Origin of the sequence: Actibacterium ureilyticum, assembly GCF_002285435.1 — a bacterium.
GTDB lineage: Bacteria > Pseudomonadota > Alphaproteobacteria > Rhodobacterales > Rhodobacteraceae > Actibacterium_C > Actibacterium_C ureilyticum.
Genome location: NZ_NSBT01000007.1, coordinates 59,302 through 114,836, shown reverse-complemented (window position 1 = coordinate 114,836; position 55,535 = coordinate 59,302). Strand labels below are relative to the sequence as shown.

The following is a 55,535-nucleotide window of genomic DNA, read 5'->3' as shown; positions in this document are numbered from 1 at the left end:
GCTCGATCTGGACCGTGCTGGTTTCGCCGGGGTCGATGGTGGGCGGGCCGCTTTGCGGCGCGGCGATCACGGTGGATTGCGCGGTCGGAACCTGCGCCGCCAGATCCGCCACCAGGCCGCTGGCATTCCCGACCTCGGCCAGCGCCTCGACCGACGCGCTGGCGCCGCTGCCCACGTCGAACGCGTCGAAGTTGCCGTCATGGAACGCGGCGAAGAGCGGGGTCAGGGCAAAACCGCCCGTCTGTGCGGTGTTGGTGATCGAAATTTCCAGCGTCGCGGCCTGCGCCGTTCCGGCGGCGGCGGCAAGAACCGGCACGGCAAGCAAGGCCCGCCATTTCTGAAGCTTGTTCATCCTGGTCTCCTATGGGTGTGGATACGGCCGCGCGAAGAGGCGGCCGGACCGATTATCGCCACGCCGCGTGGGTGCGGGCGAATGAACTTCGGCTGACGAACCCGTGAATACGCGAATGTGATCATCCCCCGGCCCGGTTGCCGTTGCCGCGCCGCCGCGATAAGGTCGCGCCGGGTTCAGAGCGGGACAATCACCATGCGGATCGGGCTTCCCCTGATGGGGCTTTTCATCGGCGCCGGACTGGCGGCGGGGGGCTATTTCGTATCCGACACGATGCTGAAACCCCGCCTTGGGGTGAACACCGCAACGGTCAAGGGGCTGTCGGAACGGATCGTGCCGTCCGATCACGCCTTCATGACGCTGGTGTTCCGCGTGAACCTGGCCGAGGAACAGAGCATCGCCCAGGTGTTCGAAACCGCCGAACGTCACCGCGCGACGCTGGGGGCGACGCTGGAACAGGCCGGGATCGAACCGGCCGAGATCGCGCATCAGCCCCTGCGGGTCGAAACCGAAATCCAGCGCGACCGCGACGGGATCGAGGTTGGCCGCCAGGACTACGTGCTGGCCGCCAGCACCGTCGCCACCAAGACACCGCAAAAGCTGGACCCGGCGCTGGGTCCCATTCTGGCGCTGGCGACCCAAGGGATCCGCGTGCGGGTGGACGGGCCGATCTATGAATTCTCGGGGCTGAACGAAATCAAACCCGACATGCTGCGCGAGGCGACGGAAAACGCCCGTATCGCGGCCAATGAATTCGCCGCCGATGCCGGTGTGCAGGTGGGCGGCATCCAGCTGGCCACCCAGGGCGGGTTCCAGGTCCGCGCCCTGGCCGCGCGCCCCGGCATCGTGGACCCCGGCCAGCACGAGGTGCGGGTCGTGACGACCATCACCTTCTATCTTGAAAACTGAACCCGCAAAGGCCCCGTTCCCATGTCAGATGACCGCCTGATTGTCGCACTCGATGTCCCGAACGCCCTGGCCGGGCTGGAACTGGCCGGACAGATCGGCGATGCCGTCAGCTTCTATAAGATCGGGCTGGGCATGCTGACCGGCGGCGGGCTGGCGCTGGCCAATGAGCTGAAGCAGGACCACGGCAAGCGCATCTTTCTGGACATGAAGCTGTTCGATATCGGCGCAACGGTCGAAAACGCCGTGCGCGGCCTGGCACAGTTCGATCTGGATTTCCTGACCGTGCATGGCGACCCGCATGTGGTCCGCGCCGCGCAAGAGGGCAAGGGCGCGTCCGACATGAAGGTCCTGGCGGTTACCATCCTGACCTCGCTTGACCGGGCGGATCTGGACGCCAGCTGCATCAAGCCCGGCGATGTGCAGGACATCGTGCTGGAACGCGCCGCGACCGCGTTGTCGGCCGGGGCCGACGGGGTCATCGCCAGCCCGCACGAAGCCGCGCTGATCCGCGCCCTGCCCGAGGCCGCGGGCAAGCTGATCGTAACCCCCGGCGTGCGCCCCGCGGGCGCCGATCTGGGCGATCAGAAACGGGTGACGACGCCCGCACAGGCGATTGCCGCGGGCGCCGATCATATCGTTGTGGGCCGGCCCGTCTGGCGCGCAGAAAACCCGCGTGCCGCCGCACAGACGATCCTGGCCGAGCTGCCCTCGGCCCAGGCGCTGCATCCCAACCGGGCCTAGTATCCCACCGTGAACACCTGCCCCTTGTGGGCGCGGGTTTCGACCTCGTCGACAAAGGCGATGGCGAAATCCTCGGCGCTGATCGCGCTTTTGCCGTCCGCATCGGTCAACAGGGTCGTGCCGCCCACGCGGAATGTCCCGGTCCGCGCGCCCGGCGCGATCTCGGCCGACGGCGCGACATAGGTCCAGTCCAGCCCAGCGGTGTCCAGCGCGTCCTTGATGGCGCGGATACCCATCGCCTCGGGTTTGATTTCGGGCGGCAACAGATCCATCACCGGGCTGCCATCGGGCAGCGATAGCGTGCCCGCGCCGCCCACCATAACGATGGGCAGGCCGGTCACCTTGCCCGCCGCGACCAGCGCATCGCCCAGCGCCGCCGCATCCGCCGTTGCATCGCCGCTGAACCGGGGCGACGTCGCGCTCAGGATCACCTGGGCCCCGTCCGCCGCGGCGATCAGCGCATCGGCATCCGTGGCATCGACCGCCCGGGCCGTCACCCCCGGCAGCGTCGCGATGTTCTCAGGGTGCCGGGCGGCGGCGGTCACCGCATGCCCGCGCTTGGCGGCCTCGGCCAGGATGGGGGCGCCGATCATGCCACTGGCCCCGATCAGAAACAGGTTCATTGCGTGTCCTTTCATATCAAGTTACGATAAGTAACCTGATAGCCAGATGAAACCGCCTGCGGAATACGCATTTCCGCCGCCCATAGTCACCCGAAGGGAACCGCCATGCCCGCCCGCCGCGCCATCGACCACGCCTGCCCGATCCGCGATGTGCTGGACCGGATCGGCGACGCCTGGAGCCTTCTGGTGATGATCGAACTGGCCAAGGGCCCCTGCCGGTTCAACGCGCTGCGCCGGGTGATCGACGGGATCTCGCAGCGGATGCTGTCGGTGACCCTGCGCCACCTGGAACGGGACGGGCTGGTCAGCCGCGCGGTCCTGCCCACCGCGCCGCCACAGGTCGAATACACGCTGACCCCGCTGGGCCACAGCCTGATCGACCGGCTGGAGCCGCTGCGTCAATGGGCCGTCGCGCATCAGGGCGCGGTGCGTCGGGCGCGGGCGGAATTCGACACCCGCGTGATGGATCCCGCGACCTGACGAATGGCGCGTGGCGTGCTATACTGCGCGCATTCACACCGCTGGCCGACCTTATTTCCGGCCAAGACATATTTTCAGAACCGCCATTTTTGATGGAGAGACTTCATGGATCAGGCAACCAAACGTGCCCTTGGCACGCAGGAGGAGGCGACCAATGCCCTCGTCCTGGAATATTACCTCGTCCGGCAGGCCCTGGGGTATCTGGGCTTCTTTCTGCCGATTTCACTACTCGTCTATGGGCTGCTGCCGGATCGGATCTTTCAGCCGTCGATCAGCGAATTCTATTACACCCATATGGGCGATGTGCTGGTGGGGACGCTGTGCGCGATCGGGATCTTCCTGTTTTCCTACAAGGGTTATGCCAAGCGCGCCGACGAATGGCTGTCGGACAAATGGCTGGCCCGTATTGCCGGGCTGGGAGCGATTGGCGTGGCGCTGTTTCCGGTGAAGCTGGAAGAAGGCCAAGAGCCACGGCTGGAGCTTTTGCCCGACATCAATCTGGGGCTGGAATTTCACCGCAACTGGGTCCATGGCGGGTCTGCCGCCGTTTTCTTTGTATGTATGGCGATCTTCTGCATCTTCGTTTTTACGAAAGGCGACCGCAAGGATAGCGGCAAGCTGGTCTGGACGGGCGAAACGCTGATTTATGTCAGCTGCGGTGTCGTGATTATCGGCACCATCGTCGCCATGGCCCCGTATATCCTGATCGAAAGCTTCCGCGCGGCTGTCACGCCGTGGAAATACCTTTATGTCATGGAAAGCATCGGCGTCTTTGCCTTTGCCACGGCGTGGCTGCGCAAAGGGCGCGGGCTGAAGCTGTTGCAGGCGGCGGTGGACAAGGTCGCCCCCGCCGCCCAAGTGGATGCCTAGTCGTCGTTGATATCGCGATCCCAGACCTTTACCTGGCCCTGCCGGATGCCGAATATCTTGCGCAGGGCCAGCCACGACACCAGCGACAGGATGGCGAAGATCACCAGCAGGACCGACAGGCTGAAACTGAAACCGGCGGCCAGCAATCCGCCGACAACGCCTGCGCCGATGGCAAAGCCAAGGAACACATAGCCGGGCGCCAGGATTTCAAGGATGCCCAGAGCCACCCCGGCGGCCAGCCAGACCCACCAAAGCGACCACATCATCACGACCGCCCCTTCAGCAGCTTGAAGGCATCGCCAAACGCTTCCAATGCGGCGGCGGGCACAACGATGGTCTGTTTCCCCTCTCCCGCGCCAAGCGCATTCAGCGCCTCGACCTGTTTCAGCGCGACCTGATATTGCGCCGCCTCGATCCCGTGATCGGCAATGGCCTTGGCCACGACCTCGGTCGCATAGGCTTCGGCATCAGCGGTAATGCGGCGGGCCTTGGCGACCTGTTCGGCGGCGTAAAGTTCCGCGTCGGCGGCCAGCTCGACCGACCGCTTCTTGCCCTCGGCCTCGGTCACCTGCGCACGGCGGGCGCGTTCGGCGTTCAGCTGTTGCAGCATTGCCTCGCGCGTGGCCTGATCCAGGTTCACATCCAGGATCTCGGCGCGCGTCACCTCAATCCCCCAGTTGTCGACCGCGTCCTCGACCAGTTCCTTGATCATGGCGATCAGCTGGTTGCGGTTCGACTGCACCTCGTCCAGCTCCATCTTGCCGATCTCGGCGCGGACGATCCCGGCCACCGTGGTGGCAATCGCCGCATCCACGTCGCGGATCCGGTAGACGGTCTTTTCAGGTTCGATGATGCGGTAAAACACGCTGGTTTCGACCTGTACCAGCACGTTGTCGCTGGTGATCGCGTCCTGCGTGGCGTTGGGCAACTGGCGTTCAAGAATGGATATCTTGTGCGCCACCCGGTCCAGGAACGGAACGATGAAGTTGATGCCCGGCCCAAGCACCGAATGCAGCCGGCCGAACCGTTCCACGACATATTTCTCTGACTGTGGCACGATCCTGACGCCCAGAAAGACACACAGGATGACAAACACGGCCACCAGCAGAAGTACGAAATTCCCACCCACGAATTCTGCAACCAAAGTCGAAACGTCCATAAGCTCTCCTCTTTCAAATCACATATATGTGATATGGGTATTCGAAACCCGAATTTAAAGACCTTTTACATTCAATTCGGTGCCCCCTCCCGAATATAACCGGCCTTGTGACAGGCGTATTTAACCCGCATCATGGGTTCAGTTCCACACAGGTTTGCCCCCATGCCCGCCCTTTGCCGCGATTGTCTGACGGAATTCGAAAGCGGTGCGCGCTGCCCCGCCTGCCGCAGCCCACGCGTGCTGTCCCACCCCGAGCTTTTCGACCTGTCCATCGCGCATATGGATTGCGATGCGTTCTATGCCAGCGTGGAAAAGCGCCAGAACCCGGAGCTGGCCGACAAGCCGGTGATCATCGGCGGCGGGCGGCGCGGGGTGGTGTCGACCGCGTGCTATATTGCACGGATCAAGGGCGTGCGGTCGGCCATGCCAATGTTCCAGGCGCTGAAGCTCTGCCCCGAAGCGGTGGTGATCAAGCCGCGCGGCGCGCTTTATGCGCAAGTGTCGAAGCAGATCCGCGCCATGATGGACGAGCTGACGCCCGTGGTCGAACCGCTGTCGCTGGACGAGGCGTTTCTGGACATGACCGGCACCGCGCGGCTGCATGGCGCGCCGCCTGCGGTGATGCTGGCCCGGCTGGTCAAGCGGATGCAGGACGAGCTGGGCCTGACAGGCTCCATCGGGCTGAGCCACAACAAGTTCCTGGCCAAGGTGGCGTCGGATCTGGACAAACCGCGCGGGTTCTCGGTGATCGGCCAGGCCGAGACCGAGGCGTTTCTGGCGCCCAAGCCCGTCCGCTTGATCTGGGGCGTGGGCGCGGCCGGCCAGGCGGCGCTGGAAAAGGCGGGCATCCGTACCTTTGGCGATCTGCGCCGCTGGGACCGGACCGATCTGCACGCCCGGTTCGGGTCGATGGGCGACCGGCTTTGGCATCTGGCGCGCGGACAGGACCGGCGGCGGATCTCGGCCCATGCGCCGATCAAAAGCATCTCGCACGAGACCACGTTTTTCGAGGATACCGCCAATCCCGACCTGCTGGACGGGCATATCTGGCGGCTGTCGGAAAAGATCGCCGACCGGGCCAAGGCGCGCGCGCTGGCGGGCCGGGTGATCGTGCTGAAGCTGAAACGCGCCAATCACCGGCTGCTGACGCGGCGCCTGTCGCTGCGCGAGCCGACGCAGCTGGCCGACCGCATCTATCGCACCGCGCGCGAATTGCTGGACGGGGTCGGGGATGAAGGCCCCTATCGGCTGATCGGGGTGGGCTTGGCGGATCTGTCACCCGCCGATGGCGCCGACAGTTCGGGCGACCTGCTGGATCCACAGGCGCGCACCCGCGCCGCCGCCGAACGTGCCACCGATGCGATCCGCGCCCGGTTCGGCAAGGATGCCATCGCCAAGGGCCGCGCGCTGCGCTGAGCGGCTATTCGGCGGCCATCGGGATGCGGCGATGACCGATTCGGCAGATCTCGGCGATCACGCCACGCAAGGTCCGGCGGAAATTGTCGAAATTCCGGTTCGGTCGGATCAGCTGTTCGTTCATGTAAAGCGAACGGTCGATCTCGATCTGGATGGCGTGCTGCCCGCGCGAGGGGCGGCCGTAATGCTGGGTGATATAGGCCCCGGCGAAGGGCGCGTTATGGGCCACCCGGAACCCCGCGCGTTTGAAGGCGGCGGTGATCTGATCCACGATCTCGCAATGGGCGCTGGCGCCGAAGCGGTCGCCCAGGATCACCTCGGGGCGGCCGCCGGGCGTGCGGTCCAGCGCGCTGATCGCCTCGTGCGGCATGGAGTGGCAGTCGATCAGAATCGCCTCGCCAAAGGCCGACAGGCTGTCATCCAGAAGGGCTTGCAGCGTGTCGTGATAGGGAAACCAATAGGTCGACAGGCGCAGCTGCGCCTCGTGCCGGGTGATCTTGCCGCGATAAATCGCGCGCCCGTTGGCCACGACACGCGGGATCACCCCCAGCCCAGAACTGACGCGCGGGTTATGCGCCCCACGGGCCACACCGGTGATCACGGCGGGGTCCAGTTCCTCGTGGCTGCGGTTCAGATCGACATAGGCGCGCGGCACCTGCGCCGATATCAGCGGCGCGCCAAAGGCCTGTGCATCGGCGAAAAGCTGATCGACAAACGCATCCTCGGATGACCGCACCGTATGCTCGTCCAGAACCGTCTGATGCAAGAACGACCGGGGATAGGCACAGCCCGAATGCGGCGACGAAAACACCACGCTGGTCGTCCGCTCGGCGGGCAGTACAAGCTGATAGGGGTGTTTTGTCATCAATCCTCCTCGCCAGAGAATTTATAGCCGCAAAAATAACCATGCCAAAAGCCCTTGAACCATTTTCCGACTCCTTTTATAGACCTGCGAACCGACGCGGTCCTGCCCGCGTCCTATTTCTTTGGGCAGGCGGGATCGAACGGGTCACATGGGCGCGTAGCTCAGCGGTAGAGCACTTCGTTGACATCGAAGGGGTCACTGGTTCAATCCCAGTCGTGCCCACCATGTGATCCGGCGTCACTGGAACGTAACCAGGCGCCCGCGCGCCGCGAATTGAGGAGAAGACCATGAAGGTCCGTAACTCGCTCCGCTCGCTGAAGCAGCGTCACCGCGACTGCCGCGTCGTGCGCCGCAAGGGCCGTGTCTATGTGATCAACAAGACACAGCGCCGCTTCAAAGCCCGCCAGGGCTGAGCGATCCGACAAGATCGAATGAAAAACCGCCCTTCGGGGCGGTTTTTTCTTTGTCCGTCTTGCGCTGAATCAATGCAGTTTCACATTGGGCCGTCATGCTGATCGTTGACGATCAGGCAAAACGGAAACGCAGATGGACACGCAATCGGCCGAACAGAACGCCGCGCGGGCGACATTGCCCGCCGTGGTGACGCCCCAGAAAACCGCCCTGCCCCAGGGACCGCTGACCGCGGGCAGCTTCGACACCATGGACCGCACCGCGCGGGCGCTGATGGCCCGCGCGACCAGCGGCATCTCGCCCTATGCCGCGGCCGAGGCGATGGCCGACTGGATGTCGCACATGGCCCGCGCGCCCGGCAAGCAGGCAGCGCTGGCGCAGCGGGCCCGTGATTCGCTGATCCGGCTGTGGCTGGCCGGCCCGGACGGGGCCGCGTTCGAACCGCATCCGGGCGATCACCGATTCGATCACCCCGGCTGGAACACGCCGCCCTATTCGCTGTGGAAGCAGTCGTTCCTGGCGACGCAGGATTGGTGGGAAAGCGCCACACGGGCCACGCGCGGCACCCGTCCGCGCAGCGCCGACCGGGTTCATTTCATGGTGCACCAGATCCTGGACATGATGTCGCCGTCGAACATGCCGATGACCAACCCCGAGATCGTCGAGCGCACCGTCGAAACCGGCGGCCGCAACCTGGTCGAGGGGATGGGCCATTTCATGGACGACATGGTCGCCGAAATCACCCGCACCAAGCCCGAGCCCAAAGGCGAATTCGAAGTCGGCCGTAACCTGGCCGTGACCCCGGGCGAGGTTGTCTATCGCAATGACCTGTTCGAGCTGATCCAGTACAGCCCCACCACCGACAAGGTACAGGCCGAACCGATCCTGATCGTGCCCGCCTGGATCATGAAATACTATATCCTCGACCTCAGCCCGGAAAACTCGCTGATCCGCTATCTGGTCGGGCAGGGCTTCACCGTCTTTGCGATTTCCTGGTGCAACCCCAGCGCCGCGCAGCGCGACCTGTCGATGGACGATTACCGCCGGCGCGGCGTGCTGACGGCGCTGGACGCGATCAGCCGGATCATCCCCGGCCAAAAGGTCCACGCCTGCGGCTATTGTCTGGGCGGCACGATCCTGTCGATCACCGCGGCCACCATGGCGCGGGACGGCGATGACCGGCTGGCCTCGATCACGCTGCTGGCGGCACAGACGGATTTCACCGAGGCGGGCGAGCTGATGCTGTTCGTCGATGAAAGCCAGATCGCGTTTCTGGAAGACATGATGTGGGATCAGGGCTTTCTGACGCAGGACCAGATGGCCGGGACCTTTGCCGCGCTCAGGGCCGAGGATCTGATCTGGACCCGCGCCGTGCGCCGCTATTTCCTGGGCGAGGAGGACCGACAATTCGACATTTCGGTCTGGAACGCCGATTCCACCCGGATGCCGTACAAGATGCATTCCGAATACCTGCGCGGGCTGTTTTTGGAAAACCGCCTGTCCGCGGGGCGCTTCGCGGTCGAGGGCAAGGTGATCGCACTGAAGGACATCCATGCGCCGTTCTTCGTGCTGGGCACCGAAAAGGACCATATCGCGCCCTGGCGGTCGGTCTATAAGACCACGCTTTTCACCGATGGCGATCTGACCTTCGTGCTGACCAAGGGCGGGCATAATGGCGGCATCCTGTCCGAACCGGGCCACAAGGGGCGCCATTACCGGATCGGTCACCGCACGCCCGACAAGCTGTATATGGACCCCGACACCTGGCTGGACCGGCACCCGACGCAAGAGGGGTCGTGGTGGCCGGAATGGGCCGCCTGGCTCGCCCGGCAAAGCAGCGCCGAACAGGTGCCCGCCCGCGCGCCCGGCAATGCCGATGCCGGGTTGCCGCCGATCACACCGGCGCCGGGCACCTATATCCACCAGACCTGAGCGTCAGAGCAGCGCCAGAACCGCCTGTCCGACATCGGTGGTGAAATTGGGGTTGGACCGCATCAAGGCCACCGTCGCACGTCCCTGTTCCAGCCGGGCGATGGTGGCGCTCAACGCCGCCGGGTCGGGGGCGTCCGGTGTGTCGCCACTGTCCGGGGCGATCCGTCCCTGGGCCAGCGCGGGCACCACCCGGCTGGCACAGCGACAGGGGTTGTCGGCCCGCGCGATGCCGCAGGTCGCGCTGACGAACCCCACCACCGCCTTGCGCGCCCGCGACAGCCGCTGGCGATAGGTTTCGGGCGTGATGTCCAGCACGCTGGCGGCCTCGCGATCCGACAACTCCATCACGTCGCCCAGGATATAGGCCATGCGCAGGCTGCGGCTCAGGCAGGTCAGCATGGCCAGCGTGCAGCCGATCTTGACCTGCTGGATGGCGATCTTTTCCTCGGCCGGGGTCAGCCCCGCCTGATCCAGCGGCGCACGGCCCCGGTCCAGATCGGCGGCAAACCCTTCGAAGCTCAGGCGCATCGCCTCGACCCGGCCCTTGCGGCGCATCCCCAGCAGGTGGCGACAGGCGATCTGCATCGCCCAGCCACCCGCCGCATCGGGCTCGCGCAGGTTGCCCAGATTGGTGACGATGCGGATCAGGATCTCCTGCGTCGCATCCTCGGCATCCGCCCGGTTGGCCAGCATTCGCAGCGCCAGGTTGAAGACCGGGCGTTCCGCCGCGCGCACGATGGCGGCAAGGGCGGCGCGATCCCCTTCGCGCGCCGCCACGATGTCGGATGGGTCCAGCCGGATCATCCCTCCAGCACGGCCTTGAGCGAGGACAGCTCTTCGGCCAGGATGCCGATCTGCTGCTGCAACGCGCCCTCCAGCGCCTCGAGCGGGACAGGCGGCGCCATCAGCACAAAGGAATAGATCGCCTTGTCGTCCCCTTCGGGCGTGATCCGGCTATAGGCCCAGCCGGTCGCGCCATCGGGGAATTTCAGCTCCCAATCGACGGTGCCCGCCGCCGCATGGGCGTGCGTCACCAGCCCGATCGGCACGGCACCTGCGGGCGTTTCCAGCTCGGCGGTGCTGTCATCGGCGCGCTTGAACGCGTTGGTCCATTCCGGCAGGTTCTGCGGCTTTGCGACATAGGCAAAGACATCCGCCACGGGCTTGTCGATCCCGATGGATTGCACATCGAAGGTTTTCATATCGTGGTCCCTTTCCAGGTGACGCCGGACCATCCGGCGCCATGTAAAGGGAAAGAGCCGCCCGCCGCGTCATCCGTGACAGGAAAACTTGCAGAAAATTCGCGGCGGGCAAGCCGCAGCCGATCACGGCTGCGCGATCAGTCGTAGCTGCGCAGATCCTCGATCACCTTGCCGTCATTGGGCAGGCTGCCCCGCGCGACCAGTTCGACCTTGCCCTTCAGCTTCAGCACATCGGCGATGCTGGCGGCATAGGGGGCGGGTTCGGTCGCGTCGGTTTCGATCTGCACCGTCATCACGTCCATCTCGCCCTCGCGGCTGGCGATGACGCGGGCGCGGGCTACATCGGCGTGGCGAGCGACGAAATCGGCCACCTGTTCGGGGCGCACGAACATGCCCTTGATCTTGGTGGTCTGGTCGGCACGGCCCATCCATCCCTTGATGCGCATATTGGTCCGGCCACAGGGGCTTTGCCCCGGCAGAACCGCGCTCAGATCGCCGGTGGCAAACCGGATCAGCGGGTAATCGGGGTTCAGGCTGGTCACCACGACCTCGCCCACGTCACCCGGCGCGACGGGGGTGCCGGTGCCGGGGGTCACGATCTCGACGATCACGCCCTCGTCCACGATCATCCCCTCCATCGCGGGGCTTTCATAGGCGATATTGCCCAGATCGGCGGTGGCATAGCATTGCAGACAGGCGATGCCGCGGTCGGCATATTCCTGGCGCAGGCTGGGGAACAGCGCCCCGCCCCCAACGGCGGCCTTGGTGATGCGCAGCGCCTCGCCCATGGCGCCGGCCTTGTCCAGGATCACCTTCAGGTAATCGGGCGTCCCGGCATAGGCGGTGGTGCCCACATCGACGGCGGCGCGCACCTGAAGCTCGGTCTGTCCCGTCCCGGCGGGCAGCACGGTGGCCCCCACGGCCCGCGCGCCATTTTCAAAGATCATGCCAGCGGGCGTCAGGTGATAGCCGAAACAGTTCTGCACCACATCATCCGCGCCCACGCCACAGGCATGCAGGAACCGCCCCATCCGCCACCAGTCATGGCTGACCCCGCCGGGTTCATAGATCGGCCCGGGGCTTTGGAACACATGCGCCGCGTTCTTCACCGGCAGCCCGCCAAAGGGTGGCTGCGCCTTTTGCCGCGCCGACAGGTCGGCCTTGCGCAGCACCGGAAGCGCGGCCAGCCCCGCCAGATCGTCCAGCGCGCCCAGCCCGTGGCCCGGCAACAGCGCGTTCAGCGCCGACAGCTGAGCCGTTTCACGCGCATCGGCGCTGCGGGTTTCCAGATCGTCAAAGAAGCTCATCACAGGTTCCCTCAGCTCAGCCACCGCTTGCGGCGGCGATAGGACCGCACGTCGCGGAACGATTTGCGCCCCTCGTCGCCCACGCCCAGATAGAATTCCTTGACGTCGGGGTTCTCGCGCAGCTCGGCCGCGGGCCCGTCCATCACGATCCGCCCCGATTCCAGGATATAGCCGTAATGGGCATAGCGCAGGGCGACATTGGTGTTCTGTTCGGCCAGAAGGAACGTCACCCCCTCGCCCTCGTTCACGGCTTTCACGATCTCGAAGATCTGTTCGACCAGCTGCGGCGCCAGCCCCATGCTGGGCTCGTCCAGCAGGATGGTTTCGGGCCGGCTCATCAACGCGCGGCCGATGGCGCACATCTGCTGCTCGCCGCCGGATGTATAGCCCGCCTGGCTTTTGCGGCGCTCCTTGAGCCGTGGGAAATAGTCATAGACCATCTCAAGATCGGCACTGACCGCGCCCTTGCCGTCGCCCCGGGTATAGGCGCCCGTCAGCAGGTTTTCCTCGACAGTCAGGTGTTCGAAGCAATGGCGGCCCTCCATCACTTGAATGACGCCCTTTTTCACCAGCTCGGCGGGGTTCAGATCCTGCACCCGGTCGCCGCGATAGACGATCGAGCCCTTGGTGACCTCGCCGCGTTCGGAATGCAGCAGGTTGGAAATCGCCTTCAGCGTGGTGGTCTTGCCCGCCCCGTTGCCGCCCAGCAGCGCGGTGATCCCGCCCTTGGGGACGCTCAGACTGACGCCCTTCAGCACAAGGATCACGTGGTTATAGATCACCTCGATATTGTTGACCTCAAGCAGGGTCTCTTCGGTTCTTCCGGCGTCCAGCATCGATGCGGTCCTGACGTGAATTTCGAATGGGTGGCCCCGGCCCGAAGGCCGGGACCCGGAGGATCAGTTACACCGCTCGGCGATGTTGTTCTCGGCGGCGAAGGCGGCGCTGTCTTCCAGGACCAGCGGATCGATCACCTCGGCATCCGATTCCAGATAGTCGGTCAGCGGCGTCCAGGTCTGGGCGCTTGCGTCCCATTGCTGCACGATCGCCATGCCCGAGCCGCCGTGGTTCGCGCAATCGACGTTGAACTCCGGCCCGATGCCCGGAACGCCCAGCGCTTCCATCTTGGCATCGGTCATCTCCAGCGCCTCCATCCCGTCGCGCATCATCGCGGCGGTGATATCGGGGGTGCCGTGGATTTCCTGTGCGGTCTTGGCGGCCTCGACCGCCAGCATCGCCGCATACATGCCACGGGTGTAGAGAACCGAACCGACGTTCGAGCCGTCACCGGCCGCGTTGCCCGCGTCATGGACATACTGCTTGATATCGGCAAAGACCGGCAGATCGCCGATGCGGTTCATGTTCAGCGCCTTGTAGCCATTGGCGGCCTCGCCCGCCGGGGTCACATCATGTTCGGCGCCCGCCCACCAGTTGCCGATGAAGTTTTCCATCGGGAAACGGATGTTCGCGGCTTCCTGGATCGCGACCTGGTTCATCACGCCCCAGCCCCACATCACGACGTAATCGGGACGCTCGCGACGGATCTGCAGCCACTGGCTTTTCTGCTCCTGACCCGGGTGGTCGACCGCGATAGTCGTCAGGGTAAAGCCATGCTTCTTGGACAGCTCTTCCAGCGTGCGGATCGGCTCCTTGCCATAGGCCGAGTTGTGGTAAAGCAGCGTGATGGTCTTGCCGTCCAGCGACCCGCCGTTCTCGCTCAGCAGATAGTTGATCGCCACCGACGCACCATCCCAATAGTTCGCCGGATAGTTGAAGACGTTCGAGAACACCTTGCCGTTCGCGGCCGAAGTCCGGCCATAGCCCAGCGTGTGCAGCGGGATGCCATCGGCGGTGACCTTGGGGATCAGCTGATAGGTGATGCCGGTCGACAGCGGTTGATAGATCAGCGCGCCTTCGCCCTTGGTCGCTTCATAGCACTCCACGCCTTTTTCGGTGTTATAGCCGGTCTCGCACTCGATGACCTTGGCCGGAACGCCGCCGATGCCGCCGTCCCGCGCGTTCACCAGGGCGAAATAGTCCTGATACCCGTCGGAAAACGGGATGCCGCCCGCCGCATAGGGCCCGGTGCGATAGCTCAGATCGGGGAATACCAGATCCGCCGCCGCAGGGCCCGCGGCCATCGCCGCCCCAAGGGCCAGAGTTGCCAGTGTCTTCTTCATCGGTTTGATCCTCCCGTGATGTGTCCGATGTGCCGGGATCGCCCGGTCTGTGAGGTTTCGTTCGAATTTCGGGCGCAGGGCCTCCTCTTCCCCGCACCGCTGGCCAACCCGCTAATGCGGGAAGGGCCACAACCTGAGTTTCTCTTTCGCGATCCGCCAAAGCTGTGCCAGGCCATGCGGCTCGGCGATCAGGAAGACGATGATCAGACCGCCCACGATCATCAGCTCCAGATGCGCGGCCAGATCGGTGGGCCAGCCCAGCGTGCCGACCAGCAGGTTCTTCAGCAGGACCGGCAGCAGCACCAGGAACGCCGCCCCGGCCAGCGAGCCAAAGATCGAGCCAAGCCCGCCGATGATGATCATGAACAGGATCAGGAACGACTTGTTGATGCCGAATGCCTCGCCGACCTCGACCGCGCCCAGATAGACGCTGAAGAACAGCGCGCCCGCGATGCCGACGAAAAAGGACGACACGGCAAAGGCGGTCAGCTTGGCCTTCAGCGGATTGACCCCGATGATCTCGGCCGCGATGTCCATGTCGCGGATCGCCATCCAGCTGCGCCCGATCGTGCCGCGCGTCAGGTTGCGCGCGACCCAGGCCAGCACCACCAGAAACACCAGACACATCATGTATTTCGCCCAGGCATCGGTGTTGGGGCCGGTCACCGGCACGTTGAACACCGTGCGTTCGGGCGCGTTGATCTGGCCCGAGGCCGAATAGTTGTAGAACCACGGCACCTTGTTGAAAAGCCAGACCAGGAAGAACTGTGCCGCCAGCGTCGCCACCGCCAGATAGAACCCCTTGATCCGCAGGCTGGGCAGGCCGAACAGCACGCCCACGCCCGCCGTCACGAACCCCGCGCCCAGCACGTGGAAGACGATGTTGATGTCTGGGAAACCGGTCATCAGCTTGTAGCAGGCATAGGCGCCCACCGCCATGAACCCGCCCGTGCCCAACGACACCTGCCCGCAATAGCCGGTCAGGATGTTCAGCCCGATGGCCGCGATGGCATAGATCAGGAACGGCACGAACACCGCGCTGGCCCAGTAATCGTTGATGACAAAGGGCACGACCCCGAACGCCACCGCCAGCACCACGTAATAGCGCATCCGGTCGAACTTGATCGGAAAGGTCTGGCCGTCATCGACATAGGACGTTTTGAAGTCGCCGGCTTCACGATAGAACATCTGCCCCTCCTGCATTGTTTTTTCGTTTTGTCGTCACCACGGCGCCGTTTTCTGTGTGCAGGCTGGGTGTCATCGTCTTGAAAGGAAACATCATGGCCGACCACGATCCAGACCGCGAAATCCGCCGTGACGCCCGCCGCTGGGGCCTGGCCGACAGTTTCCTCGAAGCCTTCATCAGCAGCTTTGGCGGCCTGTTGGCGTATCTTGCCGTGGGGGCCGTCGCGGTCGCGACGATCGCCGTTTTCTTCGGCATCACGATCAAGGCCGCGCTGGTGCTGGCAATGGTTGCGCTGGTCGCCATGGCGGTGCTGGCCGCCGCGAATTCCTGAGCCGCCCGCCGCATCACGCACCCCCCTCGTCGCGCAGGTGCTCGGGCACGGCGCGTTTGGGCTTGGGGGCATAGCCGGTCGCCTCGGAATGGCGGACCAGCCACAGCCAGGCCCACAGCCCCACCCCACCGCCGACCGCCGCCAGCAGGATCGCCACCACCAGCCGGCTGCTTTCGCCGGACCCGTGCGACAGCGCCAGATAGCCAAAGGCCCAGAAGCCCGACCAGGCAATGACGTTGAGGATTGCGATCAGCTTGGCCATGCTCACACCCGCTCGATGATCTTTTCGCCGAACAGCCCCTGCGGCCGGAACACCAAGAACAAGAGCGCCAGCACATAAGCGAACCAGTTCTCGGTCGCGCCGCCCACCATCGGGCCGATGGCAAACTCGAACAGCTTCTCGCCCACGCCGATGATCAGCCCGCCGACAATGGCGCCCGGGATCGATGTGAAGCCCCCCAGCATCAACACAGGCAACGCTTTCAGCGCGATCAGCGAGAGCGAAAACTGAACGCCGGATTTCGTGCCCCACATGATCCCGGCGACCAGCGCGACAAACCCCGCGATGGACCAGACCAGAACCCAGATGAAGCGCAGCGAAATCCCGACCGAAAGCGCTGCCTGATGGTCGTCGGCCACGGCGCGCAGCGCCCGGCCCTGTTTCGAATACTGGCTGAACAGCGTCAGGCTGATCACCAGCAATGCCGCGATGACCGTCGCCACGATGTCCAGACGGTCGATGAAGAACCCATAGCCGAACCAGTTGGCGGTGGTGGCATCGATGGTATCGGAAATCCCCTGCGGCAGGCCGACATCCAGTTTCTTGATGTCCGACCCCCACATGATGTCGCCCAACCCTTCCAGGAAATAGGCCAGACCGATGGTCGCCATGAACAGGATGATCGGTTCCTGGTTGACCAGGTGCTTGAGGATGAACCTCTCGATCGCGATGGCCAGCAGAACCATCACCCCGACGGTCAGCGCGATGGCCACGATACCGGGCAGATGCCAGCCGAAATGGTGCACCTCGGTCCCGAAGATCGCGTTGATCAGGTGGGCAAAGGGGATCTGCCCCTCTTGCAGGCCGACCAGCGTCAGCGCCGCGAACAGCGCCAGCACCCCTTGGGCATAGTTGAAGATGCCCGAGGCCTTGAAGATCAGCACAAAGCCCAGCGCCACCAGCGCATAAAGCACCCCGGCCATCAGGCCGTTCAGCGTGACCTCCATCGCGAAAAGCAACTGATCAGGCATGCCCGCGTCCCCCATGTTCCGCCATACGGTTATTGTCGGCTGCGTGCCGGTTATGCTCAGTCATGGCTGACCCCCAGATAGGCATCGATGACCTCCTGGTTGTTGCGCACCTCGTCGGGTGTGCCGTCGCCGATCTTCTTGCCGTAGTCCATCACGACCACCCGGTCGGACAGGTCCATCACCACGCCCATGTCGTGTTCAATCAGCGCAATCGTGGTGCCGAATTCGTCGTTCACATCGAGGATAAAGCGCGACATGTCCTCTTTTTCCTCGACATTCATGCCCGCCATCGGTTCGTCCAGCAGCAAAAGCTTGGGCTCGGCGGCCAGCGCACGGCCCAGTTCCACCCGCTTTTGCAGGCCATAGGGCAGGCGCCCGACCGGCGTCTTGCGGATCGCCTGAATTTCCAGGAAATCGATGATCTTCTCGACCGCCTCGCGGTGTTCGCTTTCCTCGCGCTCGGCCTTGCCCCACCACATCGCCTGCGCCGCCATGCCCGATTTCATCATCGTCATGCGGCCGGTCATGATGTTGTCCAGCGTGCTCATCCCCTTGAACAGGGCGATGTTCTGGAACGTGCGCGCGATGCCCTGCTGTGCCACCTGATAGGGGCGCATCTGCGGGCGTTTGGCACCCCGGAACCAGACCTCGCCCTCGCTGGGCACATAAAAGCCCGAGATCACGTTCAGCATCGACGACTTGCCGGCGCCGTTCGGCCCGATGATCGCGCGGATCTCGCCCTCGTGGATGTCGAAGCTGATATCCTTGATCGCCACCACGCCGCCGAAGCGCAGGGTGATGTTCTTCATCTCCATCAGCACGCTGCCGATCTTGCGGCCGTCGGCGGTGGTGTAATTGCCCTGGGACATGTCGTTCATTCCGCCGCCATCCTCTTGTCTGCCACCGGCTGCACCACGGCATCGACCAGGGTCAGTGTGGCCTTGATGCTGCCCTTGCGGCCGTCCTCATATGTCACCTCGGTCTCGGTGCTGACGGTTTCCGAGCCATCGTAAAGCGCGGCGATCAGGTCATCGTATTTCTCGGCGATGATGTTGCGGCGCACCTTGCGGGTGCGGGTCAGTTCGCCATCGTCGGCATCCAGCTCCTTGTGCAGCACAAGAAAGCGGTGGATCTGGCAACCCGACAGCATCGGGTCCAACGCGACGGATTTGTTGACCTCTTCGACATGGGAGCGGATCGTGTCCAGCACGCGCGGATGCCCGGCCAGTTCCTGATAGGACGCATAGGCGATGTTGTTCCGCTCGGCCCAGTTGCCGACCGCTGTCAGGTCGATATTGATGAAGGCGGTGCAGCGGTCGCGGCCATTGCCCAGCACCACGGCCTCAAGGATATCGGGATAGAACTTCAGCTTGTTCTCGACATATTTGGGCGCGAACATGCTGCCATCGGCCATCTTGCCCACATCCTTGGCGCGGTCGATGATCCGCAGATGGCCGGTATCTTCCTCGAAGAAACCCGCATCGCCGGTGGCAACCCAGCCTTCGGCATCCTTTGTATCGGCGGTGCTGTCGGGGTTCTTGTAATATTCCTCGAACGTGCCGGGGCTGCGATAGAAGACCTCACCATTGTCGCCGATCTTGACCTCGACCCCGGGGCTGGGCACGCCCACGGTATCGGACCGCACCTGGCCATCGGGTTGCTGGGTGATGAAAACCGACGCCTCGGTCTGGCCGTAAAGCTGTTTCAGGTTGATGCCCAAAGAGCGATAGAAATCGAAGATCTCGGGGCCGATCGCCTCGCCCGCAGTATAGCCCACACGCACCCGGCTGAAGCCCAGCGTGTTCTTCAGTGGGCCATAAACGAAGATATTGCCCAGCCAATAGCGGAACTTGTCCATCCCGCTGACCGGCTTGCCGTCCAGGATCGCCGGGCCGACGCGGCGGGCCACGGCCATGTATTTGTCGAACAGGCGCTTCTTGAACTTGCCCGCGTCCTCCATCCGGATCATGACACTGGTCAGCTGGGTCTCGAAAATCCGCGGCGGGGCGAAGTAATAGGTCGGCCCGATCTCGCGCAGGTCGGTCATCATCGTGTCGGGGCTTTCGGGGCAGTTCACGCAGAAGCCCGACCAGAACGCCTGACCCATGGAGAAGATGAAGTCGCCCACCCAAGCCATCGGCAGATAGGCCAGGATTTCCTCGCGCTCCTTCAGGTGATCGAAGGTGGCCGAGTTTTTCGAGGTCTCGATGATATTGCGGTTCGACAGCACCACGCCCTTGGGCTTGCCGGTCGTGCCACTGGTGTAAAGCATCACGCAGGTGCTGTCGTAATCCAACTCGGCGATGCGGCGATCCAGTTCCTCGTCGAAGCGGGTGTGGCCGGCGCGGCCTTCGGCCTGGATGTCATGCAGCCAGTTCAGGTGGCCGTGGTCGTATTTCCGCATACCGCGCTTGTCGGTATAGATCACCTGATCGATATGGTGGATGTGCTCCTGCACCTCGATCACCTTGTCGACCTGCTCCTGATCGCCGCAGATCACGAAGCGCGCGCCGCAATGGTCCAGCACATAGGCCATCTCTTCGGCGACCGCGTCCTGGTAAAGCGGCACGGGTACGGCCCCGCACATCTGCACGGCCACCATCGACCAGTAATGCGCGGGCCGGTTGCGGCCGATGACGGCAACATGGTCGCCACGTTCCAGCCCAAGCGCCAGCAGCCCCAGCGCCATGGCGCGAATTTCCTCTGCGGTCTCGATCCAGGTCCAGCTTTGCCAGATCCCGAATTCCTTCTCGCGATAGGCCGGACGCGCCCCGAATTTCCTGACGTTCCTGGCCAACAGCGCAGGCATAGACTGCAGATCGCCCACAGGCGGTGAATCGAATGCCAAAGTATCTCCTCCCACTGCCGGCGGACCGGCAACACCGTTCGCTTTTGGCGCGAATCCCGGTGTCCACATTACGTGACACAATCTGGCTAATGGTCAATTTTTTCCTGATCATTTCCCAATCCTTACGAATTCTTACAATGCGCGCGGCGGGGCTTTTCGTGCCCCCGGCGGGGTGCTAGCCCTAGGGTGAGGAGGTGCCGCCATGTCCCAGTCGGCAAAGGACCGCGCCCGTCTGACCGAAGCCGGGCTGAACCTGATCCAGCAGGCGTTGTCGATCTATGACAGCGACCTGAAACTGGCCGTCGCCAACCGCCGCTTCCGCGAGATGTTCGACCTGCCACCGCATCTGACCGCCCCCGGGGCGACCTTTGGCGACACGATCCGCTTTCTGGTCGACCGCGGCGAATATGGCGATGTCGACGACCCCGAGGATTTCGTGCAGCAAAAGATCGATCAGGCCCGCACGTTCGCGCCGCATTACATGGAGCGCAACCGCGCCAACGGCCACACCATCGCGGTCGAGGGCAGCCCCCTGCCCCAGGGCGGCTGGGTCACCGTTTATACCGACATCACCAATATCAAGCGGCAGGAACGCCTGTTGCGCACGCGCTCCGAAGAGCTGTCGGATCAGGTTCTGGCCCATGCCGAAGAGCTGTCCCAGACCAACCGCGCGCTGGCCGCCACCAACACCGCCCTGGAAGAGGCCAAGCGCCAGCTGACCGAGATCGAGGCGCGCACGCGTCTGGTCACCGAAATGATGCCGGCCCATATCGCCCATGTCGATCCCGACCAGCATTACACCTATTCCAACCGGCGCCTGCCCCGGGTGATGCCCGGACGGCCCGCCGATATCGTCGGGCTCAGCATGCGCGAGGCACTGGGCGAGGGCGTCTATGACAAGCTGGCCGCGCATACCAACCGCGCGCTGGATGGCGAGGCCAGCGTGGTGGAATTCACCGACGATGACAGCGGCCGCCGCATCCGCACCGCGCTGACCCCCGATCTGGGTGCGGATGCGCAGGTGAACGGCGTCTATATCCTGTCGATGGACGTGACCGAAGAGGCCCAGGCCCGCGCCGCGCTGGGACAGGTGCACCGGCGCGAGGTCGCGGCCCAGATGACCAATGGCCTGGCCCATGATTTCGCCAACCTGCTGACGATCATCCTTGGCCTGCAAAGCCGCCTGTCGCGTGTGGTGCCCGAGGGCGAGGCCGCCGAGATGGTCGCCGCGACCAGTGCCGCCGCCCATCGCGGTGGCGTGCTGCTGGACCGGATCGCCACCATGACCGTGGGCCGCGAATGGACGCCGGTCGCCACCGATCTGAACCGGTTCCTGGACGAGCTGCGCACCATGGTGACACCCACCTTGCCGGAAAACACCCGGCTGGTTCTGGATGTCGCGCCGATGCCCAGCCCGCTGATGCTGGATCCCGGCGGGCTGCGGGATTCGCTGTTGAACCTGATCCTGAACGCCAAGGACGCGATGGGCGGTGCGCCGGGCCGCATCACCGTCATGGCGCAGCCGATCGGCGACACCTGGATCGAATTCATGATCACCGACACCGGCCCCGGCTTCAGCGACGAGGCGCTGGAGCGCGCGCTGAACCCGTTCTTCACCACCAAGGGCGGCGAGGGATCGGGCCTGGGCCTGTCGATGGTCTATGACCTGATCAAGCTGGCCGGCGGACGCATGTCGCTGCACAACACCGCCATTGGCGCGCGCGTGCTGCTGCGCCTGCCCTTGCGGCCCGCCCCGCCTGCGCTGTCACCGCAGCTGGTGCTGCTGATCGACGACAATGACGAGATCCGCGCCAATGTCCGCGACATGCTGCGCGATCTGGGCCATGCGGTGGTCGAGGCCGCCACCGCCGAAGAGGCCGAGGCCCTGGCGCATCTGCCCGAGGTCAGCCTGATCCTGTCGGACATCCTGCTGGGCGGCGGGCGCACCGGCACCCAGCTTTTGCGCGGGTTCGCCGCCGCGGGTATCACCGCCGACCTGCGGCTGATGACATCGCTGCCCGCCACCGACCCCCGCCGCGCACAGGCGGGCTTTCCGGTGATCGCCAAGCCCTTTGGCCCCGATCGCCTGACCGGATTTCTGGCCCATCAGGACACCGCCGCATGAGCCAACCCCATGTCGCCATTCTGGACGATGAACCGCAGATCCGCCTGATGCTGTCCGAAGCGTTGGGCGAGGCCGGCTTCCGCACCTCGTGCTATGCCCGCGCGACTGAATTCGAGGCCGCGCTGACCCATGCGGCCCCCGATCTGTGCCTGGTCGATCTGGGCTTGCCGGACAAGGATGGGCTGGCGCTGGTGCATCGTCTGGCGCTGGAATCGGGCGCGGCGATCATCATCATCTCGGGCCGGGCACAGGTACATGACCGCGTGACCGGGCTGGAGCTGGGCGCCGACGACTATATCATCAAGCCCTTCGACCCGGTCGAGGTCGTGGCCCGCGTGCGCGCCCGGCTGCGCAAACCGCGCAGCAGCGGCCAGGCCTCGGACCGGGCGCAGTTCGAAGGCTGGACCGCGCATTTCGACCGCTTCGTGCTGACCGCCCCCGATGGCCGCGACGTGCCGTTTTCACAGGCCGAGGGCGAGGTGCTGCGCCTGTTCCTGACCAGCCCCAAGCGACTTGTGTCGCGCCAGCAGATGCAGGAAACCCTGGGCGGCACCGCCGGTGAAAGCTTCGACCGGGCGATGGATGTGCGGATCTCGCGCCTGCGCACGAAGCTGGGCGAGGACCCGAAAAACCCGCGCCTGATCAAGACGATCTATGGGGCGGGCTATATCTTTCTGGGCGATGTAAGCTGGGCCTGAACGGGCACGAAGGGGACAGGCCGGATGGCGATACATTGGTGCGGCACGGGGTTGTCATCGGGGCCGGGGCTGCGGCGGCTGATCGCGGCGGGCCACGACCTGACGGTGTGGAACCTGCCGGTTGCGGCGGCGCAGGCCGCCGTGGGCGATCTGACCGACCGGATCCGAACCTTTGACATCGACGCGCTGGCCGATGCGACCGCGCCGGGCGACGTGCTGGTGTCGATGCTGCCCCCGCATCTGCACCTGATGCTGGCGCAGCTGGCGGTGGAAAAGGGCGCGCATTTCGTCTGTTCCAGCTATATCGCGCCCGAACTGCGCGCGCTGGACGCCGCCGCGCGCGATGCCGGCAGTACCCTGCTGGCCGAGGTCGGTCTGGACCCGGGGATCGATCACCTGATGGCGCATTGGCTGATGGCCGATTACCGCGCCTCGGGCCGGTTCGACCCGGCCAATGAATATGATTTCCTGTCCTATTGCGGCGGCATCCCGAAATATCCCAACGCGCTGCGATATAAATTCAGCTGGTCGCCGCTGGGTGTGCTCAAGGCGCTGAACAGCCCATCCCGGTCGATCCGCAATCATGTCACGCTGGAAGTGAAACACCCGTGGGACGCGGTATCGGACTATATCGCGCCGCTGCCACAGCCCGAACGGTTCGAGGTCTATCCCAACCGCGACTCGCTGCCCTATCTGCCGGAATACGGGTTCGAACCGGGCTGGCCGGTGCGCAATTTCGCCCGTGGCACGCTGCGGCTGAATGGTTGGGCCGATGCGTGGTCGGACATCGTCGACACGCTGACCACGCTAGAGGACGAGCCCGGCGCCGAAACCGCGTTACAGGATCTGTCAGATCGCCTGTGGGCGGAAAACGCCTATGCCCCGGACGAACCCGACCGCGTGGTGCTGTGCGTCGGCCTGCGCGCGCTGCGCGGTGGGCGCGCGGTCTATGACAAGACCTATGTGCTGGATGCCTGGGGCGACGCGCGCGGCTCTGCCATGGCGCGGCTGGTGTCGGGCACGGTGTCCCAAGGGGTCGAGGCCGTTCTGGCCCACCAGATCCCGGCGGGGGTCCACAGCGCCCCGTCCGATCCGAAACTGGTGCGCGCCTGGCTCGGTCATACCGAAACGCTGGCCCAGCACATGCTGGTCCGCGATCACCTGGCGGGCTGAGCGGTTACAGGAAATCCTCTTCCTCGTCCGTGGGCGAAATGCCCAGCTTGTCCAGCCCGTCTTCCAGATAATCGGCCAGCAGCGGCATGTTCATCAGGTAATCGGCGGTGGGCGTCGTCGCCTCGGCCCGGGCGGTCGCGATCGCCTCGTCCAGTTCCTCGGGCTCATAGGTCTCGCGCCCGATCCAGGCCAGCGCCACCAGGCTGACCTTTTCGTCGTCGTTCAGCGCGTCGATGAACGCATGCAGCTCGGCCTCGGCCATTTTCTTTTCGCGCGACTGAAACACGATATGCACGACTTTGCGCGGGCTGATTTCCAGCATGAGGATCCTCCGGTCTTTGCACACAGTTTCCGGCCAAGCGCGGCAAGTTGCAAGCGCTGTTCTAGTCGCGCCCGGGCAGCGTCACGACCTGTGCCGGTGGCTCGTCGGGGGCCAGTTCCTCGAAATCGAAATTGTCCAGCCGCTTGGCCCGGCGCCCGGCCTTTTCGGCCGAGATCTTGATCTCGGAAATATCCTTGGACGCCTGATGGAAATGCCGGTCCAGGTTCTCCACCCGCGTGCCCAGCCGGTCGACATCGGCGAAAAGCGCGCTCAGCTCCTTGCGGATCGCCCCGGCCTGTTCGCGCATCCGCGCGTCTTTCAGGATCGCGCGCATCGTGTTCAGCGTCGCCATGCAGGTGGTGGGCGACACGATCCAGACCCGCGCCGCGAAGCCTTCGCGCACCAGTTCGGGGAAATTAGCGTGCAGCTCGGCATAGACCGCCTCGGACGGCAGGAACATCAACGCCCCATCGGCGGTTTCACCGTCCAGGATGTATTTCTCGGAGATCGCCTTGATATGCGTCTTGACCGCCGTGCGCAGGGCGCGCGCGGCCTCGTTCAGCTCCCAGTCGTTCTGGGCATTGCGCAGCGCCTCATAGGGTTCCAGCGGGAACTTGCTGTCGATGGCAATCGGCCCCGGCGGGTTCGGCAGGTGGATCAGGCAATCGGCCCGCTTGCCGTTCGACAGCGTCGCCTGCATCGTATAGCTGTCGCGCGGCAGCGCCTTGTGCACGATGTCGTTCAGCTGGATTTCCCCGAACGCGCCACGGGTCTGCTTGTTGGACAGGATGTCCTGCAACGACAGCACATCGCCCGAAAGCTTCTCGATGTTCGCCTGCGCCTTGTCGATGGTCTGAAGCCGCTGCTGCAATTCGCCCAGGGATTTCGCCGTGCGTTGCGCGGATCCCTGCAGGTTCACGTTCATCTGCTCGGTCACGGTCTGCAGGCGCGTTTCCATCAGCTTCAGCATGTTGGTCTGGCTGGCGGCCTGCGCCTCGGACACATGGGTCAGGCCACCGGCCAGCTGCTGCTGCCCGTCCGACAGCATCTGCACCCGTTGGCCCAGCTGGTTCATCTGGTAAATCAGCGGCTCGGTCATTTTCGACGCCCGGCCCGCCCGCACCACGGCCATCACCAGCAGGATCAGTACCAGTAACGAGATTCCGCTCCCTACGAGTACTATAAGCACCAGTGGATCACTAAGGTGGTAAGTCTGCCCGCCAATCTGGATCACGGAGTCTCCTTGAGGCCTTGCAGTTTCTTCAAGTTGAAATCACCTCCAGAATTTTTCTCGCAACGAACTGAATATCCCTGCAATATCATCCATCGAAGTAGCGCTTCGCTTTCAACCGGCACCTGCACCCAGAACGCTCCGTCCTTAAGCTTCGGTTCCCAGTACTCTCCGTTGGGCGCTTCAAATCTCATTCAACTTCTCCCGAACAGCCTTTCGATATCGCTGAGTCTCAGTTCCACATAGGTCGGCCGCCCGTGATTGCACTGGCCGGAATGGGGCGTCGCCTCCATCTCGCGCAGCAGCGCATTCATCTCGTCCGCGCGCATCCGGCGGCCCGAGCGGATCGAGCCATGACAGGCCACGCGGGACAGGATCGCCTCGATCTTGTCCTGCACGATCTGGCTGTCGCCCAGATCGTCCAGCTCGTCCAGCACATCGCGCAGCAGGTTGCCGGCATTGACCTCGCCCAAAATGGCCGGGGTCTCGCGCACCGCAACCGCATCGCCGCCAAAGGGTTCGATCACCAGCCCCAGCCGCGCCAGGTCATCCGCGCGTTCCAGCAACCGCGCGCAATCACCCGATGACAGCTCGACGATTTCCGGGATCAGCAGCGCCTGCGCCGCCACGCCGTTTTCCGCCATCTGACGTTTGAGTTTCTCATAGACCAGCCGCTCATGCGCCGCGTGCTGGTCGACGATCACCATCCCGTCGGCGGTTTGGGCGATGATGTAATTCTCGTGCACCTGCGCGCGTGCGGCGCCCAGCGGCAGGTCGCGGTCTTCGGCCACGGGCTCGACCACATCCTCGACCCGGGCCGACGGCTGCGCGGCCTCGGCGAAGCCGGGGGTCAGCGGCACGGGCGCCTGCGCGGCATAAGCCGTGCGCATAGCCCCAAGCGATGGGCGGTCCATCTGATAAACGCGCGGTTCAGATGCGGCCTCGGGCCGGAACGCGCCCAGCGTCGCGCCCGCCACGGTGGTCGACGCGCGATGCCCCGCCCCCGCCAGCGCATGGCGCAGCGCCGACACGATCAGCCCGCGCGCGATGCCCGGATCGCGGAACCGGACCTCGGACTTCGCCGGGTGCACGTTCACATCGACCAGATGCGGATCGCAATGCAGGAACAGCGCCACGACCGGATGCCGGTCGCGCGACAGGAAATCGGCATAGGCCCCGCGCAGCGCCCCCACCAACAGCTTGTCGCGCACCGGGCGGCCATTGACGAACAGGTACTGCGCCACCGCCGCCCCGCGCGAATAGGTCGGCAAGGCGGCATAGCCGGTCAGGTGCAGGCCGTCGCGCGCCGCGTCGATGGGCAGCGCGTTTTCCGCAAATTCCGTGCCCAGGATCCGGCCCAGCCGCCCGTGCAGCGCATCGAACAGATCGCCGGTCTCGGGATCGGCGCGGAAGGACACGCGCCCCTCGCCCCCGCCGGTCACATCGCGCAGGGTGAAGCCCACATGCGGCTCGGCCATGGCAAGCCGTTTGACCACATCGGAAATCGCCTGTGCCTCGGCCCGGTCGGAGCGCATGAATTTCAGCCGCGCGGGCGTGGCAAAGAACAGATCGCGCAGCTCGACCACGGTGCCACGGGCCAGCGCGGCGGGTTTGACCGGCGCAACCTGCCCGCCCGCGACGGTGATCTGCGCCGCATCGCCCCCCGCGCGCGATGTGATGGTCAGCCGCCCCACCGCGCCAAGGCTCGGCAATGCCTCGCCCCGGAAACCGAATGTGTGGATGTCCAACAGGTCCGATCCGTCGATCTTGGACGTGGCGTGGCGTGACAGCGCCAGCGGCAGATCCTCGGCCGCGATGCCGTGGCCATCGTCGGTCACCCGGATCAGCGTCTTGCCACCATCGGCGATATCGACCGAAATCCGCCGCGCCCCGGCATCCAGCGCGTTTTCCACCAGCTCTTTCACGGCCGAGGCCGGGCGCTCCACGACCTCTCCCGCCGCGATGCGGTTGATCGCGGCCTCGTCCAGTTGCCGGATGACAGGGCGTTCAGCGCTTATTTTGGGGTTGGGCGTATTCATCCCACAAGGGATAGCATGCCGCCCCCCGATTCGACCAGTGTGCTCAGTTCCCGGCGTTCAGCCCCGCAGGCTGCCCGACGACGACGAAATGCAGCGCCTCGGGGTCCAGAATTCGGGCCGCGACGCGCTTGATATCGTCCAGCGTGACGGCGTTCACCTTGTCGTTGCGGGTGGCGATATAGTCGATGCCCAGCTCTTCCATCTGCATGCCGACCATGATGTTGGCAATCGGCGCATTGCCGTCGAAGCGCAGCGGATAGGCGCCGGTCAGATAGGTCTTGACCGCGTCCAGCTCTTCCTGAGTCACGCCGTCTGTCGCGGCCTTGGCCCATTCGTCGCCGATGACCTGGATCGCCTCGGAAATCCGGTCATTGGCCGAGGCCACGCGCCCCATGACCATATTCGCCTGATCCAGCGACATCAGATAGGAATAGACGCCATAGGTCAGGCCGCGCTTCTCGCGGACCTCTTCCATCAGGCGCGAGCCGAAGCCGCCGCCGCCCAGAACCTCGTTCAGGACATAGGCGGCGAAGAAATCCGGGTCGTGACGTTCGATGCCCTGATGCCCGAACACCGCCACCGATTGCGGCGTGTCGAAATCCACCACGGTCAGCCCGCCCGACAGCCCGTATTCGGGCTTGGGCGGCAGGTCGGCGCCGGTTTCCGGCAGATCGCCCAGAAGCTGGTCCATCACCTGCCCCAGCGTTTCGGCGTCGATATCCCCCACGGCCGAGACATAGACGCGATCCTGCGCCATCACCCGCGCGCGGGCGTCGACAATGTCATCGCGCGTCAGGGCGGTGACGCTTTCGGCGGTCCCCTCAAGATCGCTGCCATAGGGGTGATCGCCAAAGGCCATGCGCCGGATCGTGCGACTGGCGATGGTGTCGGGGTCCTTGTCGTCGGATTGAATTCCGCTCAGCACCTGCGCGCGGACCCGGTCCACCGCATCCTGGTCAAAGCGCGGATCGACCAGCGCCTGCCGCAGCAGCGCGACGGCCTCGTCCCGGTTTTCGGTCAGGAACCGCGCCGAAACGCTGAGCGCATCGTTGTGCACGTCAAAGCGGAAACTGGCGGCCAGCGCGTCACGCGCGGCGGCAAAGGCGCGCGCATCCATGTCGCCCGCGCCTTCCTCGATCAGCCCGGTCATCAGGTTGATGGCGCCACGCTTGCCCGGTGCATCCAGACTGGCGCCGCCCCTGAAGCGGATTTCCAGCGCGGTGAAGGGGATGTCATGGGATTCCACCAGCCAGGCTGTGAACCCGCCGGGCGAGGTGACCTCCTGTATGTCGACCTCGGCCCGCAGCGGCAGGCTCAGGCAGATCCAGGCGGCGATCAGGGCGATGAAGCGGGTCATTGGGTCACCTCCTCTGGCGCGTCGTCGCGCATCAGCCAGCCTGTCACCGCGCGGCGGCGGTCGAACACTTCGGCCGCGGCGGCCATCACATCCTCGGGCGTGACTGCCTGCAGGATATCGGGCCAGGATTGTACATCTTCGACCGACAGCCCCGAGGCCAGCGCCGCCCCATAGCGGCGCGCCAGCCCCTGAATGTCGTCCCGGTCATAGATCGACGCCGCCCGTGTCTGCATCTTCAGCGTTTCGAACAGTTCCATGTCGACGCCATCGGCCATGAAGCCCTCGATTGCGGTGTCCAGCGCATCCTCGGCCTGTTGCAGGGTCACACCGGCGGCGGGCACCACGACCAGGCCAAAGGTGGAATCGTCCACCGAAAGCGGGCTGTAAAAGGCCGAGCTATAGACCGCGACCTGCGTGTCGAATTGCAACTTCTGCGCCAGGACCGAGGTCGTGCCGCTGCCGCCCAGCAGATCGGCCAGGAACACCAGCGCGGCGGCGCGTTTCTGATCGCCCGGGTCGCGTTCCGGCGCCAGATAGGTGCGCAGAACATAGGGTTGCGCCACCCGCGGATCGGCGAATTGCAGGCGCCGTTCTGCCAGTTGCGGGGGTTCTTCGGGGCGGGTGCGCGGCTTCAGGTCCGGATCGGCGGGGATCGCGCCGTAGTACTTGTCGGCCAGCGCGCGCACATCCTGGGGCGTCACATCGCCCGCCACGATCAGCACCGCGTTATTGGGCGCGTAATGCGCGCGATAGAAGTCGAACGCGTCCTGCCGCGACAGGGTGGACATCTCGTGCTTCCAGCCGATGATCGGCACGCCATAGGGGTGGTTGAGGTATTGCGCGGCCATACGCTGTTCGGAAAACAGCGCGCCGGGCTCGTTCTCGGTCCGCTGGTTGCGCTCTTCCTTGATGACCTCGCGTTCGGTCCGGACATCTTCTTCCGACAGGATCAGCCCGGTCATGCGGTCGGATTCAAGCTGCATCATCAGCTCCAGCCGGTCGGCGGCGACACGCTGGTAATAGGCGGTGTAATCCCAAGAGGTGAAGGCATTGTCCGACCCGCCATTCGCCTCGACCAGATCCGACAGGGCGCCGTCGGGAAAGGCCTCGGTCCCCTTGAACATCAGGTGTTCCAGGAAATGCGCGATGCCCGACTTGCCCGCCGGTTCGTCGGCGGCACCGGCCCGGTACCAGACCATCTGCACCACGACCGGCGCGCGGTGATCTTCGATCACCACGACCTCCATGCCGTTATCCAGGGTGAAATCGGTGACCTGATCGGCCCGCGCGGTCAGGCCGCACAGCAGGAACAGGGCGCTAAACAGTCCGGCAAGGCGCATTGGCAAAGAATCCTCCGGTTCGTTTCCCGGGATAAGCTACGCCAAGTGGCGATGGCTTCAAGTCATACCAACGCGGATGTGACAATCGCGTCAGTTTTCCTCGGGCAGGGTTTCGGGCGGCGCGGCGGGCGTCTTGGCCCCGGCCCGGCGCCAGCGTTCCAGTTCCGCATGCTGGTCCAGCGCCTGTTCGCGATAGGCCTTGTGATAGACATTCACGTTGAACACGCGTTCCAGCAGGCGGCCGTCATTTTCGCGGCGGTATTCCAGATCCTCGGCCGCCACTTGCTGGCGAATGGTGCCCGACACGCCGAAACGCCCGGTATGGTTCACCAGGCTTGCGTCCGATCGCGCCACGCCGCCATCGCGCACGGTCTGCGCGCCATTGCCGCCAAGTGCGGCGATCGCATCGGCTTCGGGCGTGGGATCGGTGCGGTTGGCACCGCCCGGCGTCGGGTCGGGCAGCGCGGCCATATCCTGTGGCAGGGTCAGCGGCTTGCCCGGCAGAATGGCGAATTCGTCCGGCGTGCGGTCGGTCTTGCGGATGTTCATCAGCTCGGGCTGCTTGTCGCCGCGCGAACATGCCGACAGGCCAACAAGCCCTGCCAGACCGATCAAAAACAGAATTCGCACCGGCCGCATCCCAGCCTCCTTCACCCGATTTCCTGCCTTCATAACCGATGGATCGGGGGACGTCACGCGGTCTTGTTGCCGCCCGAAAACAGGATCAGCCCGAACGCGCCGGCAAAGACGGCGATATCGGCCACATTATAGGAATAGGGGTTGTGGAACCCGCAGCACGACATGTTCAGGAAATCCGCCACCGCGCCGTAAAGAACCCGGTCGACCACATTGCCCAGCGCCCCGCCGATCAGCACGCCCGCGCTGGCAAAAAGTGCTGCACGCGGCGGCTCGCGCCGGACCCAGACCAGCACGAAGGCGCAGATCGCAAAGGCCAGGCCGATCAGCACCCAGCGCGCCGCGTCACTTTGGCCCGAGAACAGGCCGAAATTCACGCCCCGGTTCCACGCCATGCGGAAATTCAGGAAAGGCGGCCACACATCGATGGCCAGCCGGTTCTGCAAATCCATGGCAAAGACCACGGCGTATTTCGTGGCCTGATCGACCACGAAGACCAGAAACGCTGTCAGGGCCAGAAGGCGCATAGGATCAGTGCCGGAAATGGCGCATGCCGGTAAAGACCATGGCAAGGCCAGCCTCGTCCGCGGCGGCGATCACTTCGTTGTCGCGCATCGACCCGCCCGGCTGGATCACGCAGGTGGCACCGGCGGCGGCCGCTTCCAGCAGCCCGTCGGGGAAGGGGAAGAACGCATCCGACGCCACGGCCGACCCCTTGGCCAGGCTTTCGGGCAGGCCCAGTTCGGCGGCCATACGCTCGGCCTTGGCCGCCGCCACATTGGCGCTGTCCACGCGGCTCATCTGGCCCGCGCCGACGCCCACAGTGGCGTGATCGCGGACATAGACGATGGCGTTGGATTTCACGTGCTTGGCGACCTTCCACGCGAACAGCAGGTCGTCCATCTGTTCCGGCGTCGGCGCTTTCTTGGTCACGACCTTCAGGTCATCCAGACCGATATAGCCCACATCCTTGTCCTGCACCAAAAGCCCGCCTGCGACCTGTTTGAACGCGGTCAGCGGCGCGCGGGTATCGGGCAGCGCGTCGGTCAGCAGCAGGCGCAGGTTCTTTTTCGCGGCAAAGGCGGCGATGGCCTCGTCCGATGCGCCCGGTGCGATCACGACCTCGGTAAAGATCTCGGTGATCTTCTGCGCGGTTTCCAGATCCAGCGGCTGGTTCAGCGCCACGATCCCGCCAAAGGCCGATGTGCGGTCGCAATCGAATGCCTTTTGATAGGCCTCGGCCAGGGTCGCGCCCTTGGCCACACCGCAGGGGTTGGCGTGCTTGATGATGGCGACAGCGGCGGTTTCGGCGGGGTCGAATTCGGCCACCAGCTCGAACGCGGCATCGGTGTCGTTGATGTTGTTGTAAGACAGCTCCTTGCCCTGAAGCTGGCGCGCGGTGGCCACGCCCGGGCGGTTGCTGCCATCGGTGTAGAAGGCCGCGCCCTGGTGGCTGTTCTCGCCATAGCGCAGGGTCTGTTTCAACGTCCCGGCAAAGGCAAGGCGGCGCGGGGTCGCCGCGCCAATGGCGCCGGCCATCCAGGTGCTGACTGCCGCGTCATAGGCCGCCGTGCGGGCATAGGCGATCTGCGCCATCTTCTGGCGGAAGCCCATGGTCGTGGTGTCGTCGTTGGCGTTCAGCTCGGCCAGCAGGGCATCGTAATCCTGCACGTCGACGATGGTGGTGACGAAACCGTGGTTCTTGGCCGCCGCGCGGATCATCGCCGGACCGCCGATGTCGATGTTTTCGACACAGGTGTCATAATCAGCGCCCTTGGCGACGGTTTCCTCGAACGGATACAGGTTCACCACCAACAGGTCGATCGCATCGATCTGGTGGGTCTTCATCGCGGCCAGATGCTCTTCATTGTCGCGCAGCGCCAGCAGACCGCCATGCACCTTGGGGTGCAGCGTCTTGACCCGGCCATCCATCATCTCGGGGAAGCCGGTCACATCGGCCACGTCCCGCACGCTCAGCCCGGCCTCGCGCAATGCCTTGGCGGTTCCGCCCGTCGACAAAAGCTCGACCCCGCGCGCATCGAGCGACCGGGCAAAATCGATCAGCCCCGTCTTGTCGGATACGGAAAGAAGCGCGCGGCGCAGGGGCACGAGATCGGTCATGAATTCGGGTCCTATGTCAGTTTCAGTCAGGCAGCGGTTCGGCGTCCACCACAAGGTCGCGCACCCCTTGCGGGGTTTCCTGCGCCTTTGCAAGGGTCCAATTGACCTGGCTGGCATAGTCGAGCGCCCGCGCCGACAGCACGATCTGCTTGGACGCGCGCGGTTTCAGCCGGCCCTTTTCCAGGTAAACGCTTGGCACCAGGTCCATATGCACGCTGCCCGCATGGCGAAAGACCCAGATCTCGCCGCTTTTCAGCACCAGCGAGACCGCCGCGCCCCCCATGTCGACGGTGGCGTCCACATCCGGGTGCAGGTGGAACCGCACCGCAAAGGGCACGCCTTGCAGCCGGGATTTGTCCATCGCCCGATCAAAGATCGCCCGGTCGGTGTGGGAAAACGCGCCCAGCGTATCCTCTCCCTCCAGCACGCGGCCATCGAAGCTGAGCGCCAGCCGCCGCGCATGGGTCAGCCCGTGCGTGGCGACATAGCCGTCATGCCACGCGATCAGGCTGGTTTCGTCGTGATCGGCGATCTGCTGCGCGCCGACCTGGCGCGGGGCATCGACCAGCAATTCGCGCTGGTGGCCCCGGATCAGCGTCTTGGCCCCCAGCCGGGCCGAGGAATAGCCGTCGATCGACAGGGTCGAATGCGATTGCGTCGCCCGGCCCGCGCGGCGCCATTCCTGGCCAAAGGACTGTCCCGAGCCGCAATTGACGATCATCGGCCGGCGCCCCGATGTCAGCTCGAACGCCAGGGTCGAGGCATGACCGTTGAACGATGCCTGTCCCTTGGGGGGCACGGCGGCGTCGGTGATCACCGATGTGCGGTTGGCCGACAGCCGGGCAAAGCCCATCGACAGGCCGGAATTGGTGCTGGCACGCACGCCCGCATTGGCCAGCGCGTGGTCCAGCCGCCCCTCCAGCCCGCGCCCGCCACCGTGGAACCGCGCCAGCCCGCCATCGGCGTGGCGCAGGGTGCGCAAGGTCGGCGCGATGCGTTCGATGGCCGCGATGTGATCGGCCGGCGCCGCCTGTCCCTGATCCGACAGGGCCGAGGCCGCCCAGGTCAGCAGCGTGAACACCTCCAACAACTCTTCGGGGTTGCGGGTGGGGATGCCGCCCTCGTCATCGATCTGATCGCGGCATTCCTGTGCCAGCGACTTGACCGCCGGGGCGACATGGCGGCTCATCCCGGTCAGCGAAAGCCCGGCATAGATCAGGCCGGTCAGCGCCTCGAACCGGGGCAGGCCGGCGGCGGCGGTCTTCCACCGACGGCTCAGGAACTTGGTCTGTTGCGCGAGCGAGCGGAAATAGGCATCGGAAAACACCTTGTCCTGCCCATGCAGCAGGAACAGCGCGTGGTTGATCCAGCGGATCAGACGCCGCCCGGTCAGGTCGGGCGACCATCCCGGCCCGCCGCCCTGGCCGTGCCGGTCGATCCAGTCCAGCACCCAGTCCTGCGCCCGCTTGCGCGCCGCCGCATCGCCCACTGCCGCCAGGTCGTCCAGCCAGACGAAGCCGTGCAATTCCTCCTCGAACATCTCGCTGGGCATGGGCAGGTCCCAGATCAGCGCGCCGGGCGCCTCGACCAGATAGCCCGCAAACAGGAAGTTGCCGGAAATCAGCTGCTTGCCGCGCGCAAACCCGCCGATGGTGCGCGGTTCGGGCTGCGAGACAAAGGCCGTCGCCGGGCGCGAAAACGTGCTGAGCCGCGCATGCAGCCCGTTCATGAATCGGGCGCGTCGGGCCTGCCAGCTGGCTGGTTTCGTGTCGATTGCCATCGGGCGTGTGAACTGTTCTTGCTGCAAGAAGTCTGCCTGCCGCGCAGCATATCGGCGAAGTCCGGATGTGTCACCGCAAATCGGGACTTCACCCCGCCTTGCGCAGGGACGCGATGTAAAACCCGTCCATCCCGCCCAGATCGGGCCAGAAATCGGGGCGCAGACGCAGCCCGCCAAGGTCGTCGATCCAGGCGGGATCGATCCCCGGCAGCGCCAGCGCATCGGGCGTGACCGACAGATCGGCGTGACGCTCCAGGGCGGCGGAAAGCTGCGCCTCGCCCTCCTCTGCCAGCAGCGAGCAGGTGCAGAACACCAGCCGCCCGCCGGGACGCAGCAGCGCGACCGCCCGGTCGATCATCTGCGCCTGAAGCGCGAACAGCGGCTTGATCCCCTTGGCGGTCTTGGCAAAGGGCAGGTCGGGGTGACGCCGGATCGTCCCGGTGGCCGAACAGGGCGCATCCAGCAGGATCGCATCGGCGGGCGCGGGCGGCTCCCATGTCAGCACATCGGCGGTAACGGTTTCGGCCGTCAGGCCCATGCGCGACAGGTTTTCGGCCACACGCTCCATCCGGTCGGCGGACACATCCACCGCCGTCACCTTGGCCCCCGCATCGGCCAGCTGCAGCGTCTTGCCCCCCGGCGCGGCACACAGGTCAAAGACGACCTCGCCCTTCGCAGGGTTCAGGATACGCGCAGGCAGCGCCGCTGCGGCGTCCTGCACCCACCAGTCGCCCGTTTCATATCCCGGCAGGGTCGAGACCTGCCCGGGGTCGCGCAGACGCACCGATCCGGTCGGCAACATCGTGCCGCCCAGACGTTCGGCCAGTTCCGCCGCCTTGCCGCCGCGCGGGGTCAGGTCCAGCGGCGCACCCATCGCATGGGCCTCCTCGATCGCGGTGACGATGGCGCGCTTGTACTGGCTGTCGAGCCGCCCGCGCAGCCAGCCGGGCAGCTTCTGCGGCGGCAGCTTGGCCCAATCGGCGGGGTCGGCGTCGCCCAGCTTGCGCAGCACCGCGTTCGCCATGCCCGCCATGGCCTGCCCCTTGCGGTCGGCGCGCAGCAGGTTGACGGCGGTATTCACCACGCCATGCGGGGCGGCGCCGTTCACAAACAGCTCGCACACAGCCAGCCGCAGCACATTGCGCACCGGCATCGGCGGGGGCCGCCGCATCAGCGGTTTCAGCATCGCGTCGGCCCGGTCCAGATGGCGCAGGGTCATCGTGGCCAGCCGCTGCGCCCGCGCGCGATCCGGCCCGTCCAGATCGGTCAGCGGCCCAACCTCGCCCGTCAGTTCGCCCAGCGTCAGACCCTCGTCCAGCACGCCGTTCAGCAATGCGACCGCGGCCCCCCGCGCTCTATCGGTTTGCGAGGCCATGCGCCCCTCCCTTGCCGTGTGACCCCATGGCCGTATATCAAGCAGGGGACTGCCACAAGGACGACCGACATGAGCGACGACCTGCCCCCCGAAGCGAAACGCGCCTTGGCCGAGGCGGAAGCCCGCCGCAAGGCCGCGCAAGACCCCGACCTGCCCAAGGAGCTGGGCGGGCGCGACGGCCCGGAGCCCGTGCGTTTCGGCGATTGGGAAAAAAAGGGCATCGCGGTCGACTTCTGACGCGTTGCCCGGCGCGGGGATGTGAAACTTCGACGACCCGCCGCATCTGCTGTTGAACCCCCCGCGCAATTGCGCAAAGCTTCGGCGCATGGGGCTTGCAGTATTCACCGACCTTGACGGAACCCTTCTGGATCACGACACCTATTCATACGCCGCCGCGCAACCGGCGCTGGACCGTCTGATCACCGACCGCATCCCGGTCATCCTGACCAGCAGCAAGACCGCCGTTGAGATCATCGCCCTGCACCGCGACATCGGCCTGGGCGATGCGCCGATCATCGTGGAAAACGGCGCGGGCATCGTCGACCCGCAACAGGGCAATACCGATGATGACCGCGCCTATCGCCGGATCCGTGCGGCGCTGGACGGTCTGCCGGGGCGCGCGGATTTTCGCGGCTTTGGCGACATGACCGACGCCGAGGTCGCGGAAATCACCGGCCTGCCGCCGCAAGCTGCCGCCATGGCGCAGCAGCGTTGCCATTCCGAACCGGGCCTGTGGTCGGGCAGCGACGACGCGTTGGATACATTCCTGACCGCGCTGGCCGAACGCGGGATCAGCGCCCGGCGTGGCGGACGGTTCCTGACCCTGTCGCTGGGGCGGACCAAGGCCGACGCGATGCGCGACTGCGCCGCGCGGCTGGGCGCCACCACCACCATCGCCCTGGGCGATGCCCCCAACGATATCGAGATGCTGGAGGCCGCCGATTTCGGCGTCATCATCCGCAACGACCACGCGCCCCCGCTGCCCCCGCTGCGGGGAGAGGGCACAGGGCGCATTCGCCGCACCACCGCCCCCGGACCGCAGGGGTGGAACGTCGCGATGCAGGATATACTGAACGAACTGGCACAGGCTTGAAGGCAGAACGGCATGACGGATTTTCATCAGAACGGCAATATCGCGCAATTTCACAACCTGCGGATCCGCCCGGCCGAAGAGATCGAATACGACCTCGAAGTCTTTTCGCAAAAGCGCAAGATCACGCTGATCCTGCCCTCGCTCTATTCCGAACTGGACGGTCCCGCCCTGCGCAATATCCTGCGGGAATTGTCGGGCGCGCGCTATCTGCACCGGATCGTCATCGGGCTGGATCGCGCGGACGAGACCCAGTACCGCAAAGCGCGCGATTTCTTCTCGGTCCTGCCGCAGGAACATGTGGTGATCTGGAACGACTCGCCCCGGATGAAAGCCTTTGACGCCAAGCTGGCCGAGTTGGGTCTGGGCCCGCAAGAGCCGGGCAAGGGCAAGAATGTCTGGACCTCGATCGGTTACCTGATTTCGTGTGCCGACAGTTCGGTGATGGCGATCCACGATTGCGATATCCTGACCTATCAGCGCGAGATGCTGGCGCGGCTGCTGTACCCCGTGACCCATCCCGGCTTTTCCTATCAGCTGTCCAAGGGGTTCTATGCCCGGATCGGCGATAACAAGCTGAACGGCCGGGTGTCGCGGCTGTTGGTCAGCCCGCTGCTGATCGCATTGAAAAAGGTAGTGGGCGATCAGGATTACCTCGATTACCTGCGCAGCTTCCGCTATCCGCTGTCGGGCGAATTCGCCCTGCGCACCGCGATGCTGCCCGATCTGCGCATCCCGTCCGACTGGGGGCTGGAAATCGGCGTCCTGTCCGAGGCCTGGCGCAGCCTGGGCCGCCATGCGGTGTGCCAGGTGGAAATCGCCGACGCCTATGACCACAAGCACCAGGAGGTCAGCCCCGAGGACGCGGCCACCGGGCTGAACCGGATGTCGACCGATATCTGCAAGGCGATCTTCCGCAAGATGGCGGCCGAGGGCACGGTCTTTACCGCCAATGTCTTCCGCACGCTCAAGGCGACCTATTACCGCCGGGCGCTGGATTTGCTGGAGGTCTATGACAACGATGCCCGCATGAACGGGCTGACCATCGACCGCCACGCCGAGGAAAAGGCGATCGAGCTGTTTTCGGAAAACATCATGCGCGCCGGGCTGACATTTCTGGAAAACCCGCATGAAACGCCGTTCATCCCGAACTGGAACCGGCTCAACGCCGCCGACACCACCCTGCTGGCACAGATCCGCGAGAATGTCGCCGCCGATGCCGCGGAATACAGCCCCCTGCCCTTCGACGCGGAATAGATCCTAATAGGTCTGGTTGGTGATCCAGCGGCTTTGATACGGTAACAGCCGGATCGTTTCGTGCCGGTTCTCGATCCCCTCGCCCGACAGCAGGTCGGCCCAGTTCTCGTCCGCGATCAGGTTCAGCGCGTCGCAGGGCACGTCGACCGGATCGCCGCTGACATTGTGCAGCGCAAAGATCGACTGGCACCGGTCCAGCGATTGCCGCCAGACCCCAAAGACGCGTTCGTCCAGCGCCAGGGTAAATTGCGTGGCATTGGGGTGGAAGGCGGGCTGGCGCGCCCGGATGCGCAACCGTTCCGACAACGCGCCCAGAACCCGCGCCTGGTTCGATGCCGGGTCGGCCAGCTGCGCCCGCAGCGCGGGGTAATCCCAGCGGTGCCGGTTGATCGCCCGGTTCATGCCGCGCTTTTCCAACGCGTCGTGATCGTTGGACGTGGCCAGCATCGAATGGATATAGAACGCCGGGATCCCCTCCAGCGACATCACGATGGTCTGCGAGGTCAGGAAGCGGCTGATATGGTGGTCGCCGTCGCCCTCGAACGTCTTGGCCAGCGCAGGGAAATAGCCGCAGTTCAGCTCGTATACCGATTGGCCGCCATTGGGCAGCGCCCGCATCGACACCAGCCCGCCCTCGGACTGCACGGTTTCGATCATCCGCGCGATTTCGGTGTCGGGAAGCAGCCCCTCGGCCGGGCGCATCCCGATCCCGTCATGGCTGGCGGTGAAGTTCAGATAGGCACAGCCCAGCGGCGCGGGCGGCATCGACGCCTGCCAGCGGCGCAGGTACTTCGCGTTGCCCGACAGCAGCGCATGCAGAATGAGCGGCGGCAGCGGGAAGTTATAGATCGCGTGCGCCTCGTTGTTCTGGCCGAAATAGCTCAGGTTCTCGGCCTTGGGCACGTTGGTTTCGGTCAGCAGGATCACGGTTTCGAACGCGAAATCCGCCAGCGCGCGGATCAGCTGGATGATCGCGTGGGTCTGCGGCATGTGGATCGACGGGGTGCCGACCTCTTTCCACAGGAAGGCCACCGCATCCAGCCGGATCGTGCGCACACCCTTGTCGATATGCAGCCGGATGATGCGCAGCACCTCCAGCAGCACCTCGGGGTTGGCGAAGTTCAGGTCGATCTGGTCATGGCTGAAGGTGCACCAGACATGGCGCGGGCCGTTGATCGTCTCGATCTCCTGCAACAGCGGCGTGGTGCGCGGGCGCACGACCATGGACAGGTCGTCCTCGGGCGAGGCTTCGAAGAAGAACCGGTCATAGGGCGGCTGCCCCTGGCGATAGGCGTTGAACCACGCCCCCTGGCTGGACACGTGGTTCAGCACCAGATCCGACATCAGGTGGAAGGATGTGCCGATCCGTTCGATATCGGCCCACCCGCCCAGCGCCGGGTCGACCTTTTCGAAATCGGTGACCGCGAACCCGTCATCCGAGGTATAGGGAAAGAACGGCAGGATATGCACGCCGTTCACCACGCCCTTCAGCCGGTCCAGCAGGAAGTCCTGCAACAGGTCCAGCGGCTTGTGCGTGCCATCCATGATCGAATTGCCATAGGTGATCAGCACCGCATCCTTTTGCGACCACATCGCATTGCCGGGCTTGCGCGCGCGTTTGCGCGGGGTCGTACCCTCGGGCCAGAACGCCGCGATCACCGCATTCGTCAGCGCGGCGATATCCTCGTTGGGATAGACCCGCAGCAGCAATTCGGAAATTCGGTCGGTCAGGGCGTCGGTCATCGGGGCGTTTCACTTCTCTGCAACGATATTTGGGTCACAAGCCATGACCCGAATTGGCACGTCTTCTGTGTGCTAGAATATGTCCCGCCCTTTATCCACAACGATGGCGCAATTGCGAATTTCGGGCCGGTGGCGTGGCATCATTACCCTGCCGCCGAAGCGCAATCTATCGAACATTGCGCAACTGTTGACCGTTTGCCGCGATAGTGCACAGATGGGCAGCAAATCAGGGGGTGGCAGCGATCACGCCATTCGAGCTGGAACAATTGCCAGGCGGAGTTTTTGTGCGGTTAGACCATCCGTTGCCGCCCGTTGCTGCAAATCCACGACGATGGCGCAACATGTAACCTATGCGCGATGCATCGCTTGACTTGCACGCCAAAGGCCAAGCCTATTCGAGTGAGCAACTTCTTATGGAATCTATTTCGTAGGTCGGTCGAAGCCACCGCGTTCAGCAAAGGTTTATTGCGATGCAGCGTATTGACTGGCTCGACACGGCCAAGGGAATTTCCATCGTGCTCGTGGTGTTCTGGCACGCGATCATGGCCGCCAGATCGCTGGATTTCGTCACCGCCGCGATCTATCCGATCCTGAACGCCCCGCTTCTGCTGATCCGGATGCCGCTGTTCTTTTCCGTCTCGGGGGTTGTCACGGGCGGGAAGCCACGCCTGGAGCCGGCCAGTTTCTTTCACAAACGCGCCTGGCCGACGCTTTGGCCCTATATCCTGTGGACGACGGTCTACGTCGTCGTGCAGGGCCGCCCGACAGAGCAGCTTCTGCAGGCGATCTATGACCCGCAGTTTCACCTGTGGTTTCTGTGGGCGCTGCTGCTTTTCCGGTCGCTGGCCTGGCTGTTGGATGGCGCACGGCTGGCCGCCACGCTGGTCGCGCTGGCCGTTTCGGTCTTCGCCTTCACGCTGCCCACGCATACATTCTCGTTGGCACATACGAATTTCCTGAAATACGCGTTCTTCTTCCTGGCGGGGCACTGGTACGGCCGCGCGCTGGCGGAGTTCACGGCGCGCCATGCCTATGCGGCCCTGGCAGCGGGCATTGCCATCGCCACCGTCAGCTGGATCGCCGATTTCTGGTTCGGCGTCGCGCTCAGCGGTGTTCTGGCGGGGTGGAGCCTGGCCAAGATCATCACCGATCATGCCGCGGTGCTGAGCCGCCTTTTCACCTGGCTCGGGCAGCATTCGCTCGAGATCTTCATCCTGCATTTCATGATGGTCGGGCCGCTGACCCGGATCACGATGCTGTTGCCCGGCGGCGCCTATTGGGGCATTCCCGTCGTGACCGGCGTGGCGGTGGTGCTGAGCGTGATCTTGCGAAAGATCTCGGACCCGTTCGCACCATGGCTCTTTCAGCCCCCCGCCCGGCTCCGGCGGCTTTCGTCGACCGGCTCTGCGGGCTGAGCCTCAGCCATCCGGCGCACCCGACAACAACATCCCCAGCGACAGCGCCATCACCTGCGCCGATTGCACCATATCGTCGATCCCCACCCATTCATCGGGCTGATGCGCCAGATCCAGCACGCCGGGCCCATAGGCGATGCAGTTTTTCAGCCGCCCGATCCGATCGATATGCTTCTGGTCATAGGTGCCCGGCGACACCACGTAATCGGGGCTGCGCGCCAGCACCTGTTCGATGGCGCGGGCCACGGTGGTGACAATCGGCGCGTCCTGATCGGTCATGCTTGGCAGAACCTCGAACAGGTCGCGGATCTCGTATTCGAAATCGGGACGGCGGGCGCGCACGCGTTCCATCAGGGCGGCGACCTCGGCCTTGACCTCGGCCAGGTCCTCTTCGATCAGGAACCGCCGGTCGATCACGATGCGGCACCGGTCGGGCACACAGGGCGCGGGCAGGCCGGTATAGTCGGGGTCCTGCTCCGCCTCGCCCCCGTGAATGGAATTGATGTTCAGCGTCGATTGCTTGGCACCTTCGGGCACCACCGGCATCGCGGTGTGCTTGCCCGCCAGCAGGGGGAATAGCGTTTCCTCCATCTCAGCAATTACCGCCCCCATATGGCGCACCGCGCAATCGCCCAGAAACGGCATCGAGCCGTGGGCGATGCGGCCATGGGTTTCGATCTCGGCCCACCAGACACCACGATGGCCCAGACAGATCCGGTCCTTGTTCAGCGGCTCGGGGATGATCACATGCTGCACCCGGTCGGGATCGAACCAGCCCTTTTCGGCCAGATAGGCCACCCCGCCGAAGCCGCCCGATTCCTCGTCCGCCGTGGCGCTGATTTCGACCGCCCCGGCGTAATCGGGACAGGTGGCGATGAACGCCTCGGCCGCGATGATGCTGGCGGCCAGCCCGCCCTTCATGTCACAGGCCCCGCGCCCATAGACGCGGCCATCCTTCACCTCGCCGCCGAAAGGATCGACGGTCCAGCCATGGCCGACCTCGACCACATCGTGGTGGCTGTTGAAATGCACGCACTCGCCCGGCTGCGGGCCCTCGTGCCGGGCCACGATATTCCAGCGCGGATGCTTGGGGCTGTCGGCGGGCGCGCCCTCGGCCCGGACCAGATCGACCTTGAACCCCGATTTCGCCAGACGCTCGGCCAGATAGCCGCAAATCTCGCGGTAATTCAGCCCCGGCGGATTCAGCGTCGGAATGCGGATCAGATCCTGCGTCAGTGCCACCAAATCGTCGCGCCGTGCCGCAATCGCGGCCATCAGTCGTTCTTGTGTCGTATTGTCCATATAGCTACCGTAGGGGGCAAGATTTGGTGCCGCAATGCAACACATCGCAAAATCGCCACCGGCGGCCGATGTAATGATGAATAACATTACCCATATCGGTTGTGGGTATTCAAGATTAGAGGAGTTCAGATGGCCAATTTCGATGCGCAGATCCGCGAAAGTCAGGAACAGGTCGCCGCAGCGCAGTCCAAGATATCCGAGCTGACCAGCCGGATCGAAACCGCCCGTTCCAAGCTGAAAACCGGCGACGACATTTCCATCGACATCGAAAACGCCACGCTGGACGATGTGCACGCCCATACCGAGCTGATGAACGCCAATATCGCCGAGCTCATCATGGGTCTGGACGACGTGACCGCCGCCTTTTCCAAGGATTTCGACGAGATGCGCAACAAGACGGGCTGGGAAAGCTTCGTCGGCATCTTTGCCCGCGGCAAGGCGGAATCGATGCGCCAGGAACGTGTGCGCAGCGCCAGCATCGACGACAAGCTGCAGGACCTGATCAGCAAATCCGACGTGATCGTGAAGCTGCTGGACGGCCAGCTTGCCATGCTGAACGAGCAGAAGGAAAAGGTTGAGACCAACCTGACCGAAACCCTGGACGAGCGCGAAGTGACCGTCGGGTCGCTGGAAACCGTCCGGGCCGAGATCCAGGGCATGGACCCCAAGATCATCGAGCTGGAGAACAAGATTTCGGTCGAACAGGACGCCGCCGCGCGCACCCGGCTGGAAACCGAACTGGCCGAGCTGAACGCCCGCTATAACGAGCTGGTCCAGGACGAGCAGGTGAAGCTTGCGAAATCCCAGACGCTGGAACGCTACATCGAAAAGGGCAAGACCTGGGTCGACAGCCTGCAGAACCAGGCAGCCACCCAGATGGTGCTGATCAACAAGCTGCAGACGGACACCAAGCAGCGGGTCGTGCTCTATGACGCGTTGACCAAATCGCTGAAAACCGCCCAGCAACAGGACGTGGCCCACCGCATCAACGAGATCGGGGTGGAAACCGACAAGGAAGCCCAGGCCGCCATGGCCGGCATTGGTGCTGCCACCAACGCGCGCATGGCCGACATGATGGAAGCCCACGAGGATCACATGGTCTTCGCCCGCAAGGTGCTGGAGCAGAAGGCGAAATCCGACGAACGCTTCGCCCGCCGGTTCCAGGCGATTGTCGAGAAGCACGACAAGAACCTGTATGGGGCGTGAGTTTGTGGAGTAGTAAAGTATTTTACCGATGGGGAGCGACAGGCTGCTCTGCACTTTTCATGGTGTGGTGCGCCGGCTCGCTGCTGGGGCAAATTCCAGTGGATGAAGTGCCGGTAAAGTTCACTGAGAACCCGAAGGCAGACTTTTGGCTCTTTGCAACCATGCTGTTGGTTCTCTACTTTCCCATTTGGGGAGCCGCCGGAAACTTCGGTCGAATGATATTCTCACGCTTTCTTCGCTTCGCTCATCGTATCGGGAAGGATCCATTTCAGTCGCGTGTTCGCATACTAGAAGAACAATCAAAGCGGTGGGCTAGATTCTACCTGAAATGGGCGTTCGACCTAGATGAGTTCGGACGACCTTTGCATGGTGAATTTGGAAGACGAATACAGCATGACTGACATCGACCTCACCCGCGATCACGCCGGTCTGACCGACACGCTGGCCGCCCGGCGCTATTTCCGCAAATTCGAGCGGATCACCGAACATCTGGCCCGTGTCGCGGGCCAGATGGAGGCCGAGGGCACCCTGTCGAAGACCGATGTGACGGTGATCGCCGGATATATCCAACGGATCAGCTTCACCTTTCAGGCGCTGGGCACGAAATACCTGATGACCGGGCGCGATACCGGGCAGTTCTTCGGCTCGCTGATGATCGACCGGCATGAAAGCGGCTTTCCGGTCTATTCCGAGCTGCTGACCATGGCCAATGACGCGCAACAGGCCGAACGCCACCTGCGCAACATGGGCAGCACCGACGAGCTGAAAAACCGCATGGTACAGGTGATCGTGGGCGACCTGCAGATCCCCACCAAGCTGCAATTCGCCCTGTCGCAGCGGCTTTACTACGAAGCGCTGGAAAAGGGCGAAATGTTCTGGGCGCAGAATGACCCAGAGGCGATCTGGCAGGGCAACAATGGCGATGAACGCCGCGCCCCGCGCCGGCGTTATCTGATCCACTGGGCCACCTATGACAGCCAGATCAACCTGCCCGTCATCTATCTGATGGAGCTGGAGGATACCGGCCGCGAGGCGCTGGCCCGCGATCACCGCCGCTGGCCCGAGGTTCAGCGCCACCTGATGGCACAATCCGTGGGCGGGCTGAAGCTGGTGACCATCGCCAAGGGGTTCGACACCGATTTCGACGACCTGCACCCCAAACGCCTGCGCCGCATCCATGTGGGGCCGATGTATTCCAGCGCCTTCACCCGGCAAACCGGCCCGATCCGCGAGGTGCTGGAAGAGGCCAACGCGCCCATGGGCGAGGATTGGACGCTGGCCTGGACGGTCGAGGAGCTGGAAAGCGAGCGCGTGACCGAGGAACGCAAGGGCTGGTTCGGCACCGTGGAACGCGAGATCTTCGCGCTCGACCCGTTTTCCGGCCGCGGCGTCGATACCGGCGCCACCCGCACCGCGCGCGCCATTATCCTGCCCCAGCGCCCCTATCAGGTGCTGGCCGAGAAAAACCCGCCCGGCTTTCGCGATGTCCGCAAATTCGTCGTCAGCCCCAAGGGCCGCGTGTTCAGTTACAGATAGTGGCTTCTTCTTGGCCCAAATACTCATGTCGCGACAGGGGTTTTCATGCCTCCGGCGGGAGTATTTTCACCAAGAAGAAGGAAGCGAAAGGAAGAGATAGATGAGCCTGCCCAGCGACGCGATGGAACTGCGCGAGGACGAGATCACCAAGTATTACCCCGCCGCCGCCGCGATGCTGGCGGGGGTCGATCACACCCCGCGTATCGCCAAGGGCAAGGAGCCGGCGGCCGCGCCGGAACGTTCGCCCGGGGTGGCGCGCACGCGGCGGTTCCGGTCGACCACGCCGGGGCTGGTGACGCGGTCCACCGCGCGGCCCGAAGGCGTGCGCCTGATCGAGCGGATCGAGGGCGCGGATGGGGATGATCCGCTGATCTCGCCGCTGCAGGCCACCGCGTTGCAGAGCTTGCGCCGTTCGCTGGCGATCGCGCTGGCCATGGGCGAGGCGTTCGCAGAACAGACCGGGCTGGCCGAGTTGAAAAAGGCCAACCTGGCCGGCAACCTGCCCGCCGCGCGGAAGACGGAGTTTTCCGAACTGCTGGCGGCCGAGGCGCTGGTGACGCTGGCGACCTTCGCCAATGCGACCGGTTTCCTGCTGGCGCCGCATCTGTCGGAAACCACGGTCGAGATCGGCGGGGTCGAGGAGATCCTGACCGACAATGCGCAACTGGCCCTGCATGGCGCCTTGTGGGAGCTGGACCAGGACCTGGCCGCGTTCGCCAGTGACGAGCCGCGCATGGTGGCCACTGTTGCGGCCTTTGCCGAGCAGTTGATGGAAAAGGTCGCCCTGCGCGCCCAGACCGCCCCGCGGCTGGAGGGGTTCAGCGGCGCGTCTTACCGCGTCGAAGCCGACGATTTCACCATTCAGGGCTTCACCCCCGCCCGCCGCGGCAAGGGCACCACCCTGACCATGACCTTCAAGAAACCGAACGAGGTCGTAGGCAACCATATCGCCAAGTATCAGGCGCTCAGGCTGGCCAAGATGCTGATGGCCTATGATTTCGAGCGCAAGCTGAACCCCTTTGCTGAGATGGGCGGGTTCATCTTCACCTTCATGGGCGACGGCGCGCCGGGGACGGGCAAGACCACGCTGATCCAGATGATGGCGGGGCTGATGAACGGCTATTGCCAGAACGCAGGCTACCCGTTCCGATACCAGAATTTCGGCATCGACAATATCGACAGCTATCAGGGCAAATCCGGCCAGAACGCCAAGGCCTTTGTCCAGAACGTGCTGGACCCCAATGTGATTGGCTTCGGCACCATCGACGATATCGACCAGATCGCGGGCAAGCGCGGGGACCGACAGTCATCGGCGGGCCAGCAGGAGGTCACGGCGGTTTTCATGGAGGCGTTCGCCGGCGCCAACACCGTGGTGCGCGGGAACTGCACCTTTGGCATGTTCTCGAACTACCCGGAAAACGTCGACGACGCCCTGCGCCAGCGGGCGGGGGCGCGGTTTCTGGTCGACGGGCCGCAAACGCGCGAGGATTATATCGACATCCTGGCGCTGCTGATGGGCAAGAACCACGATATCCCCCTGGGCGATCACGAGCTTTATGCCGCGCAACAGATCAAGAAAGCCGTCGCCAAATCATTCGCCGCCCATGGCCGCCCGCAGGAAGACGGGCTGTTGAAGGTCTGGGACGGGGTGACGGCCGAGATCGGCGATCTGAACACCATCGCCAAGCTGGGCACATACCTGAAGGCGATCCAGCAGGCCGATGAACGGTTCACGGGCCGGGCGATCAAGAACATCACCGACGCGGTCAAGGTCCGGGCGATGGATTTCGAGCTGCCGGACGACTGGATGGAGGAACCCGAGCTGTTCCTGTTCAAACCCTATGACGAGAAACTGGGCATGATCCGCGAGATGACGCAGGAGATCACCGTCGACATGGTGATCCAGGAAATCAACCGCTACGCGGATTCCGAATTCCGCTATGCTGACAAATCCGACGAGGTTGCCATCGAAAACGCCGTGCGCGACATGGGCCGGATGGAAGAAGCGCGGCGGCGGTATGCGGAGGGGCGGGGGTGAGTTTTCAGGTGGATTTTTCCACAGAGGATGCTTATTTTAAATGGGGAGACAGGAGAGTAACCGGAATGTCGAAAAAAGGACAGCACGTCGTGCCACGGGACGGCAAGTGGAGCGTTCGTAAAGCGGGTTCCGACCGGGCGACTCGCACATTCGAGACACAGCGAGAAGCAATATCCGAAGCGCGACGGATCGCGCGCAATCAGGGAACTGAATTGTACATCCATGGCCGTGATGGGCGGATCCGCGAGCGCGATTCTTACGGCAAAGATCCTTACCCTCCGAAGGGTTGATCTTGGCTGGAAAAGATTTTGAAAGAAGCGTTTTTGTAAATTGCCCGTTCGACGCTGAATTCGAGCCGATCCTCCAAGCTATATTATTTTGCTTGGTAAGATACGGATTAAAGCCACGCATCGCGACCGAACGAAGCGACAGTTCCGAGTCACGCCTTGCGAAGATTGAGGAATTGATCTGGTCATCTAAATTCTCGATCCACGACCTCAGCCGTACCCGCTCAGTATCTAGCAACGAGTTTTATCGACTCAACATGCCGTTTGAACTCGGAATCGACTATGGCTGCAAACGCTTCGGACCTGCCCCCGTCAAACATAAGCACATTCTGGTAACGGCTGAAAAACCTTATGAATATCAAGCTGCTTTATCTGATCTAGCGGGTAGTGACATTGCCGCTCACGACGGGGAATATACTACCGCCATTCGTAAGGTTCGCAACTGGCTGGTCGGAATTGGAGGCTTCGGCAGCGATCAAGCCTCTAAAGTCATCAGCGAATATGAAGATTTTCAAGAGTGGTTTCTCGAAAAGCGTTTAGATGAAGGCGCCAATGAAGATGATCTCCTCGACACCCCTACCGCAGAGCTTCTAGACGGTATGCTGCTTTGGTTCGACAGCGGAATGCCGCGAGAATAAAAGAATGAAACGCCTCATCGAAAAAGGCCTGATGTTCGGCAACTTGGTGCCGGTGGACAGCCCGGCGCTGGTGGAGCGCTATAACCGTGCGCTGAAGCAGTTGACGGGCAAGACCACGGCGCTGGCGGATTTCCATGTCGATATCTCGGGCTATTCGCCGGAAGTGGGCGATGAGCTGGGCGATCACCTGTATCTGAACCCCAATGGCTGCAACCGGCAGTTCATCCTGCTCAGCACCGAACAGAAATCTGCGCCGCTCTTGAATGCGCAATTCTCGACCTCGCGCGGGATTCTGCGGAGCTTCATCGAGGCGAACGAGCCGCAGCTTTTCGCGCTGACCGCCCATGACGCGGTGGCGGGCGAGTTGGCCAATTCCGTGTGGGAGCTGTCCAGCCCCGCGCGCCTGTTCGACATCCGCCATATCAAGGTCGAGGCTGATACGACCCGCGCCCATGTGGAAAATGCCGAGGAACTGGCGGGCCTGATCCGGCGGTTCAAGGCGGAAGAAGACGGCTGGTGGGATGACGTGCTGATCGCCCAGATGATCGGGCTGGCCAAGGAAACCGGCGACGTGACCCGCAACCCGGTGCAGCTGACCCAGACCGAGGCCGAGCAGGGCAATTTCTGGACCAGCCATTTCGGCGGGCTTTACGTGTTCCGCGACGTGGATCATCCGGCCGTCATCTCGGTCGGGCCGCGCGCGGATCTGGGCGAGTTGCCGTTGCGCTATGTCTTTGAGCTGACCGATGTGGACTATATCGCGAAATTCCTGGAGCTGAACGGGCTGACCGAACCCATAGTCAAGGCGCGCGGGGCCGATGCCGCCGCCATCCTGCGCCAGAAGATGGATTTTATCCTGATCGAGGCCGCCGCGACGCTGGGATACGATCTGGGCGGGGCCAGCCGGCACGATCTGCGGCAACTGGCGCAGCGGCTGGGCAGCGGACTGCCCGAGGCGTTCAAGGGCCTGGCCGCCATGCTGCGCTGGGTCGAGGGCGGCGGCCCCTGGCCGCGCATCAGCTCGCGCCACCCGGCCTATTTCTATACCCTGCGCGCAGCACCGGGGCCGGAGCGGGCACTGGTCAACCAGCTTTTGGCCGAACTCACGCCGCTGGACGTGCGCCAGCTGTTCATCTGTCACAAGCAGCTGTTCTATCGCCTGTATTCCAGCTGGTCGGAGCCGAAGAAAACCTTTGTCGCCGATTTCCTGGAGCGCGAATATCAGGTAGACAAGGCAGGCGCCCGCGCGGCGCTGTTCGGGCCGGAACCCGGGATGGACCATGAACCGCCCGAGCCGGTGCCGGATCTGGTGGAACGGGTCGGGCCCTGGGGCGCGGTCAGAAGGGGGCGCTGAATGATTGCATTGATCCGGCTGGGCATCTTCGGGCTGATCGGGCTGACCGTGCTGTATTTCCTGGTGTCGTGGTATTCGCGATCGGTGCGGCGCGAGCGGCTGGAGGGCTGGGCCGACGAAAAGATTGCCGAGGGCGAACTGGAGCAGGCCGCCCGCGACGCCTATATCGAGGATGGCATGCGGGATTACGACGCCTCGCTGCGCAAGAAGCTGATCCTTGGAGTCTATGTCGTGCCGATCATCGCCGTGACGGTGGTGATCTATGTGACGAATTTTATGTGAGGACGACCGATGCGCTATGTGAAATGGACATTCTGGCTGCTGGTGCTGACGGTGGTCTTCGGCTTTTTGCACTATACCCTGCCGCAGCGCGACATCGTGCGGATCGTGAACACGTATGAGGAACGTCAGGACCTGACCGACTGGACCCGCCTGTTCTGGTCAGTGCCCGACGATCAGTCCACCAGCCTGAGCAATCGCGACGTGCAGTTCATCCAGGCGGTCAAGGCCAATGGCAAGACCATGGTTTACCGCAACGAGGATACCGGCTGGGGCTGGCCGCCCTATTTCAAGTTCGACACCGCGAATCTGTATACCGAGGCCAACGACGCCAAATCGACCAAAGCCAACCCCGAATGGGTCGCAATCCGGCATTACGGCTGGCGCAACGAGTTCCTGTCGATCTTTCCCAATGCCGTGGGCATCAAGCCCGTGGCGGGTCCCGATGTGCGGCTGATCCCCTGGGGCAATATCGTGATCCTGGGCGGCGTGGCGCTGTTTTTCCTGTTCCTGTGGCGGCTTTGGGCACAGTTCCGCGAACGCGCCATCGACCCGCTTCTGGAAGACGCGGGCGAGACCTGGGACGCGGTCGATGAACGCGCCGACCGCGCCCGTGGCCGGTTCCGCGGCTGGCTGGACAGCTGGCGCGGCAAGCCCCGGCGCTAGATCACCGGAATTGCCGCAAATACGACCTTGCCAAACCCCCGGCGCTCAGCTATGCCGCCCCGCACGGTCGGAGTGTAGCTCAGCCTGGTAGAGCACTGTCTTCGGGAGGCAGGGGCCGGAGGTTCGAATCCTCTCACTCCGACCAATTTCATCTTATCGATAATCAGGACATTTGTCCTTTCGCGTCACGATGTGCCCTTTGGGTGCCGTTTCGCCCTGGCTCGGTTTGCCCGCCGTTAGAGGGCAAACACTTTATCTGCACCCGCCACGCGGGTGTGCCGCTTCATGAACACCTAAAGGTCGGCTTCGAGCCCAACTTACTCAGAGCGGAGCGAATGGCGTCATTGGACTTCGCTGTCCTCCACCGGAACTGGCATCGGCGCGGGCTTATGAACGGCCACGCCGATCATGACGAGGACCACCCCTAAGACATCCCGAGCACTCGGAATCTGACGCAGGACGATCACGCCGATAATTGTGGCGGATGCAGGCAGGAGGGCGAGCAAGAACGCGAAGCTGGCGCGGGGCAGACGGGCCATTGCGAGTTGATCGCAGACATAGGGAATGACGGACGAACAGATACCTACAGCGATACCCGCCAGAATCAGCAGAGGTGCCCCAAAGGCTTCTAGTGCTTGCAGGAACCCGATGGGCATGACGAAGATAAAGGCTGCGGTCATCGCTGCGCCCAGACGCTCCACACCGCCCGACGCGCCGCCTTCGGAAATCTTATGGCCTAGGATGATGTAGAGAATGAATAGAGACCCATTAAGGACGGCCCAGAACAGGCCCAGAAGGTCAGACGTTAGGGCGGGACCATCCGCCGCCAGAAGCGATGGCACGTCGATCAAAAGGGCAACGCCGATGATCGCGAAGGCGAAGGCCAGATAGTTGCGCCCTGTGCGGAGACCCCAAAGCGCGATGCCAATAGTGCCGACGAACTCGGTGGCGGCGACAAGTGAGATCGGCAACCTGTCGAGAGCGAGATAGAAAGAGCTGTTCATCACGGCGAGGCAACCACCAAGCGCGAGAAGAAGAAGGCGCTCGCCGAGAGACGAATTCTTGAATGTGCGCCAAGGCTTCGTGATGGGAGCGAAAACCAAAGCGGCCGACGCGATGCGGAACCATGCAACACCAAGCACTCCGACGACCGGAAAAAGCAGAACCGCGAAAGCTGGGCCGAGATAGTGGAAAACCGCCGAGACGCCGAACCATACGTGAGGGGGAGCGGCCTGAGACATGCGCGACATGGCTCCGGAGGCGATTGCGACGGCGGGGTTTGCAGGGGCTTGATCTTTCATACACCTATAATGCAAGGTGAAAACCGATCCCGATATGAAGATTAAATATACAGATAATTAAATTACATGAAAGAAAGAAGGAAATAGTGATCAATAGCCTTCGATCCGAAGAAAGCAGCCTCGACAGTATCGACGCCGCGATTCTGCGCGAGCTTTGCGCGGATGCCCGTATCCCTCGTGCCGAGCTGTCGCGTCGCGTTGGTCTTTCTGCCCCGAGCGTGGCGGACCGTGTGCGACGGCTTGAGGATGTCGGAATAATCACCGGATACGGTGCGCGCATCGACCCGGCCTGCCTTGGTTACAGTCTGACGATCCTCATCCGCGCGCGTCCGCTGCCGGGTGAGATGAAGAACATGATCGAAGCGATCCAAGAGACCCCGCAAATTGTCGCTTGTGATCGCGTGTCCGGCGAGGATTGCTTCGTTGCACGGGCGCATGTCCGAGACGTGGCTGAGATGGAGGCCGTCATCGATCGGATCGTGCCCTTCGGTGCGACGAATTCGTCTATTGTCCAGTCGTCACCGGTCGAAGAGCGTTTGGTGGAACTCTGAGCCAGCGCGAAAAGCCGACATTCAGCCAACGGCCGCTTCGTCCGCATAGCTGCCTCTCGGGCTGTGCCCGCCCCGGAGAAAACTCGTGACGAAAAAGGGTCGCCTCGTTGCGGAACCGAAATCGGCTCTTGTGTTTTCAAGGGGTTGCCATGGAGCAAAAGGGCAAATCCGATGACTCTCTACACATCCACATCGCCTGTCACGCCGCTGGGTCGCCCGGGCCGCCACGCTTAGGTTTCGGGGTCGCCTGCTGCGGGGCCGAACAGTCTGGCGGCGTCTTCGGGGGTATAGCGGCCAAGGCGCACATCCTCTGCCACCTGGGCGGGATCGCGCTCTGCGGGATTGCCATAGCCGCCACCGCCCGGGGTGCGCACCCGCACCCTGTCGCCCGCGCTCAGCGCGATATCCTGCGCCTTGGACAGGTGCTCGGGCACGAAGGGTTCGCCGGCGCGGGTCACGACCACCCGGTTCACACCACCATCGCCGCCGCCCAGCGCGCCCTGCGGGCCGAACCGTCCGTGATCCATCACGAAACTGGCCCGCGCCGTGCCGCGCAGGATCTCGACCTCGTAATCCAGTCCGAAGCCGCCACGGTATTTGCCCGCCCCGCCGGACCCCTCGTGCAGGGCATAGCGGTGATAGAGGACCGGGAACTGCTGCTCCATGATCTCGACCGGGGGCGATTTCGAGATGCCGATGGTCGAACAGCCGTTCGAGATACCGTCGCCGCCCGCATAGCCGCCATAGCCCCCGCCCGAGATCTGGTACATGACATAGCTTCGCCCCTCGTCCGGGACCTCGCCGCCCAGGGCGAAATTGCCCGACGACCCGGCAGGGGCGGCGGTGACGATATCGGGCAACGGGTCGATCAGCGCGGCAAAGACCGCCTCGGCGATGCGCTGGCTGACCTCGGCCGCGCAGCCCGACACGGGGCGCGGATATTGCGCGTCCAGGAAGGTGCCGGTGGGGCGCAGGATCTCCAGCGGCTCGAACGCGCCGGCGCTGATCGGCACATCGGGAAAGATATGCCGCATCGCCAGATAGACCGAGGAATGGGTCGTCGCCAGAACCGAATTCATCGGCCCCGCACAGGGCGCTGACGAGCCGGTGAAATCGAACCGCAGCCGTTCGCCATCGGCGGTGATCGCCAGCCGGATTTCCAGCGGTTCATTGACCACACCGTCACTGTCGACATAGGCGACCGACCGATAGGTGCCCGGCGGGATACGCGCGATATGCGCCCGCATCTGCTGGGCCGCGCGATGGCGCAGCTCGGCGATGGCCTGTTGCACCGTGTCGTCGCCATAGCGATCCAGCAGCCGGGTCAGGCGGGCCTGACCGACATAAAGCGCGGCGGCCTGGGCCTTGACGTCGCCGATGCGCTGATCGGCCACGCGGATGTTGGAACAGATGATGGCATAGATCTCGGGGTCCAGCTCTCCGCGCTTGAACAGCCGCACGGGCGGCAGGCGCAGCCCCTCTTGTTCGACGGCGGTGGCCGATGCGGAAAAGCCGCCCGGCACCGCACCGCCGGTATCCGGCCAGTGCCCGGTATTCGACAGCCAGCAAAAGATCTTGCCGTCGCGCCAGACCGGCATGGCAAAGCGCACATCCATCAGATGCGTGCCGCCCAGATAGGGGTCATTAACGATATAGATATCGCCCGGCTCCGGCGCGATGACCTGGCCCCGGCCGATCATGTCGATCAGCGTGGCGGTCGAAAACTGCATCGTGCCGACAAACACAGGCAAGCCTTGCGATCCTTGGGCGATCAGGCTGCCGTCTTCGGCGGAGTATATGCCGTCAGAGCGGTCGTTGGCCTCGGCGATGACCGGCGAGAAGGCCGCGCGCGAAAAGCTCAGGTCCATCTCGTCACAGACCTGTTGCAGGCCCGACTGGATGACGGTCAGGGTGATCGGGTCGATGGTCATGCGGCTGCTCCGCCTTTTACGGTGACGATCAGGTTGCCATCCGCGTCCTGCACGGCGCGGTCGCCGGGTTCCATGACCAGGGTACAATCCATCTGTTCCACGATGGCCGGGCCGGTCAGCACCGCATCGGCGGGCAAGTGATCGCGCCAATAGACCGGCGTTTCGATCCAGTCGCCGAACCAGACCGGGCGCTGGCCGGTTTGCGCCTGGGCCAGCGTCGCCTTGCGCGCACCGGCATCGATCAGCAGCGACAGGTCGACCTCGGGGCGGCGCCCGATGACCGAGGTGTTCACATTGACCAGCGCGGGTCGGATTTCCGGCAGGTTGACCTGAAACCGCCGGAAATAGGCCTGTTCGAACAGCGATTGCAGCGCCGCGCGCGTGGGCGTGGCGTCGGGCAGCGGCACGCGCAGCAGGTGGGTCTGGCCGATGAATTGCATATCGACCGAATGCATCAGGCGCAGATCGGCGATCTCGACCCGTTCGCGCGCGATGGCGGCCCTGCCCTCGTCGATCTGGCGGGCAAAGGCGGCGTGGACCTCGTCGATATCGCATTGGTCCAGCGGGGTGTTCAGGGTCTGGACGAAATCGTGGCGCAGATCGGCGACGACACAGCCCAGCGCGTTGGTGATCCCGGGCCGCGCCGGGATCAGGACACGCGGAACGCCCAGTTCGCGCGCA

General features: G+C 64.1%; 55 protein-coding genes and 2 tRNA genes (2 of these 57 only partly in view). 26 read left to right on the top strand and 31 right to left on the bottom strand.

From position 1 onward, the window contains the following. Window positions 1–352, bottom strand: the 5' end (the start) of a protein-coding gene (locus tag CLM60_RS01525) for a spondin domain-containing protein (protein ID WP_095587505.1). 476 nt of this gene lie to the left of the window's left edge; the window shows 352 of its 828 coding nt (coding positions 1–352); the start codon lies at window positions 350–352; its stop codon lies beyond the left edge, outside the window. A 195-nt stretch (window positions 353–547) separates the two neighbouring features. On the opposite strand from CLM60_RS01525, the gene CLM60_RS01520 reads away from it, so the two are divergent. Beyond that, window positions 548–1,261: an SIMPL domain-containing protein gene (locus CLM60_RS01520; protein ID WP_095587504.1), complete on the top strand. Its 714-nt coding sequence runs from the start codon at window positions 548–550 to the stop codon at window positions 1,259–1,261. A gap of 21 nt (window positions 1,262–1,282) precedes the next feature. Beyond that, window positions 1,283–2,002, top strand: a complete 720-nt coding sequence (pyrF, locus tag CLM60_RS01515; RefSeq protein ID WP_095587503.1) for an orotidine-5'-phosphate decarboxylase — start codon at window positions 1,283–1,285, stop codon at window positions 2,000–2,002. On the opposite strand, the gene CLM60_RS01510 is transcribed toward pyrF, so the two are convergent. Continuing rightward, window positions 1,999–2,625: an NAD(P)-dependent oxidoreductase gene (locus tag CLM60_RS01510; protein WP_176473756.1), complete on the bottom strand. Its 627-nt coding sequence runs from the start codon at window positions 2,623–2,625 to the stop codon at window positions 1,999–2,001. The genes pyrF and CLM60_RS01510 overlap by 4 nt on opposite strands. 105 nt (window positions 2,626–2,730) lie before the next feature. Between CLM60_RS01510 and CLM60_RS01505 the strand changes: the two genes are divergently transcribed. Both CLM60_RS01505 and CLM60_RS01500 read left to right on the top strand, forming a co-directional pair. Further along, complete coding sequence (locus tag CLM60_RS01505) at window positions 2,731–3,105, top strand: winged helix-turn-helix transcriptional regulator (protein WP_095587501.1); 375 nt, start codon at window positions 2,731–2,733, stop codon at window positions 3,103–3,105. Window positions 3,106–3,210: 105 nt separating this feature from the next. Continuing rightward, window positions 3,211–3,975, top strand: a complete 765-nt coding sequence (locus tag CLM60_RS01500) for a DUF998 domain-containing protein (protein WP_095587500.1) — start codon at window positions 3,211–3,213, stop codon at window positions 3,973–3,975. Here the strand turns inward: CLM60_RS01500 and CLM60_RS01495 are convergent. Together CLM60_RS01495 and CLM60_RS01490 are read right to left on the bottom strand one after the other, a co-directional pair. After that, window positions 3,972–4,241, bottom strand: coding sequence for an NfeD family protein (locus tag CLM60_RS01495; protein WP_095587499.1), 270 nt, complete (start codon window positions 4,239–4,241; stop codon window positions 3,972–3,974). The genes CLM60_RS01500 and CLM60_RS01495 overlap by 4 nt on opposite strands. Further along, window positions 4,241–5,134, bottom strand: coding sequence for an SPFH domain-containing protein (locus CLM60_RS01490; RefSeq protein ID WP_095587498.1), 894 nt, complete (start codon window positions 5,132–5,134; stop codon window positions 4,241–4,243). The genes CLM60_RS01495 and CLM60_RS01490 overlap by 1 nt, the downstream gene beginning before the upstream one ends. Window positions 5,135–5,296: 162 nt before the next feature. Between CLM60_RS01490 and CLM60_RS01485 the strand changes: the two genes are divergently transcribed. Beyond that, window positions 5,297–6,550: a DNA polymerase IV gene (locus CLM60_RS01485; RefSeq protein WP_095587497.1), complete on the top strand. Its 1,254-nt coding sequence runs from the start codon at window positions 5,297–5,299 to the stop codon at window positions 6,548–6,550. Between the two features lie 4 nt (window positions 6,551–6,554). On the opposite strand, the gene CLM60_RS01480 is transcribed toward CLM60_RS01485, so the two are convergent. Then, window positions 6,555–7,415 carry an N-formylglutamate amidohydrolase gene (locus tag CLM60_RS01480; RefSeq protein ID WP_095587496.1) on the bottom strand — a complete coding sequence of 287 codons (861 nt, stop codon included), beginning with the start codon at window positions 7,413–7,415 and terminating at the stop codon, window positions 6,555–6,557. Window positions 7,416–7,565: 150 nt separating this feature from the next. Between CLM60_RS01480 and CLM60_RS01475 the strand changes: the two genes are divergently transcribed. The 3 genes from CLM60_RS01475 (at window position 7,566) to CLM60_RS01465 (ending at window position 9,758) form a co-directional block, all read left to right on the top strand. Beyond that, window positions 7,566–7,640, top strand: a tRNA-Val gene (locus tag CLM60_RS01475). 62 nt (window positions 7,641–7,702) lie between these two features. Beyond that, window positions 7,703–7,828 (top strand): type B 50S ribosomal protein L36, encoded by a 126-nt coding sequence (gene ykgO, locus CLM60_RS01470; protein WP_010141322.1) that lies wholly within the window; start codon window positions 7,703–7,705, stop codon window positions 7,826–7,828. A gap of 133 nt (window positions 7,829–7,961) precedes the next feature. After that, on the top strand, window positions 7,962–9,758 hold the full coding sequence (locus CLM60_RS01465) for a PHA/PHB synthase family protein (RefSeq protein ID WP_095587495.1): 1,797 nt from the start codon (window positions 7,962–7,964) through the stop codon (window positions 9,756–9,758). Window positions 9,759–9,761: 3 nt separating this feature from the next. Here CLM60_RS01465 and CLM60_RS01460 read toward each other — a convergent pair whose 3' ends face one another. The 6 genes from CLM60_RS01460 to CLM60_RS01435 form a co-directional block, all read right to left on the bottom strand. After that, complete coding sequence (locus CLM60_RS01460; RefSeq protein WP_095587494.1) at window positions 9,762–10,562, bottom strand: RNA polymerase sigma factor; 801 nt, start codon at window positions 10,560–10,562, stop codon at window positions 9,762–9,764. Further along, window positions 10,559–10,960, bottom strand: a complete 402-nt coding sequence (locus CLM60_RS01455; protein WP_095587493.1) for an SRPBCC family protein — start codon at window positions 10,958–10,960, stop codon at window positions 10,559–10,561. Before CLM60_RS01455 ends, CLM60_RS01460 begins: the two co-directional genes overlap by 4 nt. A 137-nt stretch (window positions 10,961–11,097) precedes the next feature. Then, on the bottom strand, window positions 11,098–12,267 hold the full coding sequence (locus CLM60_RS01450) for a phenylacetate--CoA ligase family protein (RefSeq protein ID WP_095587492.1): 1,170 nt from the start codon (window positions 12,265–12,267) through the stop codon (window positions 11,098–11,100). Between the two features lie 11 nt (window positions 12,268–12,278). Then, a complete protein-coding gene (locus CLM60_RS01445; protein ID WP_095587491.1) occupies window positions 12,279–13,103 on the bottom strand; it encodes an ABC transporter ATP-binding protein in 825 nt (274 codons plus the stop codon). 63 nt (window positions 13,104–13,166) lie between these two features. Continuing rightward, on the bottom strand, window positions 13,167–14,447 hold the full coding sequence (locus tag CLM60_RS01440; RefSeq protein WP_095587490.1) for an ABC transporter substrate-binding protein: 1,281 nt from the start codon (window positions 14,445–14,447) through the stop codon (window positions 13,167–13,169). A 111-nt stretch (window positions 14,448–14,558) separates the two neighbouring features. Beyond that, a complete protein-coding gene (locus CLM60_RS01435; RefSeq protein ID WP_095587514.1) occupies window positions 14,559–15,635 on the bottom strand; it encodes a branched-chain amino acid ABC transporter permease in 1,077 nt (358 codons plus the stop codon). 92 nt (window positions 15,636–15,727) lie between these two features. Between CLM60_RS01435 and CLM60_RS01430 the strand changes: the two genes are divergently transcribed. Then, the gene (locus CLM60_RS01430) at window positions 15,728–15,964 is read left to right on the top strand and encodes a hypothetical protein (RefSeq protein WP_095587489.1); all 237 of its coding nucleotides are present in this window, start codon (window positions 15,728–15,730) and stop codon (window positions 15,962–15,964) included. A 13-nt stretch (window positions 15,965–15,977) separates the two neighbouring features. Here the strand turns inward: CLM60_RS01430 and CLM60_RS01425 are convergent, their stop codons facing one another. Genes CLM60_RS01425 through CLM60_RS01410 form a run of 4 tightly spaced genes read right to left on the bottom strand, consistent with a single transcriptional unit; the run spans window position 15,978 to window position 20,024 of the window. After that, window positions 15,978–16,226: a hypothetical protein gene (locus tag CLM60_RS01425; protein ID WP_095587488.1), complete on the bottom strand. Its 249-nt coding sequence runs from the start codon at window positions 16,224–16,226 to the stop codon at window positions 15,978–15,980. 2 nt (window positions 16,227–16,228) lie between these two features. Continuing rightward, window positions 16,229–17,215, bottom strand: a complete 987-nt coding sequence (locus CLM60_RS01420; RefSeq protein WP_095587513.1) for a branched-chain amino acid ABC transporter permease — start codon at window positions 17,213–17,215, stop codon at window positions 16,229–16,231. A gap of 56 nt (window positions 17,216–17,271) precedes the next feature. Beyond that, window positions 17,272–18,093 (bottom strand): ABC transporter ATP-binding protein, encoded by an 822-nt coding sequence (locus tag CLM60_RS01415; RefSeq protein ID WP_095587487.1) that lies wholly within the window; start codon window positions 18,091–18,093, stop codon window positions 17,272–17,274. Next, complete coding sequence (locus CLM60_RS01410; RefSeq protein ID WP_095587486.1) at window positions 18,090–20,024, bottom strand: AMP-binding protein; 1,935 nt, start codon at window positions 20,022–20,024, stop codon at window positions 18,090–18,092. Before CLM60_RS01410 ends, CLM60_RS01415 begins: the two co-directional genes overlap by 4 nt. A gap of 241 nt (window positions 20,025–20,265) precedes the next feature. Here CLM60_RS01410 and CLM60_RS01405 point away from each other — a divergent pair, with 241 nt between their 5' ends. From CLM60_RS01405 to CLM60_RS01395, 3 genes are read left to right on the top strand one after another with little or no spacing between them, the layout of a single operon-like run. Further along, a complete protein-coding gene (locus CLM60_RS01405) occupies window positions 20,266–22,188 on the top strand; it encodes a hybrid sensor histidine kinase/response regulator (protein WP_095587485.1) in 1,923 nt (640 codons plus the stop codon). Next, window positions 22,185–22,886, top strand: a complete 702-nt coding sequence (locus CLM60_RS01400) for a response regulator transcription factor (protein ID WP_095587484.1) — start codon at window positions 22,185–22,187, stop codon at window positions 22,884–22,886. Before CLM60_RS01405 ends, CLM60_RS01400 begins: the two co-directional genes overlap by 4 nt. Window positions 22,887–22,910: 24 nt before the next feature. After that, window positions 22,911–24,059 (top strand): saccharopine dehydrogenase C-terminal domain-containing protein, encoded by a 1,149-nt coding sequence (locus CLM60_RS01395; protein ID WP_095587483.1) that lies wholly within the window; start codon window positions 22,911–22,913, stop codon window positions 24,057–24,059. A 4-nt stretch (window positions 24,060–24,063) separates the two neighbouring features. On the opposite strand, the gene CLM60_RS01390 is transcribed toward CLM60_RS01395, so the two are convergent. The 11 genes from CLM60_RS01390 to CLM60_RS01340 form a co-directional block, all read right to left on the bottom strand. Further along, on the bottom strand, window positions 24,064–24,381 hold the full coding sequence (locus CLM60_RS01390) for a DUF3775 domain-containing protein (RefSeq protein WP_095587482.1): 318 nt from the start codon (window positions 24,379–24,381) through the stop codon (window positions 24,064–24,066). A 61-nt stretch (window positions 24,382–24,442) separates the two neighbouring features. Then, entirely contained in the window at window positions 24,443–25,615 is a 1,173-nt protein-coding gene (locus CLM60_RS01385) for a DNA recombination protein RmuC (protein ID WP_095587481.1), read from the bottom strand. Beyond that, window positions 25,612–25,806: a hypothetical protein gene (locus CLM60_RS01380; RefSeq protein WP_095587480.1), complete on the bottom strand. Its 195-nt coding sequence runs from the start codon at window positions 25,804–25,806 to the stop codon at window positions 25,612–25,614. Before CLM60_RS01380 ends, CLM60_RS01385 begins: the two co-directional genes overlap by 4 nt. Next, window positions 25,807–27,651 carry a DNA mismatch repair endonuclease MutL gene (mutL, locus tag CLM60_RS01375; protein ID WP_095587479.1) on the bottom strand — a complete coding sequence of 615 codons (1,845 nt, stop codon included), beginning with the start codon at window positions 27,649–27,651 and terminating at the stop codon, window positions 25,807–25,809. Window positions 27,652–27,694: 43 nt separating this feature from the next. After that, on the bottom strand, window positions 27,695–29,008 hold the full coding sequence (locus CLM60_RS01370; RefSeq protein ID WP_095587478.1) for a M16 family metallopeptidase: 1,314 nt from the start codon (window positions 29,006–29,008) through the stop codon (window positions 27,695–27,697). Further along, window positions 29,005–30,348 (bottom strand): M16 family metallopeptidase, encoded by a 1,344-nt coding sequence (locus CLM60_RS01365; protein WP_095587477.1) that lies wholly within the window; start codon window positions 30,346–30,348, stop codon window positions 29,005–29,007. Before CLM60_RS01365 ends, CLM60_RS01370 begins: the two co-directional genes overlap by 4 nt. Window positions 30,349–30,438: 90 nt before the next feature. Next, window positions 30,439–30,987: a DUF3035 domain-containing protein gene (locus CLM60_RS01360; RefSeq protein ID WP_095587476.1), complete on the bottom strand. Its 549-nt coding sequence runs from the start codon at window positions 30,985–30,987 to the stop codon at window positions 30,439–30,441. A 53-nt stretch (window positions 30,988–31,040) separates the two neighbouring features. Next, a complete protein-coding gene (gene lspA, locus CLM60_RS01355; RefSeq protein WP_095587475.1) occupies window positions 31,041–31,511 on the bottom strand; it encodes a signal peptidase II in 471 nt (156 codons plus the stop codon). Between the two features lie 4 nt (window positions 31,512–31,515). Then, entirely contained in the window at window positions 31,516–33,105 is a 1,590-nt protein-coding gene (gene purH, locus CLM60_RS01350) for a bifunctional phosphoribosylaminoimidazolecarboxamide formyltransferase/IMP cyclohydrolase (protein ID WP_095587474.1), read from the bottom strand. Window positions 33,106–33,127: 22 nt separating this feature from the next. Continuing rightward, window positions 33,128–34,834 carry a heparinase II/III family protein gene (locus tag CLM60_RS01345; RefSeq protein ID WP_095587473.1) on the bottom strand — a complete coding sequence of 569 codons (1,707 nt, stop codon included), beginning with the start codon at window positions 34,832–34,834 and terminating at the stop codon, window positions 33,128–33,130. A 139-nt stretch (window positions 34,835–34,973) separates the two neighbouring features. Continuing rightward, the gene (locus CLM60_RS01340) at window positions 34,974–36,260 is read right to left on the bottom strand and encodes an RsmB/NOP family class I SAM-dependent RNA methyltransferase (protein ID WP_095587472.1); all 1,287 of its coding nucleotides are present in this window, start codon (window positions 36,258–36,260) and stop codon (window positions 34,974–34,976) included. A 69-nt stretch (window positions 36,261–36,329) separates the two neighbouring features. On the opposite strand from CLM60_RS01340, the gene CLM60_RS01335 reads away from it, so the two are divergent. From CLM60_RS01335 to CLM60_RS01325, 3 genes are all read left to right on the top strand, one after another. Then, on the top strand, window positions 36,330–36,497 hold the full coding sequence (locus tag CLM60_RS01335) for a DUF1674 domain-containing protein (RefSeq protein WP_095587471.1): 168 nt from the start codon (window positions 36,330–36,332) through the stop codon (window positions 36,495–36,497). 88 nt (window positions 36,498–36,585) lie between these two features. Next, window positions 36,586–37,353 carry an HAD-IIB family hydrolase gene (locus CLM60_RS01330; RefSeq protein ID WP_095587470.1) on the top strand — a complete coding sequence of 256 codons (768 nt, stop codon included), beginning with the start codon at window positions 36,586–36,588 and terminating at the stop codon, window positions 37,351–37,353. Between the two features lie 12 nt (window positions 37,354–37,365). Beyond that, on the top strand, window positions 37,366–38,607 hold the full coding sequence (locus CLM60_RS01325) for a glycosyltransferase family protein (protein ID WP_095587469.1): 1,242 nt from the start codon (window positions 37,366–37,368) through the stop codon (window positions 38,605–38,607). Window positions 38,608–38,610: 3 nt separating this feature from the next. On the opposite strand, the gene CLM60_RS01320 is transcribed toward CLM60_RS01325, so the two are convergent. Further along, the gene (locus CLM60_RS01320; protein WP_095587468.1) at window positions 38,611–40,350 is read right to left on the bottom strand and encodes a sugar phosphorylase; all 1,740 of its coding nucleotides are present in this window, start codon (window positions 40,348–40,350) and stop codon (window positions 38,611–38,613) included. 470 nt (window positions 40,351–40,820) lie between these two features. On the opposite strand from CLM60_RS01320, the gene CLM60_RS01315 reads away from it, so the two are divergent. Continuing rightward, the gene (locus CLM60_RS01315; RefSeq protein WP_095587467.1) at window positions 40,821–41,765 is read left to right on the top strand and encodes an acyltransferase family protein; all 945 of its coding nucleotides are present in this window, start codon (window positions 40,821–40,823) and stop codon (window positions 41,763–41,765) included. A gap of 3 nt (window positions 41,766–41,768) precedes the next feature. On the opposite strand, the gene CLM60_RS01310 is transcribed toward CLM60_RS01315, so the two are convergent. After that, entirely contained in the window at window positions 41,769–43,067 is a 1,299-nt protein-coding gene (locus CLM60_RS01310) for an acetylornithine deacetylase/succinyl-diaminopimelate desuccinylase family protein (RefSeq protein WP_176473755.1), read from the bottom strand. 129 nt (window positions 43,068–43,196) lie between these two features. On the opposite strand from CLM60_RS01310, the gene CLM60_RS01305 reads away from it, so the two are divergent. From CLM60_RS01305 to CLM60_RS01265, 9 genes are all read left to right on the top strand, one after another. Then, window positions 43,197–44,273 (top strand): coiled-coil domain-containing protein, encoded by a 1,077-nt coding sequence (locus tag CLM60_RS01305; RefSeq protein WP_095587465.1) that lies wholly within the window; start codon window positions 43,197–43,199, stop codon window positions 44,271–44,273. 393 nt (window positions 44,274–44,666) lie between these two features. Beyond that, window positions 44,667–45,809, top strand: coding sequence for a hypothetical protein (locus CLM60_RS01300; protein WP_095587512.1), 1,143 nt, complete (start codon window positions 44,667–44,669; stop codon window positions 45,807–45,809). Between the two features lie 100 nt (window positions 45,810–45,909). Beyond that, a complete protein-coding gene (locus tag CLM60_RS01295; RefSeq protein ID WP_095587464.1) occupies window positions 45,910–47,847 on the top strand; it encodes an AAA family ATPase in 1,938 nt (645 codons plus the stop codon). A 65-nt stretch (window positions 47,848–47,912) separates the two neighbouring features. After that, window positions 47,913–48,137, top strand: a complete 225-nt coding sequence (locus CLM60_RS01290) for a DUF2188 domain-containing protein (protein ID WP_095587463.1) — start codon at window positions 47,913–47,915, stop codon at window positions 48,135–48,137. 2 nt (window positions 48,138–48,139) lie between these two features. Further along, complete coding sequence (locus CLM60_RS01285; protein WP_141246438.1) at window positions 48,140–48,772, top strand: hypothetical protein; 633 nt, start codon at window positions 48,140–48,142, stop codon at window positions 48,770–48,772. Between the two features lie 4 nt (window positions 48,773–48,776). After that, window positions 48,777–50,126, top strand: coding sequence for a DUF6638 family protein (locus tag CLM60_RS01280; RefSeq protein WP_095587461.1), 1,350 nt, complete (start codon window positions 48,777–48,779; stop codon window positions 50,124–50,126). Continuing rightward, window positions 50,127–50,408, top strand: a complete 282-nt coding sequence (locus CLM60_RS01275) for a hypothetical protein (RefSeq protein ID WP_095587460.1) — start codon at window positions 50,127–50,129, stop codon at window positions 50,406–50,408. Window positions 50,409–50,417: 9 nt separating this feature from the next. Then, window positions 50,418–51,071: a DUF1523 family protein gene (locus tag CLM60_RS01270; RefSeq protein ID WP_095587459.1), complete on the top strand. Its 654-nt coding sequence runs from the start codon at window positions 50,418–50,420 to the stop codon at window positions 51,069–51,071. A gap of 68 nt (window positions 51,072–51,139) precedes the next feature. Continuing rightward, a tRNA-Pro gene (locus CLM60_RS01265) sits at window positions 51,140–51,216 on the top strand. A 196-nt stretch (window positions 51,217–51,412) separates the two neighbouring features. Here the strand turns inward: CLM60_RS01265 and CLM60_RS01260 are convergent. Beyond that, on the bottom strand, window positions 51,413–52,372 hold the full coding sequence (locus CLM60_RS01260) for an EamA family transporter (protein WP_095587458.1): 960 nt from the start codon (window positions 52,370–52,372) through the stop codon (window positions 51,413–51,415). Window positions 52,373–52,458: 86 nt separating this feature from the next. Between CLM60_RS01260 and CLM60_RS01255 the strand changes: the two genes are divergently transcribed. Next, window positions 52,459–52,923, top strand: a complete 465-nt coding sequence (locus CLM60_RS01255) for an Lrp/AsnC family transcriptional regulator (protein WP_245848101.1) — start codon at window positions 52,459–52,461, stop codon at window positions 52,921–52,923. A 230-nt stretch (window positions 52,924–53,153) separates the two neighbouring features. Here CLM60_RS01255 and CLM60_RS01250 read toward each other — a convergent pair whose 3' ends face one another. Together CLM60_RS01250 and CLM60_RS01245 are read right to left on the bottom strand one after the other, a co-directional pair. Continuing rightward, entirely contained in the window at window positions 53,154–54,854 is a 1,701-nt protein-coding gene (locus tag CLM60_RS01250) for a hydantoinase B/oxoprolinase family protein (protein WP_095587456.1), read from the bottom strand. Further along, window positions 54,851–55,535, bottom strand: the final stretch of a protein-coding gene (locus tag CLM60_RS01245; protein ID WP_095587455.1) for a hydantoinase/oxoprolinase family protein. It continues 1,385 nt past the right edge of the window; the window shows 685 of its 2,070 coding nt (coding positions 1,386–2,070); the start codon falls outside the window, past its right edge — the gene reads right to left on this strand; it ends in the stop codon at window positions 54,851–54,853. The genes CLM60_RS01250 and CLM60_RS01245 overlap by 4 nt, the downstream gene beginning before the upstream one ends.

Bases quoted from the DNA above. Each gene is read 5' to 3' on its own strand.
- CLM60_RS01520 (WP_095587504.1), top strand. From the start codon at position 548: ATGCGGATCGGGCTTCCCCTGATGGGGCTTTTCATCGGCGCCGGACTG.
- pyrF (WP_095587503.1), top strand. From the start codon at position 1,283: ATGTCAGATGACCGCCTGATTGTCGCACTCGATGTCCCGAACGCCCTG.
- CLM60_RS01510 (WP_176473756.1), bottom strand. From the start codon at position 2,625: ATGAACCTGTTTCTGATCGGGGCCAGTGGCATGATCGGCGCCCCCATC.
- CLM60_RS01505 (WP_095587501.1), top strand. From the start codon at position 2,731: ATGCCCGCCCGCCGCGCCATCGACCACGCCTGCCCGATCCGCGATGTG.
- CLM60_RS01500 (WP_095587500.1), top strand. From the start codon at position 3,211: ATGGATCAGGCAACCAAACGTGCCCTTGGCACGCAGGAGGAGGCGACC.
- CLM60_RS01495 (WP_095587499.1), bottom strand. From the start codon at position 4,241: ATGATGTGGTCGCTTTGGTGGGTCTGGCTGGCCGCCGGGGTGGCTCTG.
- CLM60_RS01490 (WP_095587498.1), bottom strand. From the start codon at position 5,134: ATGGACGTTTCGACTTTGGTTGCAGAATTCGTGGGTGGGAATTTCGTA.
- CLM60_RS01485 (WP_095587497.1), top strand. From the start codon at position 5,297: ATGCCCGCCCTTTGCCGCGATTGTCTGACGGAATTCGAAAGCGGTGCG.
- CLM60_RS01480 (WP_095587496.1), bottom strand. From the start codon at position 7,415: ATGACAAAACACCCCTATCAGCTTGTACTGCCCGCCGAGCGGACGACC.
- ykgO (WP_010141322.1), top strand. From the start codon at position 7,703: ATGAAGGTCCGTAACTCGCTCCGCTCGCTGAAGCAGCGTCACCGCGAC.
- CLM60_RS01465 (WP_095587495.1), top strand. From the start codon at position 7,962: ATGGACACGCAATCGGCCGAACAGAACGCCGCGCGGGCGACATTGCCC.
- CLM60_RS01460 (WP_095587494.1), bottom strand. From the start codon at position 10,562: ATGATCCGGCTGGACCCATCCGACATCGTGGCGGCGCGCGAAGGGGAT.
- CLM60_RS01455 (WP_095587493.1), bottom strand. From the start codon at position 10,960: ATGAAAACCTTCGATGTGCAATCCATCGGGATCGACAAGCCCGTGGCG.
- CLM60_RS01450 (WP_095587492.1), bottom strand. From the start codon at position 12,267: ATGAGCTTCTTTGACGATCTGGAAACCCGCAGCGCCGATGCGCGTGAA.
- CLM60_RS01445 (WP_095587491.1), bottom strand. From the start codon at position 13,103: ATGCTGGACGCCGGAAGAACCGAAGAGACCCTGCTTGAGGTCAACAAT.
- CLM60_RS01440 (WP_095587490.1), bottom strand. From the start codon at position 14,447: ATGAAGAAGACACTGGCAACTCTGGCCCTTGGGGCGGCGATGGCCGCG.
- CLM60_RS01435 (WP_095587514.1), bottom strand. From the start codon at position 15,635: ATGTTCTATCGTGAAGCCGGCGACTTCAAAACGTCCTATGTCGATGAC.
- CLM60_RS01430 (WP_095587489.1), top strand. From the start codon at position 15,728: ATGGCCGACCACGATCCAGACCGCGAAATCCGCCGTGACGCCCGCCGC.
- CLM60_RS01425 (WP_095587488.1), bottom strand. From the start codon at position 16,226: ATGGCCAAGCTGATCGCAATCCTCAACGTCATTGCCTGGTCGGGCTTC.
- CLM60_RS01420 (WP_095587513.1), bottom strand. From the start codon at position 17,215: ATGCCTGATCAGTTGCTTTTCGCGATGGAGGTCACGCTGAACGGCCTG.
- CLM60_RS01415 (WP_095587487.1), bottom strand. From the start codon at position 18,093: ATGAACGACATGTCCCAGGGCAATTACACCACCGCCGACGGCCGCAAG.
- CLM60_RS01410 (WP_095587486.1), bottom strand. From the start codon at position 20,024: ATGCCTGCGCTGTTGGCCAGGAACGTCAGGAAATTCGGGGCGCGTCCG.
- CLM60_RS01405 (WP_095587485.1), top strand. From the start codon at position 20,266: ATGTCCCAGTCGGCAAAGGACCGCGCCCGTCTGACCGAAGCCGGGCTG.
- CLM60_RS01400 (WP_095587484.1), top strand. From the start codon at position 22,185: ATGAGCCAACCCCATGTCGCCATTCTGGACGATGAACCGCAGATCCGC.
- CLM60_RS01395 (WP_095587483.1), top strand. From the start codon at position 22,911: ATGGCGATACATTGGTGCGGCACGGGGTTGTCATCGGGGCCGGGGCTG.
- CLM60_RS01390 (WP_095587482.1), bottom strand. From the start codon at position 24,381: ATGCTGGAAATCAGCCCGCGCAAAGTCGTGCATATCGTGTTTCAGTCG.
- CLM60_RS01380 (WP_095587480.1), bottom strand. From the start codon at position 25,806: ATGAGATTTGAAGCGCCCAACGGAGAGTACTGGGAACCGAAGCTTAAG.
- mutL (WP_095587479.1), bottom strand. From the start codon at position 27,651: ATGAATACGCCCAACCCCAAAATAAGCGCTGAACGCCCTGTCATCCGG.
- CLM60_RS01370 (WP_095587478.1), bottom strand. From the start codon at position 29,008: ATGACCCGCTTCATCGCCCTGATCGCCGCCTGGATCTGCCTGAGCCTG.
- CLM60_RS01365 (WP_095587477.1), bottom strand. From the start codon at position 30,348: ATGCGCCTTGCCGGACTGTTTAGCGCCCTGTTCCTGCTGTGCGGCCTG.
- CLM60_RS01360 (WP_095587476.1), bottom strand. From the start codon at position 30,987: ATGCGGCCGGTGCGAATTCTGTTTTTGATCGGTCTGGCAGGGCTTGTT.
- lspA (WP_095587475.1), bottom strand. From the start codon at position 31,511: ATGCGCCTTCTGGCCCTGACAGCGTTTCTGGTCTTCGTGGTCGATCAG.
- purH (WP_095587474.1), bottom strand. From the start codon at position 33,105: ATGACCGATCTCGTGCCCCTGCGCCGCGCGCTTCTTTCCGTATCCGAC.
- CLM60_RS01345 (WP_095587473.1), bottom strand. From the start codon at position 34,834: ATGAACGGGCTGCATGCGCGGCTCAGCACGTTTTCGCGCCCGGCGACG.
- CLM60_RS01340 (WP_095587472.1), bottom strand. From the start codon at position 36,260: ATGGCCTCGCAAACCGATAGAGCGCGGGGGGCCGCGGTCGCATTGCTG.
- CLM60_RS01335 (WP_095587471.1), top strand. From the start codon at position 36,330: ATGAGCGACGACCTGCCCCCCGAAGCGAAACGCGCCTTGGCCGAGGCG.
- CLM60_RS01330 (WP_095587470.1), top strand. From the start codon at position 36,586: ATGGGGCTTGCAGTATTCACCGACCTTGACGGAACCCTTCTGGATCAC.
- CLM60_RS01325 (WP_095587469.1), top strand. From the start codon at position 37,366: ATGACGGATTTTCATCAGAACGGCAATATCGCGCAATTTCACAACCTG.
- CLM60_RS01320 (WP_095587468.1), bottom strand. From the start codon at position 40,350: ATGACCGACGCCCTGACCGACCGAATTTCCGAATTGCTGCTGCGGGTC.
- CLM60_RS01315 (WP_095587467.1), top strand. From the start codon at position 40,821: ATGCAGCGTATTGACTGGCTCGACACGGCCAAGGGAATTTCCATCGTG.
- CLM60_RS01310 (WP_176473755.1), bottom strand. From the start codon at position 43,067: ATGGACAATACGACACAAGAACGACTGATGGCCGCGATTGCGGCACGG.
- CLM60_RS01305 (WP_095587465.1), top strand. From the start codon at position 43,197: ATGGCCAATTTCGATGCGCAGATCCGCGAAAGTCAGGAACAGGTCGCC.
- CLM60_RS01300 (WP_095587512.1), top strand. From the start codon at position 44,667: ATGACTGACATCGACCTCACCCGCGATCACGCCGGTCTGACCGACACG.
- CLM60_RS01295 (WP_095587464.1), top strand. From the start codon at position 45,910: ATGAGCCTGCCCAGCGACGCGATGGAACTGCGCGAGGACGAGATCACC.
- CLM60_RS01290 (WP_095587463.1), top strand. From the start codon at position 47,913: ATGTCGAAAAAAGGACAGCACGTCGTGCCACGGGACGGCAAGTGGAGC.
- CLM60_RS01280 (WP_095587461.1), top strand. From the start codon at position 48,777: ATGAAACGCCTCATCGAAAAAGGCCTGATGTTCGGCAACTTGGTGCCG.
- CLM60_RS01275 (WP_095587460.1), top strand. From the start codon at position 50,127: ATGATTGCATTGATCCGGCTGGGCATCTTCGGGCTGATCGGGCTGACC.
- CLM60_RS01270 (WP_095587459.1), top strand. From the start codon at position 50,418: ATGCGCTATGTGAAATGGACATTCTGGCTGCTGGTGCTGACGGTGGTC.
- CLM60_RS01260 (WP_095587458.1), bottom strand. From the start codon at position 52,372: ATGAAAGATCAAGCCCCTGCAAACCCCGCCGTCGCAATCGCCTCCGGA.
- CLM60_RS01250 (WP_095587456.1), bottom strand. From the start codon at position 54,854: ATGACCATCGACCCGATCACCCTGACCGTCATCCAGTCGGGCCTGCAA.